Origin of the sequence: Thioalkalicoccus limnaeus, from assembly GCF_041197575.1 — a bacterium.
Taxonomy (GTDB): Bacteria; Pseudomonadota; Gammaproteobacteria; order Chromatiales; family Chromatiaceae; genus Thioalkalicoccus; species Thioalkalicoccus limnaeus.
In genome coordinates this window covers 1-57,671 of the sequence record NZ_JBDKXB010000009.1, presented here as the reverse complement: position 1 = coordinate 57,671, position 57,671 = coordinate 1, and the positions used below count along the sequence as shown (strand labels likewise).

The 57,671-nt window shown below is 63.9% G+C and carries 41 protein-coding genes and 1 riboswitch (1 of these 42 running past the window's edge); of the genes, 16 read left to right on the top strand and 25 right to left on the bottom strand.

The window, feature by feature from the left end:
* From ubiH to ppa, 5 genes are all read left to right on the top strand, one after another.
* Positions 1 to 54 carry the 3' portion of a 2-octaprenyl-6-methoxyphenyl hydroxylase gene (gene ubiH / locus ABC977_RS08975; RefSeq protein ID WP_369666913.1) on the top strand. Its footprint begins 1,185 nt before the window's first position, so 54 of the gene's 1,239 nt are visible here — the last part of the coding sequence; the start codon falls outside the window, past its left edge; its stop codon occupies positions 52 to 54.
* Entirely contained in the window at positions 47 to 1,264 is a 1,218-nt protein-coding gene (locus ABC977_RS08970; protein ID WP_369666912.1) for a UbiH/UbiF/VisC/COQ6 family ubiquinone biosynthesis hydroxylase, read from the top strand. The genes ubiH and ABC977_RS08970 overlap by 8 nt, the downstream gene beginning before the upstream one ends.
* A 385-nt stretch (positions 1,265 to 1,649) precedes the next feature.
* Complete coding sequence (locus ABC977_RS08965) at positions 1,650 to 2,906, top strand: 6-phosphofructokinase (RefSeq protein ID WP_369666964.1); 1,257 nt, start codon at positions 1,650 to 1,652, stop codon at positions 2,904 to 2,906.
* Between the two features lie 235 nt (positions 2,907 to 3,141).
* Positions 3,142 to 5,208, top strand: a complete 2,067-nt coding sequence (locus ABC977_RS08960; RefSeq protein WP_369666911.1) for a sodium-translocating pyrophosphatase — start codon at positions 3,142 to 3,144, stop codon at positions 5,206 to 5,208.
* Between the two features lie 157 nt (positions 5,209 to 5,365).
* Complete coding sequence (gene ppa / locus ABC977_RS08955; protein WP_369666910.1) at positions 5,366 to 5,914, top strand: inorganic diphosphatase; 549 nt, start codon at positions 5,366 to 5,368, stop codon at positions 5,912 to 5,914.
* Positions 5,915 to 6,059: 145 nt separating this feature from the next.
* On the opposite strand, the gene ABC977_RS08950 is transcribed toward ppa, so the two are convergent.
* From ABC977_RS08950 to ABC977_RS08935, 4 genes are all read right to left on the bottom strand, one after another.
* Complete coding sequence (locus ABC977_RS08950; protein WP_369666909.1) at positions 6,060 to 7,274, bottom strand: TraB/GumN family protein; 1,215 nt, start codon at positions 7,272 to 7,274, stop codon at positions 6,060 to 6,062.
* A gap of 755 nt (positions 7,275 to 8,029) precedes the next feature.
* Entirely contained in the window at positions 8,030 to 8,440 is a 411-nt protein-coding gene (gene tnpA / locus ABC977_RS08945; protein ID WP_369666908.1) for an IS66 family insertion sequence element accessory protein TnpA, read from the bottom strand.
* 301 nt (positions 8,441 to 8,741) lie between these two features.
* Positions 8,742 to 9,980: an exopolysaccharide biosynthesis polyprenyl glycosylphosphotransferase gene (locus tag ABC977_RS08940; RefSeq protein WP_369666907.1), complete on the bottom strand. Its 1,239-nt coding sequence runs from the start codon at positions 9,978 to 9,980 to the stop codon at positions 8,742 to 8,744.
* A 785-nt stretch (positions 9,981 to 10,765) separates the two neighbouring features.
* Positions 10,766 to 11,398, bottom strand: coding sequence for a hypothetical protein (locus ABC977_RS08935; protein WP_369666906.1), 633 nt, complete (start codon positions 11,396 to 11,398; stop codon positions 10,766 to 10,768).
* A 231-nt stretch (positions 11,399 to 11,629) separates the two neighbouring features.
* On the opposite strand from ABC977_RS08935, the gene ABC977_RS08930 reads away from it, so the two are divergent.
* Positions 11,630 to 12,862, top strand: coding sequence for an IS1380 family transposase (locus ABC977_RS08930; protein WP_369666905.1), 1,233 nt, complete (start codon positions 11,630 to 11,632; stop codon positions 12,860 to 12,862).
* A gap of 305 nt (positions 12,863 to 13,167) precedes the next feature.
* On the opposite strand, the gene ABC977_RS08925 is transcribed toward ABC977_RS08930, so the two are convergent.
* The 3 genes from ABC977_RS08925 to ABC977_RS08915 all read right to left on the bottom strand — a co-directional run bounded on the left by ABC977_RS08925 (position 13,168) and on the right by ABC977_RS08915 (position 19,456).
* Entirely contained in the window at positions 13,168 to 14,427 is a 1,260-nt protein-coding gene (locus ABC977_RS08925) for a right-handed parallel beta-helix repeat-containing protein (protein WP_369666904.1), read from the bottom strand.
* Between the two features lie 885 nt (positions 14,428 to 15,312).
* Complete coding sequence (locus ABC977_RS08920) at positions 15,313 to 16,272, bottom strand: polysaccharide lyase (protein WP_369666903.1); 960 nt, start codon at positions 16,270 to 16,272, stop codon at positions 15,313 to 15,315.
* Positions 16,273 to 16,600: 328 nt separating this feature from the next.
* Positions 16,601 to 19,456, bottom strand: a complete 2,856-nt coding sequence (locus ABC977_RS08915) for a DUF4082 domain-containing protein (RefSeq protein WP_369666902.1) — start codon at positions 19,454 to 19,456, stop codon at positions 16,601 to 16,603.
* A gap of 59 nt (positions 19,457 to 19,515) precedes the next feature.
* A riboswitch (cyclic di-GMP riboswitch) is annotated at positions 19,516 to 19,612 on the bottom strand.
* 1,553 nt (positions 19,613 to 21,165) lie between these two features.
* On the opposite strand from ABC977_RS08915, the gene ABC977_RS08910 reads away from it, so the two are divergent.
* The 6 genes from ABC977_RS08910 (at position 21,166) to tnpB (ending at position 26,604) form a co-directional block, all read left to right on the top strand.
* On the top strand, positions 21,166 to 21,702 hold the full coding sequence (locus tag ABC977_RS08910) for a polysaccharide biosynthesis/export family protein (RefSeq protein ID WP_369666901.1): 537 nt from the start codon (positions 21,166 to 21,168) through the stop codon (positions 21,700 to 21,702).
* A 35-nt stretch (positions 21,703 to 21,737) separates the two neighbouring features.
* Complete coding sequence (locus ABC977_RS08905) at positions 21,738 to 23,069, top strand: hypothetical protein (RefSeq protein ID WP_369666900.1); 1,332 nt, start codon at positions 21,738 to 21,740, stop codon at positions 23,067 to 23,069.
* 95 nt (positions 23,070 to 23,164) lie between these two features.
* Complete coding sequence (locus tag ABC977_RS08900; protein WP_369666899.1) at positions 23,165 to 23,647, top strand: acyltransferase; 483 nt, start codon at positions 23,165 to 23,167, stop codon at positions 23,645 to 23,647.
* A 42-nt stretch (positions 23,648 to 23,689) separates the two neighbouring features.
* On the top strand, positions 23,690 to 25,255 hold the full coding sequence (locus tag ABC977_RS08895; protein WP_369666898.1) for a GumC family protein: 1,566 nt from the start codon (positions 23,690 to 23,692) through the stop codon (positions 25,253 to 25,255).
* A gap of 74 nt (positions 25,256 to 25,329) precedes the next feature.
* Positions 25,330 to 26,133 (top strand): CpsD/CapB family tyrosine-protein kinase, encoded by an 804-nt coding sequence (locus ABC977_RS08890; RefSeq protein WP_369666897.1) that lies wholly within the window; start codon positions 25,330 to 25,332, stop codon positions 26,131 to 26,133.
* A gap of 171 nt (positions 26,134 to 26,304) precedes the next feature.
* Positions 26,305 to 26,604 (top strand): IS66 family insertion sequence element accessory protein TnpB, encoded by a 300-nt coding sequence (gene tnpB / locus ABC977_RS08885; protein WP_369666896.1) that lies wholly within the window; start codon positions 26,305 to 26,307, stop codon positions 26,602 to 26,604.
* Here the strand turns inward: tnpB and ABC977_RS08880 are convergent.
* The 6 genes from ABC977_RS08880 to ABC977_RS08855 form a co-directional block, all read right to left on the bottom strand.
* Complete coding sequence (locus ABC977_RS08880) at positions 26,579 to 28,612, bottom strand: transglutaminase TgpA family protein (protein WP_369666895.1); 2,034 nt, start codon at positions 28,610 to 28,612, stop codon at positions 26,579 to 26,581. The genes tnpB and ABC977_RS08880 overlap by 26 nt on opposite strands.
* Positions 28,593 to 29,600: a DUF58 domain-containing protein gene (locus ABC977_RS08875; RefSeq protein ID WP_369666894.1), complete on the bottom strand. Its 1,008-nt coding sequence runs from the start codon at positions 29,598 to 29,600 to the stop codon at positions 28,593 to 28,595. Before ABC977_RS08875 ends, ABC977_RS08880 begins: the two co-directional genes overlap by 20 nt.
* Before the next feature lie 85 nt (positions 29,601 to 29,685).
* Positions 29,686 to 32,058 carry a phosphoenolpyruvate synthase gene (gene ppsA / locus ABC977_RS08870; protein ID WP_369666893.1) on the bottom strand — a complete coding sequence of 791 codons (2,373 nt, stop codon included), beginning with the start codon at positions 32,056 to 32,058 and terminating at the stop codon, positions 29,686 to 29,688.
* Between the two features lie 174 nt (positions 32,059 to 32,232).
* Complete coding sequence (nadB, locus tag ABC977_RS08865) at positions 32,233 to 33,858, bottom strand: L-aspartate oxidase (protein WP_369666892.1); 1,626 nt, start codon at positions 33,856 to 33,858, stop codon at positions 32,233 to 32,235.
* A gap of 374 nt (positions 33,859 to 34,232) precedes the next feature.
* Positions 34,233 to 34,634, bottom strand: a complete 402-nt coding sequence (locus ABC977_RS08860; protein ID WP_369666891.1) for a hypothetical protein — start codon at positions 34,632 to 34,634, stop codon at positions 34,233 to 34,235.
* 541 nt (positions 34,635 to 35,175) lie between these two features.
* Positions 35,176 to 35,511, bottom strand: a complete 336-nt coding sequence (locus ABC977_RS08855) for a Uma2 family endonuclease (RefSeq protein WP_369666890.1) — start codon at positions 35,509 to 35,511, stop codon at positions 35,176 to 35,178.
* A gap of 802 nt (positions 35,512 to 36,313) precedes the next feature.
* Between ABC977_RS08855 and ABC977_RS08850 the strand changes: the two genes are divergently transcribed.
* On the top strand, positions 36,314 to 37,294 hold the full coding sequence (locus tag ABC977_RS08850; RefSeq protein WP_369666889.1) for a TAXI family TRAP transporter solute-binding subunit: 981 nt from the start codon (positions 36,314 to 36,316) through the stop codon (positions 37,292 to 37,294).
* Positions 37,295 to 37,357: 63 nt separating this feature from the next.
* The gene (locus tag ABC977_RS08845) at positions 37,358 to 40,033 is read left to right on the top strand and encodes a TRAP transporter permease (protein ID WP_369666963.1); all 2,676 of its coding nucleotides are present in this window, start codon (positions 37,358 to 37,360) and stop codon (positions 40,031 to 40,033) included.
* Between the two features lie 188 nt (positions 40,034 to 40,221).
* Here ABC977_RS08845 and ABC977_RS08840 read toward each other — a convergent pair whose 3' ends face one another.
* Complete coding sequence (locus ABC977_RS08840) at positions 40,222 to 40,965, bottom strand: UDP-2,3-diacylglucosamine diphosphatase (protein WP_369666888.1); 744 nt, start codon at positions 40,963 to 40,965, stop codon at positions 40,222 to 40,224.
* Between the two features lie 103 nt (positions 40,966 to 41,068).
* Positions 41,069 to 41,557, bottom strand: coding sequence for a peptidylprolyl isomerase (locus ABC977_RS08835; protein ID WP_369666887.1), 489 nt, complete (start codon positions 41,555 to 41,557; stop codon positions 41,069 to 41,071).
* Between the two features lie 241 nt (positions 41,558 to 41,798).
* Here ABC977_RS08835 and cysS point away from each other — a divergent pair, with 241 nt between their 5' ends.
* Positions 41,799 to 43,226, top strand: coding sequence for a cysteine--tRNA ligase (cysS, locus tag ABC977_RS08830; RefSeq protein ID WP_369666886.1), 1,428 nt, complete (start codon positions 41,799 to 41,801; stop codon positions 43,224 to 43,226).
* Between the two features lie 258 nt (positions 43,227 to 43,484).
* On the opposite strand, the gene galE is transcribed toward cysS, so the two are convergent.
* The 4 genes from galE to ppx all read right to left on the bottom strand — a co-directional run bounded on the left by galE (position 43,485) and on the right by ppx (position 47,125).
* Complete coding sequence (gene galE / locus ABC977_RS08825; RefSeq protein ID WP_369666885.1) at positions 43,485 to 44,495, bottom strand: UDP-glucose 4-epimerase GalE; 1,011 nt, start codon at positions 44,493 to 44,495, stop codon at positions 43,485 to 43,487.
* A gap of 15 nt (positions 44,496 to 44,510) precedes the next feature.
* Entirely contained in the window at positions 44,511 to 44,957 is a 447-nt protein-coding gene (locus ABC977_RS08820; RefSeq protein ID WP_369666884.1) for a protein YgfX, read from the bottom strand.
* 114 nt (positions 44,958 to 45,071) lie between these two features.
* Positions 45,072 to 45,485, bottom strand: coding sequence for an SCP2 sterol-binding domain-containing protein (locus tag ABC977_RS08815; protein WP_369666883.1), 414 nt, complete (start codon positions 45,483 to 45,485; stop codon positions 45,072 to 45,074).
* A 122-nt stretch (positions 45,486 to 45,607) separates the two neighbouring features.
* Entirely contained in the window at positions 45,608 to 47,125 is a 1,518-nt protein-coding gene (gene ppx, locus ABC977_RS08810) for an exopolyphosphatase (protein WP_369666882.1), read from the bottom strand.
* Between the two features lie 346 nt (positions 47,126 to 47,471).
* On the opposite strand from ppx, the gene ABC977_RS08805 reads away from it, so the two are divergent.
* Entirely contained in the window at positions 47,472 to 47,654 is a 183-nt protein-coding gene (locus ABC977_RS08805) for a PA3496 family putative envelope integrity protein (protein ID WP_369666881.1), read from the top strand.
* Positions 47,655 to 47,741: 87 nt separating this feature from the next.
* Here the strand turns inward: ABC977_RS08805 and ABC977_RS08800 are convergent, their stop codons facing one another.
* The 6 genes from ABC977_RS08800 to infB form a co-directional block, all read right to left on the bottom strand.
* Complete coding sequence (locus ABC977_RS08800) at positions 47,742 to 51,155, bottom strand: mechanosensitive ion channel domain-containing protein (RefSeq protein WP_369666880.1); 3,414 nt, start codon at positions 51,153 to 51,155, stop codon at positions 47,742 to 47,744.
* A 68-nt stretch (positions 51,156 to 51,223) separates the two neighbouring features.
* Entirely contained in the window at positions 51,224 to 53,326 is a 2,103-nt protein-coding gene (gene pnp / locus ABC977_RS08795) for a polyribonucleotide nucleotidyltransferase (RefSeq protein ID WP_369666879.1), read from the bottom strand.
* 158 nt (positions 53,327 to 53,484) lie between these two features.
* Positions 53,485 to 53,754, bottom strand: a complete 270-nt coding sequence (rpsO, locus tag ABC977_RS08790) for a 30S ribosomal protein S15 (protein WP_369666878.1) — start codon at positions 53,752 to 53,754, stop codon at positions 53,485 to 53,487.
* Between the two features lie 282 nt (positions 53,755 to 54,036).
* A complete protein-coding gene (truB, locus tag ABC977_RS08785; protein ID WP_369666877.1) occupies positions 54,037 to 54,951 on the bottom strand; it encodes a tRNA pseudouridine(55) synthase TruB in 915 nt (304 codons plus the stop codon).
* 17 nt (positions 54,952 to 54,968) lie between these two features.
* A complete protein-coding gene (gene rbfA, locus ABC977_RS08780; RefSeq protein ID WP_369666876.1) occupies positions 54,969 to 55,346 on the bottom strand; it encodes a 30S ribosome-binding factor RbfA in 378 nt (125 codons plus the stop codon).
* A partial coding sequence (gene infB / locus ABC977_RS08775) for a translation initiation factor IF-2 (protein WP_369666875.1) occupies positions 55,346 to 57,671 on the bottom strand: 2,326 nt, incomplete at its 5' end. The genes rbfA and infB, both read right to left, overlap by 1 nt.

Below are 57,671 nucleotides of genomic sequence, written 5' to 3'. Positions count from 1 at the left end.
GGGCGCCAGACGCGGCTGGCCCGCGGTCTGAGATTGGAGATCCCCGATGAGTGAATCCACGACACACCAGGACCTGCTCGTGATCGGCGGCGGTCTCGTCGGCGCCGCCGTGGCGGCCGCTTGCGCCGGCCGTGGACTCTCGATCGCCGTGATCGAGGCGCGCCCACCGGTTCGCAACGGGCCGGCCGACCACGGCGATCCGCGCGTTTGCGCATTGAATCGCGCCAGCCAACGCATCCTGTCGCGACTCGGTGTCTGGGGCCGGATCACCGAGCTCGGCGTCAGCCCTTATCGCCGCATGGAGGTGTGGGACGCCATCGGCGGCGGGCGGATCCAGTTCGACAGCGCCGACCTCGGAGAGCCGGACCTGGGCCATATCGTCGAGAATCGAATCCTACAATCGGCGCTCTGGGAACGCCTCGAGCACTGCCCGGAAGTCACGCTGATCGCGCCGGCTCGGATCATGGACCTGACCCTGGGAGCGGAGTCGGCCCTTGTGACCCTGCATGACGGCCGCCAGATCGCGGCGCGCCTGGTGGTCGGCGCCGACGGGCGCGACTCGCGTGTACGCGAATTCGCCGGTATCGGGACACGGGGTTGGGACTATGATCAGCGCGCCATCGTCACCACGGCACGAACCGAATGGCCGCATGCCGAGACCGCCTGGCAACGCTTCCTGCCGACGGGGCCGGTGGCCTTCCTGCCGCTCGCCGATGGCCGCTGCTCGATCGTCTGGTCGGCCGTCGAGGGCTACGCCCAGACCTTGCTCGCTTTGTCCGACGAGGCCTTCTGCGAGGCCCTGGGCGAGGCCATCGAACACCGCCTCGGCCGGATCCTGGCCGTCGGACCGCGCACGGCCTTCGCGCTGCGGCTGCAACACGCGACGAACTACTGCCAACCGCGACTGGCCCTCGTCGGCGATGCGGCTCATGCGGTGCACCCATTGGCCGGACAGGGTTTGAATCTCGGATTGCTCGATGCGGCGGAATTGGCGGCGGCGATCGATCGAGCCATCGACCGCGGCCGGGATATCGGCTCGTTCGCGACCTTGCGCCGTTACGAGCGAGCCCGCCGTGGCGACAATTGGGTGATGCTGTTGGCGTTCGATGGCCTGAAACGGCTCTTCGGCAACGATCAGGCTTGGCTCGCCTTCGCCCGCAGCCTGGGCCTTGGCCTGACCGATCGGCTGGGGCCGGTGAAGAACCATCTCGGCGCCACGGCCCTGGGCATCAGGGGTGCGCTGCCACCGCTGGCTCGGCCCTGACAGACCCGGGCTCCCTGCTTGCGAGCCATGAACGCCGGCAACGGCCATCGGTGGACATCGCCGGCGCCCCGGACACAATGCTGAGCAGAGACAAAATTCATGCTGGAGATTCTGCCCCGGTCGACCTTCGAGGTCGACGACGAGATGCTTGATTGATGCGGCCTTTCGGGTCCGATGTCGGCGTGGCGCCGATCCATGAACCATGGTCCGCGTCAACGCCGGCTTTGAGTCCAGACCCGATACGGCCTATGCTATCGCGCCCTTCCGTTTACGCCCGCAACGAACGGCCGGCGACACCGCGACGAGTTGAACCGCGAGACGAGCCGAGCGCGATGGGCGGGCACAAGGACAAAATCCGAAGAGACGACGAAGCGAGGGGATGACTATGACAGCGAAGAACGCCTTTTACGCGCAATCGGGCGGCGTCACGGCCGTGATCAACGCCTCGGCCTGCGGTGTGATCGAAACGGCGCGCCGCCACCCGGACCAGATCGCCAAGGTTTACGCCGGACGCCACGGCATCATCGGCGCCTTGACCGAGGACCTGATCGACACGAGCCAGGAGTCCGATGCCGCGATCGCGGCGCTCCGCCATACGCCGTCCGGGGCCTTCGGGTCGTGCCGCTACAAATTGAAGAGCCTCGAGGCGAATCGCCGCGAGTACGAGCGACTGATCGAGGTCTTCAAGGCCCACGACATCGGCTACTTCTTCTACAACGGCGGCGGCGATTCGGCCGACACCTGTTACAAGGTCTCCCAGCTTTCCGAGGCCATGGGCTTCCCGATCCAGGCGATCCATGTCCCCAAGACCGTCGATAACGACCTGCCGATCACCGACAACTGCCCCGGGTTCGGCTCGGTCGCCAAGTACATCGCGACCTCGACGCTGGAAGCCTCGTTCGACGTGCGCTCGATGGCCAAGACCTCGACCAAGCTCTTCGTCCTCGAGGTCATGGGCCGGCATGCCGGCTGGATCGCCGCCGCCGGGGGCCTGGTCGAGGATCACGGGATCCCGGTCGTGATCCTGTTCCCGGAGATCGAGTTCGATCAGCAGCGCTTCCTCGCCCGCGTCAAGGAACTGGTCGAACGGCATGACTACTGCACTGTCGTGGTCTCCGAGGGGGCCAAGCATCCCGACGGCCGGTTCCTGGCCGAACAGGGTACCCGCGACGCCTTCGGTCACGCCCAGCTCGGTGGTGCCGCGCCGGTCGTCGCGAACCTGGTCAAGGAGGCCCTCGGTTACAAGTTCCACTGGGCGGTCGCCGACTACCTGCAACGGGCCGCGCGGCATCTGGCCTCGCGCACCGATGTCGAGCAGGCCTACGCGGTCGGCCGGGCCGCCGTCGAGTTCGCGCTCGCGGGTCACAATGCGATCATGCCGACGATCCGGCGGGTCAGTCAGCAGCCCTATGCGTGGGAAATCGGCGAGGCGCCACTGGCCGAGGTCGCGAATGTCGAGAAGTTCATGCCGCGCGACTTCATCTCGGCCGATGGATTCGGGATCACCTCGGTCTGCAAGGACTATCTGTTGCCCTTGATACAGGGCGAGGATTTTCCCCCGTTCGAGAACGGCCTGCCGAAATATGTGACGCTCGAGAACGCACCGGTCCCGAAGAAGCTCGACACGCCATTCGAGTTGTGAAAGCCCACCGCCGGCCCACCAGATCCTGGGCCGGCGGTTTTCGTTGGGGCGGCGCGCTGAGCGATGGCCCTGACCGAAATGACCGAACCCTGCCCTGGGATCCCGCCGACCGGCCTGAGGGCCGATAGGTACCCTGTTTGCCCGTGGCCTGGATCGGTACCGACAGTGGATCACCCGTTGTTACCCGATGCCACCTGGCATCCTTAAGTTCGACGACAGGAGAGGAGTGGAATAGATGACATTTGCCGGTATTTTCTTTGCCTTGCTCTGTGGCCTCGGGGCCATCGGGTATGGCATCTGGTCGACCAAATGGATCCTGGCCTTGCCGGACGGGACCCCGCGCATGCGCGAGATCGCCGCAGCGATTCAAGAGGGCGCTCAGGCCTATCTCAACCGCCAGTACCTGACGATCGGTCTGGTCGGTGTGGTGATGACCGTGATCCTCTGGTTCTTGCTCGGCTGGGAGGTCTCGATCGGCTTCGTGCTCGGCGCAGTCCTCTCCGGGGCAGCGGGCTACATCGGCATGCACATCTCGGTGCGTTCGAACGTCCGCACCGCCGAGGCAGCCAAGGACGGTCTGAACGCCGCGTTGCAGGTCGCCTTCCGGGGTGGCGCGATCACGGGGCTGTTGGTCGTCGGCCTCGGCCTCCTCGGCGTGGCCGGCTACTATGCGTTCCTGACGGCGATGGGGGTCGAAGAAAAGGCGATCCTGCACGCGCTGATCGGCCTCGGGTTCGGCGGCTCGCTGATCTCGATCTTCGCGCGACTGGGCGGCGGCATCTTCACGAAGGGCGCCGATGTCGGCGCGGACTTGGTCGGCAAGGTCGAGGCCGGGATCCCCGAGGACGATCCACGCAATCCGGCGGTCATCGCCGACAACGTCGGCGACAATGTCGGCGATTGTGCCGGCATGGCGGCCGACCTGTTCGAGACCTATGCCGTGACCGTGGTCGCGACCATGCTGCTCGGCTGGCTGATGCTGCAAACGACCGACGCGGTCGTGTTCCCGCTCGTGCTCGGCGGCGTCTCGATCCTGGCCTCGATCGTCGGGACCTTCTTCGTCAAGCTTGAAGAAGGCGACACGAAGATCATGAAGGCCCTGTACAAGGGTTTGATCGTCGCCGGCGGCCTGGCCGCGATCCTGTTCATCCCGGTCACCTTGATGTTCCTGCCGGCGACCGTGCTGATCGACGGTGCCGAATACAGCCGGTGGGGCGTCTATGGTGCCGCGCTGATCGGTCTGGTGTTGACCGCCGCGATGGTCGTCATCACCGAATACTACACCTCGACCGATTTCCGCCCGGTGCGCCACATCGCCGAGGCCTCTCAAACGGGTCACGCGACCAACATCATCGCCGGCATCGGCGTCGGCATGAAGGCCACCGCTGCACCCGTGCTGATGGTCTGTGCCGCGATCTGGGGCGCTTACGAGCTCGCGGGCCTCTACGGCATCGCGATCGCCGCCACGGCGATGCTGTCGATGACCGGCATCATCGTCGCGCTCGACGCCTACGGCCCGATCACCGACAACGCCGGCGGCATCGCCGAGATGGCTGGCCTCGACGACAAGATCCGCGGCATCACGGATCCGCTCGACGCGGTCGGCAATACGACCAAGGCGGTCACCAAGGGCTACGCGATCGGTTCGGCAGGTCTCGCCGCACTGGTGCTATTCGCCGACTACACCCATGGCCTCGATGCCGCCGGCCGGCTGGTCTCGTTCGACCTGTCCGATCCAGCGGTGCTGATCGGCCTCTTCATCGGCGGCTTGATCCCGTTCCTGTTCGCTGCGCTGGCGATGGAGGCCGTCGGCCGCGCCGCGGGTGGCATCGTCACCGAGGTGCGCCGGCAGTTCCGCGAGATGCCCGGCATCATGGACGGTACGCAGAAGCCCGACTACTCGAAGGCCGTCGACATGCTGACGAAGGGCGCGATCAAGGAGATGGTGATCCCGTCGCTGCTGCCGGTCCTCGCTCCAGTCGTCGTCGCCTTCGGCATGGCCTTCCTGATGGGTCCGGACGCCGGCATCAAGGCCCTCGGCGGCCTGCTGATCGGGACCATCGTGACCGGTCTCTTCGTCGCCATCTCGATGACCGCCGGCGGCGGCGCCTGGGACAACGCGAAGAAGTACATCGAGGATGGCAATCTCGGCGGCAAAGGGTCGGAGGCCCACAAGGCGGCCGTCACCGGTGATACCGTCGGCGACCCCTACAAGGACACCGCCGGTCCGGCGATCAACCCGTTGATCAAGATCATCAACATCGTCGCCCTGCTGATCGTACCGCTGGTCGTTACCCTGTAATCTGACCATCGGTCACCGGTCCGTCGACATTCGATGACGGACCGCATCAACCCAGGGGCGTCCCGAATCGCGCGGGACGCCCCTACCTTTTGGTAGGTCGACGCCCGATGCCGGGCCGTGACCACCCTACTTCCTCATCCAAGCAACGAGGACCTGTATGGACCTGAGTCGAGTTACACGGGGACGCGATGTCCCCAACGAGATCAACGTGATCATCGAGATCCCGTCCCACTCCGAGCCGGTCAAGTACGAGATGGACAAGGCCACCGGGGCGATGTTCGTCGACCGTTTCATGTCGACGGCGATGCACTACCCCTGCAACTACGGCTATGTTCCGCACACCTTGTCCCCCGATGGCGATCCGGTCGACGTCATGGTGGTCACGCCCTATCCGCTGATCCCGGGCTCGGTGATCCAGTGTCGGCCGATCGGCGTGCTCAAGATGACGGACGAGTCGGGCGATGACGCGAAGATCCTTGCACTCCCGATCGATCGCCTGTTCAAGGGCTACCGCCAGGTCGAGAGTTTCCGCGACATGCCGGTCCACCTGCTCGATCAGATCGCCCACTTCTTCGAGCACTACAAGGACCTCGACGAGGGGAAATGGGTCCGGGTGCAGGGATGGGGAGGCCGCGACGAAGCGCGCGACGAGATCATGCGCAGCGTCCAGATGTTCGACGAGGCGCCAGAGAAACCGGCCTTTTGACGAAAGGCATGCGCGCTGGAAACCCACGGCCCCTGGTCGGGCTTGGGTGCCGGAACGGTTTTTGGAAGGCCCCGATGATGGCCGACGAGACCGGATCGCCCCGGCGTTCCGGCCAGGGCGAACGGCGCGCCGCCAATCGATGCGGCTACACGAGTTTCTCGAAGATGCGGAAGCCGGCGACCCAGGTCCCGATCGCCGATCCCAGCGTCGCGAACATGAAGACCAGCAGGACGCGCGATACCCGATTGCGCCACCACCCGGTGAAATGGCTGACCTCCGAGCGCAGGCGACTGAAATCCCCAACGCTGGGGCGGCGCAACGACAACTCGACACCTGCCGCCACCAAGCCGACCCCGATCGTCGGGTTCAGCGACGTCAAGGGGGCCGCGAAGAAGCTGGCGGCCGCGGTCGCAGGGTGGCCACCCGCCAGGATGGCACCAATCCCAGCCAAGGTGCCATTGATCAGCACCCATTCGATGACCATCTCCCAGCCGAGACTGGGATTGCGCATGAAACCGATCGTAAAACCAGCGAGGATCACGAGCACGATGATCCATGGCAGCCGCCTCGGCCACGGGCTCGGGGACGGCACCTGCTCCAGGGCCTGCACGGACTCGGCCGGGGGCGCCGCGTCGGGCGCGCGCAGATGCCGCGCCACGCCCTCCAGGTGACCGGCGCCGACGACCGCGAGCACGCGCCGATAACCGTGCTCGGCGATTTCGGCACGGAGCCTGGCCGCCATGTAGTGGTCCCGCTCTTCGATCAATGGGACATAGAGATCCTGGCGGTCTTCGGCCAGCTCGGCGAAGGTGGTCTCCAGGACGTCCCCCTCCTTGAGTCGCTCGATCTCCTCTTCGGTGATCTGCTCGCGCGAGACCATGGCGATCAAGAGCCCGACGAACAGCGTGTAGCGGCGCCACCAGCCCATGTTCCCGGATAAGCGGCGCAAGGTGACGCCGACCTCGCGATCGATCAACAGCAACGACAGGTCCTGTTCCTTCGCCAGTCGCACAGCCATCCGTTGCTCGGCCCCCGGTTCGATCCCGAATTGATCGGCGAGGCGCTGCTGATAGGCCGACAGCGCGAGGCTCGCGACGACCATATAGACCCGCCCCTCGCGGATCACCGAGAAAAGATCCATCCGCGACAACGCAGCCGGATCCATCAGCGCATTGTAGCGACTTCGACACAGTTCGACGGCCACCGCATCGTATTGTCCCTGCTCGAGCAACGCGCGGACCATGTTCGCGCTCGCGCGCGAGACATGGGCCGTGCCGAGCAAGGTGATCTCGGCCCCGTTCAAGGTAAGATCGATGCGCGGCTCCTGGGCATCGGTTGGCAGGGTCGAGGATTCAGGCATCGCGTAGGCTCCGTGAAAAAGGCCAATGATAGCGCGCCCTGGCTCCCCGCCGCAGGGTCTCCAACCCATCTTCATATGGAAGAACCGCACCGCCGCTGATGCTGGGGCCACCTTCGAGCATGATCTGCGCGACACACGATGAGTACGTCCTGGTAGGCTCGGCAGCGAGATCCCTTACGCCGGCACCATGCCAATCATTTCCTGAGCACCCGTAAAACGTTTCGTCGTTTCGCTTTCTCCACACCGCCCATATCCACCTCGACAGTCCGCTCAAGAGGTTGGCGCGCTCCGGGGGCGCCGCGGTCGAGCGCATCTGGTCCGCGTCCCGCGAGGCCCTGGACAATCTGGTATCGCTCGCTATCGACGAGGGAGCGGACTTTTGCGTCATCGCCGGCGATCTCGACGACGGGGACTGGCGGGAGTCCCGAAGCCGCGGAGGCAACATGCAGAGCGCATCCCACACGCCGTCAAGCCATTTGAGGGCGCAGTCGTGCCCGGCGGACCAACGGGGAGTCGGGCACGGCGGCGACCGCAGGGCGAACCCGGGCACAACAGGCCGTCGCCAAGGACCGAGTCCTCGCGGCGGCAGGATGCCGCCGCGAGGTATCACGAGGGACACGCGACTCTTCGGTGCCCAGACAGGGGATCCTGAACCGGCGCCTGCTGCGTCAAGGCGATCAACCCAGTGAAGGATTTGCGCATGTCCACCGGACGGCCGTGGACGAAGGCCCGCACGCGCCCTTCCGGAAAGAACATCACCCGCGCCTCAGGCGCAGCACCACACCCGCGCCGAGATCCAGTTCCAGATCCCAGGACGGTTCATCCGGGCGCGGCGCCGACAACACACCCAGATCGAGAAACGCTGTCGCCGATGACCCATTGTCCGACGCCACCGGTACCATCGCACGCAGTCGCTTGCGCCACAGATAAAAGCTCGCGGTGCTGATCCCCTCCGCCGCGCAAAACGCCACCGTGCTCAGCCGGCTGCGCTCGGCGCGCTCAAGAAGGGCCTGCCATTCCGCGCGGCTGCGCCGCACCCCGTGTTCGCCGTAGCCATCGTGGTCTCGTGTCGTGATCCGAGACAGGGACCATTGTCCGCCTCCCCCGCGCCCAGAGCAGAACGCCAGCCGTGTGCAGGTAACCGGGACACGGCGCTCGGTGGTCATGCCAACTACGTCCCGACCAGCCCCTCCAGGCGGGCCTCGCTCGAGCCGTTATCGTGTATCAATGGCGAGCGCTCGATCCTTAGATCCGGCCAAGATCGCGCGAGGAATGCTTCGCGATGCCCCTCCTTAGACCTAAGAGCGAGGTGTCGGGCCAATTTGACCTAGAGACGCAGCCGGCAGCCCAAATGGCCGGGTGCATGATCGAAAGCAGAGACGACGATCGCGAACCGGCTCGCGGGGGCGGCTCAGCCGCTCACAGTTGCCGCGCTCGACGACAATCTGGCGTATCGAGGTTTCTTCATCAGGCGGCTCCGCGCCGCTGCAGGACGACGACAACCGTCTTGAGCAGAATCCGAATATCCGTGAGCAGAGTCCAATGTCGAGCGTATTGGAGATCGAGGCGGACCATGTCATCAAAGGTAACAGCACCCCTGCCCTCGACTTGCCAGAACCCCGTTATCCCAGGCTTCACCTCCAGAATGCGCCTAAGATGCCAGGCGCTGTAACTTTCTACCTCATAGGGGATAGGCGGACGTGGGCCCACAAGGCTCATGTCGCCTTTCAAAACGTTAAACAGTTGAGGCAGCTCGTCGATGCTGGATTTTCGAAGGAAACGCCCAACAGGCGTAATCCGGGGGTCTGCCTCCATTTTGAACCAGGCTTTCCTCTCACAGCTCGCTTCATCCTTCTCACCCTTAGCCATCAGGGCTTCCACGTGCTTACGATGCAAGCTTTGGTCAGCATCGGCTCTCATCGAGCGAAACTTGAGGAACGTAAAGGGTCTCCCATCTTTGCCGAGACGAACCTGCCGGAAAATAACTGGCCCTCGCGACGTAGCCTTGATGACTATGGCAGTCGTGAGCATGACCGGCGAAAGTAGAAGGATGGCGGTCAATGACCCGAATAGATCCAATAGTCGCTTGACAAGAAGCTGCGACCTTGGCACAAGTTTCGGATCAGCATCGATGAATCGCGGCTGATCGAGCTTGGACCAAGGCGATTCTCCCAAGGAGAACGCCGATTCAGAATAAGATAGCAGCTGGAATTCGAGCGACGGCCCAGTCTCTTCCGTCGTCTCTTTCAACTTAATTCGGTCAATGCACTCCCTCGCCGCATGTTCATCAGTGTCTAGAAGTAGGAGTGCGAGCCGGTTGTGCGCATACCAACCGAGCAAATCCGTCTCACGGATATGATTCTGGAGTCTTCCGGACAACTCAAAAAGGGCGTCTGGGCACTCGCGCAGGGCCTTGTCGATAGAAACGAGTACCATGCAAACCTTGGCGTTTGTGCGTATCGCTCGAAGCTGCTCACGTCTCGCCGTCTCCAGAAATAGGCTTCTTGGCAGCAGACGCGGCTTCACCTTTCCCGACCAGGCCAGGACGCAATGGCGGGTCGGGTAGACGGAGGAGCCTGAGCTCGCTTCGCCTGATAACTCCTCGACACCGCCACCCTTGTCTAGGTGTAACCCCTCGTCAACGATTGATTCATTGCTTTGGCGGTCAATTTCCGATGTGGGCATCTGAACAGTTGTGCGCTGCACAGCGATTCTCCAGTCTCCAGGTATTAATTTCGGCAGCGGCGCAAATCCGCGGAGGAATGCCGAAACGGGTAAAGTACTGGTCCCCGTGGCAACCCGTAAGGCGGCGATTGTCGGTAGACCACCAGGCGTGTCAAGCGTACCTCTGTCAAGCTCCGACTCCTCGTTGACAGGCCTGTCGGCGTTCCTCGACCAGAATTCGAAGAGCCGGACCTCGGCAGCCCTCTCGTACATGAAACAACGAGCGCCCCTTGCGGACTACCACCCCATGCGAACCTCGGCTCCAGTGGCTCGCGAACGCTTGGCGGCTCGGGCCTCGCACCCTGCGGTGTCCCTTCGTCTCCCAGCCCCCGGTTCGTTCCAGCGCAATTTCAGTGCCGGCCCCAGGAAAATTCGGGTACCTAGCCTCGTAACCCGTTGCCTCCTCGGGCGCCAAGGCAATCGCCGGCGTAGGGAGCCGAACCGCTTCCCGCCCCTACACTTCCCTCTCAGAACCAAGAAATACAGAACAATCACTTAGACCGAACGTTGGCAATACCCGATTGCACTTGATCTACTGCCAGATTATAGGGGCTAGCACGCACAATCCGAACGCCCATCAGACGAAATGCGGAGAAAGTCCGAACAACGGGCTCAGACGCTGAAGCAGACCTGAATTTTCGAGTAGAACATGACGAACCGTCGCGCCCTGTCACCCGTTGCGTGAGTCAGAAAATGACCAAATCCTAGCATTATCTCGCTGTTTAGGCGCGATATTTATCCAACCGGTTGCCATTTAGATCACGAATTCAAGATGAAACCATATTCAGACTTTTTCTTACCATAATAACAGCATCTCTTCGCGGATTTTCGGGAATTTTTCCGCCCCCAGGAAGAAAGTGTTGTGCTACGCGAATAACTTCAAATCCTTGCCGTTGAAAGAATGAAATTTCCCTGTGATTATTTTCGACGGCGACACACGCTCCCCTGGCGCCATTTTCGGAGACTGTTTTCCGAAAAGGAATGTTTATCATTGCGCGCGCAAGTGAAAATGTCCTTTCCGAAGGATCCAAGGAAAGCCGCGCGGCAAAAATAAAATCCCCATATGGATGGTGAGAGAGAAAAGACCCATCCTCGGTGATTTCTTCCCAGGAGGACATTTTCTGTAAGCGAGATTCTTGGACGCGAAGAAGCGAGAGAATCGCTGAAAGTTTTCTATCCTTGAGCGTCAAGAATTGCAAATCTGGACAGATGTGCATATGGCTGAAAAAATTGGAAACTCTGAATCGATGATACTCTGGAATTAGATTCGAGTTCTTTTCCCACGTTTTTTTATCCAAATACGCTAAAGAAAGAAGAAATTCTCTTATTCTCTTTTGATCGGGCTCTTCTTCGAGAAAGTTCTTCATAGTAAAGAATTGGAACAGTCGCGCCTTTTGCATTTAGGCATCTCCGCTTTGTACGTTGAAGAATTTATCAAAATCCTAACCCGGCCAAGTTGGAACCAAACAGGGGCACATGGACTATCGTTTACCTGATTCCGTGAGCCAAATGGCCTGCCATTAGAGACAATGCGCTACAGAACAACAGGCTGAAGGCAAAATCGGCGCATTCTTAGACTCACCCGGCAGGTGCTGCGTTGCGCCGTTTCATGATCACGGAATCCGAGGCCGATGCGGCCACGGTCTCGCCGTTGCGCCGCGATGCCTCATGCGACGATCCTCTTGAGCTATATCGCCCTGCTGTGTCTGGGCAAGAGTGACTTCGAGGCCATCCTGGGGTTCCGGGAAGACCCCTATTCTCGCGAAGCGATCGGGTTGGATCGCGTGCCCTCGGAGGCCATCCTGCGCCAGCGCATGGATGCCCATGCCGCAGCCTGCCGGGGTGCGGTGGAGGCGGCCGCGATCGCGTTTCTGCGCCGCAGCGGTGCGCGGATCACGCCGCTGGACAATAGCTTGGTGCCGCTCGATTGCGATGTCACACCCTTCGACAACTCCCAATCGAAGAAGGAAGGGGTCTCGCGCACCGACAAGGGCGAGGACGGCTACGCTCCGATGGCCGCTTATCTGAGCCAGGAGGGTTACTGCCTGGAGCTGGAGCTGCGTGTGGGCAGTCAACACTGTCAGAACGGCACGCCTGAGTTTCTCCAGCGTGTCATCGGGCCCGCCCGGCCGTTGAGCGCAGCACCGTTGCTGCTGCGTCTGGACAGCGGCAACGATGCCATCGAGAACATCGCCGTGGTCGAGACGCACAACGAGCAGGATGAGGAAGCCGCCCCGATCCACTACCTGATCAAATGGAACCCGCGCCGGGAAAGCCCTGAGAAATGGCTGGCCGATGCCGAGGTGCACGGGGACTGGAGCGAGCCCCGCCCGGGCAGGCGAGCCGCCCTCTCCGAGGTGCGCGAGACGCGGACCCATGCCGGTTACGACTGCTCCCTGCGACGAGTCATGCGGATCACCAAGCGTACCATCGACCAGCGCGGCCAGCGCCTGCTGGTCCCCGAGATCGAGATCGAAGGCTGGTGGACGAGCCTGGAGTACGAGGAGGAGACGATCATCGCCCTGTACGCCGATCATGGGACCTCGGAGCAGTTCCACAGCGAGTTCGAGAGCGATCTCGACATCGAGCGCCGGCCCTCGGGCAAGTTCGCCACCAACGCGCTGGTCCTCGCCTGCGCCTTGCTCGCCTACAACATCCTGCGCTGGATCGGGCGGAACGGCCTGCTCGGCCCAGACGCCCCGCCGCGCCATCGCGCCAAGCGGCGGCGCCTGCGCACCCTGATGCAGGAGCTGATGTACCGGGCCGCGCGGCTGATCTACACCGCCCGCCAGATCAAGCTCGCCTTCGGCTGCCCCGTGGTGAACGTGTTTCGGCGCCTCTACACGCAACTGGCTGGCCCATGAATCCGGTCGCGGCCGGTGTATTCACCTCCGCGCTTTGGTGCCGCGGTATTCTATTGGCTGGTTCCGGCAGATTCTCACGTTCGAGCGGTCTCGCGAAGTAATTCGGCGCCGCGGCGCTTCCATTCGCAGCTTGTTCGCCACGCTGAAGTGAACTCCGCTATAGCGATCTGCCGACCGCACACCCTTGCGTCATTCACGTCACGGATTCGGGTTAATGGCATTGTCGGGGAGCCAGGTGACGGTCCCGTCCGTCACCCGGCTATCCCATTGGTGGGCCGCGCCGAAAGGCCCTAGGGCGTATTCCATTAATCGTGTATCCTAATGATTGGAGCCGGAATTTCCGTCGGGGAAGGCGTTAGTCCTGCCTGCGTAAGCGGGTGCGGGTAAGGGTAAGGAGTATATCCGGGCTTGGCTATCCCACGGTAAAAGTCGCGATTCTCCAAATAAAAGTTAGTCCAAGTGAGTCCGCACGGATTGCCCCAATTCCAACCGCCAACCTGTCCGTCCGTCGGGCCTGTGTTGCTCCATATGTAGATTGGATCTAACACATAGCTTGAACCGTTATGCCCTTGGCCAAGTTGTCTTGGGACAGGGTACCTAACATTTGCGCAGCTGCCCTGCGGCCTGTGATCTTCAGCTCCCCGGATGGTGAACCTAAATTCCTGTCGGTCACCCCACCAGGAACTCCGTATATCAGGAATGATATTATTAAAGATGACCCCTGTTCCGCCACGAATCCAGATAGCCCATCCCTGATTAGATAGGTCGTCCTGTGAAGGGCTGCCCTTCGGGCCATCATAGATCCAGATGTTATTGTAGACTTCCCAATGCCTTACACCTACCGACGAGCTTGCATAACCATGCGAGTTAAATGAGGAGTTAGTGAGGGTATTGTAACGATAAACGACGCGCGTCGCATCGTCTGCGTCAATCCCTTGATTGGTGCCCCCATGAAAGGTGTTGTTCTCGATGTAGTGATTGAGTATTCCGTTAGTATCCCTGGTGCCCATGGTATCCGCGGTTCCCCAGGAGTTTTCCGTATCACGGGAGTCTTTTGGTTGAATAAAAGAGTCATCCCATCCACCTGAAAACGAATTGCCAGCTATAATCACGCCGCCGGCAACATCCAAGAAGAATAGGCCGCTGTTGCTGATGGTGAAGGCGTTGTTCTGGAAAATCACAGGCTGTGCGTTTCTCCACGACCCATTGATTGAGAAACCTTTGCTTGCGTTGCCGCCTCCAGACTTGGAAAACGAAAAGTCTGAGATACGAATGACGCCTCCTGACTGCTTGGTGACGGTATTTCCGGAAATCGTAATATTTGTTCTTCCAACGCCCGCCCCCTTGAGGTAAATAGGCTTGGAGATGGAAAGTCCCGACCAACTGCATGTGCCTTGCGGCACTAATACCGTATCGCCATTCGTGGCGGAAGAAATTGCTGCGGAGACGTGGGACTGGGAGCAGCTCGAAGCGTTTATCGTCGCCCCAGTCGATGCTTCAGGAAGGCATGCAATCGCAGTAAGAAAAGCCAGAGGCAGGAGTTGAAAGGGTTTTTGGTGGATCATCGTGTTTCTCTCGAGTGTCTGTGCTAAGGATACGGTTGTAAGAGTCGCGGACCAAGTAGCGTGGAACGCCGCTGACGGCGGGCATCCGAGCGATAGATGCTTAAGTGACACGAAGTCGTCGGTACGCAGAGTTGTCGCTGAGCATCAGGTAATTACGTCTTGTATCGCCTTCGCTGTCCAATCGGAGACGCTGCAAGCGATTCGCAAATAGATTGTGATACGTTGAGTGCACGCCGACTGAACATGAAGCGGTTCTCCTCTTGCAGATAGCTGAAGAAGGCCTTCCTTGGGACGTCAGGGCCATGATGCAGACAGCGCCCCGGCTTTCGGGGTTTCCACGGTCAATAGCATAGGTGCACTCGGCGCTTTTATATGGGACAAACGTCACACTCCGGCGGCCTATCGGATGTGAGATCGGCTGCGTAGGGTTGCCAAGCAGGCTGATGACCAAGGTTCGCCGGGTGCACTGCGTGGAAAGTTGAGCCCGTGCTTTTGCAGTCGGTATCAGCCATATCATTACCCACATCTCGCCTGCCCGTGGTCGCCAGGCGGCGCAGGCGCCTGATCGGCCGCACTAGGCAGCCATACAGATCGTAGGCAGGCGGCGCCGTAACCCCTGATGTGGCGAAACTGCTAGACTTGAGGGTAATGTTATGGGTATCAACATAGTGTGCGTTTTTTCTTATGGCGCTAAGTGTCTCCAGAGCGATCTAAGTCGATTTCGTCGCCATGCTGGGTCTGTCGCGGCAAAACATGGTTGTTGCACGGCGCCGAGGAGCCCCTCCGTCTTAAGATTGCTCCCGTGGAGCGCACTTACATTCTCGCCACAAGCACCCGCTTCAACTCTTTTGCGATACCACCGCTTCTAAGCGAGAACCGGGTGATTTACTGTATACGAAGATTTTTCGGTGCAGGCAGGGATGGCTGCATGGATATGGGGCCGATGTAACTCGTCGCGACGACAACATTGTCATACCATTTATCATTTATCTGAGTTGACCTTTGCCCACCGTTTTCCAGTTGAATCTCATCGAGTCTCACGCTGGTTGAATCACGGAACCGAATGTTCTGCCAATCGGCGATGAGAGTGCCATCCTGCCACACGGCAACGCGCCCATCTCGCTGCCCGACCGTGTTGAGTTGAACCATTAACTCGAAACAAATCCACTGGCCACGGGGGGGTATTGTCTCCGGTCGCGCGACGAAGTGTGGACCGAACTTTCCGTCGGGCCCATCTCCATTGGTCGTGCGGCCGCTTGGATACCAGTTCTCACCATAATTGTCCTTCTGTTCTGGATGGTACACATAGATATGTGTCTTGCCCGGCGATCCTTCTCCGTAGTCTACCTGTTGAAGCTCAACCAACATAAAATTTCTGCCATTCGGCTTGGTTCCCGGTCCAGTATAGTTTGCGCTGATTCTTAAACCGTTATGCGCAGAATTTATTCCAGCGTAATTTGGGGCGAATTTTGTATAGGCGCGGAGAAACAGCGTATCGCGACCCGGATTGATTGTCTTGACGATGGCATTAGATACTTCAGACCCAGTGCTGGGCATCCTGAGTCGAATCGACTTGGCGCCAGTTGCATATTGGGATGTATCCAATAGAATATTGCTGTTCTGAAAGAAGTTGCTCCAATTGCCTGAGCTAGTTAGCTGGGAGTTTGATGTGTATGAATCGAACCCATCGAAAAATAGGACGGCGGGATCGTTCGTTATATTGACGTCGCCGACGTAACGGCTGGCTATGCCGGTGTCGCCCGCGGGCAAAGTCGGTGGCGCAGCCGCAGACGGTCCGGCAAGGGCGAGAAGTAAGGCGGCGGCGAGGACAGTTTGTCTCAACACTGGCATGATCTCCTGGACGGGAAGAGTAAAGAAAGAGTGGCAGTCGCTAGGCAGCGCTCATGTGCGATTCGATGCCCAGCGAGAGAAGCGGTTGTTGAGGCAGTCTCTTGGCATTACGTTAACTTTCACGGCGGGGGCTCATATTAACCTCACCTTCGCTTGAAATCGCTCGACCGGGGCCTGTTATCTGGCAGTCGGCTTTGTATTTCGCTCTAAGGTGATCACCTGCGGGCGGCTTCATGCCAAGCGCCGCGAGAGCGATCCCTGCGCACGCGGTTAGATCGTGGCGTCCTCCGTGCGCACGATCTAACCTTACCCGTCGATTCGGCTACTGATCCGCGACGCCGAACAGGACGTAGCCGACTGCCTCATCGGCATACGCTGCGCCGTGCTCCTTTTGGATCCAGACATCGACTGCCATGAGGTCCTTGTTGCGCCAACGCAAGTGGGCAGCCTCGTTCTCGTTGGCTGTCTGCATGTTAGCGAGGAGCATTGGTGGTGCGGCCAAGGGGTACTGATAGAATAGCGTCAGGCCGCTGTCGGTGACCTGCTCCGCGCGTGCCACCTCGAAGGCTACACCATCCAGGACACCGGTGGCGGGCTCCCAGGCAATGTAGTCGACGCGCTCGGCGAGGCGTTCTTGTGCGCTCCCCTCCTGCTCCATCAGGCCAACCTCGAAGCGCCACCGAGTGATTCGTCGAACGCGCGCGGCGATCGCGTCGCCCGCGTTCTCGCTCGTCACCGTCGTCAGCACCACCGGCGCCTCGGCGAAGCGCCTCTCGAAAGAGATTGACGTGAAGGCGCTCGTCATGTCGCTCTCCAAGCGCCCCGCCTCGACCCAAGTGCCGCTTGGCAGCTGATGACGGCCACGCTCCATGACCAGGTAGCCGAGGGTTCCCTGGGCGTGCGTGCCATCGAGCAGATGATCCCACTTCTGGACCCGCGCCCAGAAGCCCGTCGGGCCGATGTCGCGGACGCGCACCACTACCGGGTCGGGATCAGAGTCACTGAGTGGCCCGGCGATCACGATCGGATCGGTGTACTCGCCCTGGAAGCTGACCCACAGCCAGGCATTGTCGAGCTGGATCTCGCCAACCTCCATCGGCAGCGAACTGAGCGGCAGGGGCGGCGAGCTGGCGGTATCCTCAACACCGTCAGGTTCGGCAGTGGTGACCAAGGGGGTCGCCGTCGTCATCGACTTCGCCAAACTGGTGGATGCTGGCGGCGCCGTCGTAAACACTGGCTCGACCCAGGCGTTGGAGTCGTTATAGGCGCTATTGGGGAAGCCCGAGCCATAGCGATAGACACCGTTGCCGCCGACTGCGCTGCTGCGTGGTGCGGTCAGGGGCCCATTCGTTACGCCGCGGCTGGAGAAGTAGCCCTCATCGAGGGCGTAGCCGCCGTTGGGTGCATGATAGGACACCACATAGATGGTGTTGGCCTGGATCGCGACCGGGGTCGCGAAGTTAACTTGCTGCCAACCCGAGGCCGTCTCGTTCGTGAAGGTCGCCTCGGCCAGCTTGGTGCCGGTGCTGCTCCACAGGCGCCCGACATGGGTTCCGGTGTTGCGGCTGCCCTTGTAGAAGCGCACACCGCAGACATAGCCGCTGGAAGCCGCGCTGAATTTGACGCCCACCTCGATCGCGCTGGTGTCAGAAGCCGATGCCACGGCGGGCGTAGTTGCTGCCGACCATAGGGTGTCGCCCGTGCACCCGGCCGCCGCCATCGTAATCGTGACCCCCGCACTGCGACTCGCCGACACGTTACCGGCGGCGTCCTTTGCCCAGGCATAGAGCGTCTTGCTACCCGCGCTCGCGAAGGTGTAGGACGCCGGCTTCGTTGTCGTCCAACCAGAGGCCGTCGCTGCCGGTTTGGTGGGCGATTCGTTCACCAGGTACCCAGTGACCCCGACGTTGTCTGTCGCAGTAAACGTGGTGATCGGCACGGTCAGCGTGCTCGCCGTCGCAGGTACAGTAAAGGCCGTCACCGTCGGGGCCGTGGTGTCGGTTGGTGGAGGGGGCGTCGACGCCGTCGTAAACACTGGCTCGACCCAGGCGTTGGAGTCGTTATAGGCGCTATTGGGGAAGCCCGAGCCATGGCGATAGACACCGTTGCCGCCGACTGCGCTGCTGCGTGGTGCGGTCAGGGGCCCATTCGTTACGCCGCGGCTGGAGAAGTAGCCCTCATCGAGGGCGTAGCCGCCGTTGGGTGCATGATAGGACACCACATAGATGGTGTTGGCCTGGATCGCGACCGGGGTCGCGAAGTTAACTTGCTGCCAACCCGAGGCCGTCTCGTTCGTGAAGGTCGCCTCGGCCAGCTTGGTGCCGGTGCTGCTCCACAGGCGCCCGACATGGGTTCCGGTGTTGCGGCTGCCCTTGTAGAAGCGCACACCGCAGACATAGCCGCTGGAAGCCGCGCTGAATTTGACGCCCACCTCGATCGCGCTGGTGTCAGAAGCCGATGCCACGGCGGGCGTAGTTGCTGCCGACCATAGGGTGTCGCCCGTGCACCCGGCCGCCGCCATCGTAATCGTGACCCCCGCACTGCGACTCGCCGACACGTTACCGGCGGCGTCCTTTGCCCAGGCATAGAGCGTCTTGCTACCCGCGCTCGCGAAGGTGTAGGACGCCGGCTTCGTTGTCGTCCAACCAGAGGCCGTCGCTGCCGGTTTGGTGGGCGATTCGTTCACCAGGTACCCAGTGACCCCGACGTTGTCTGTCGCAGTAAACGTGGTGATCGGCACGGTCAGCGTGCTCGCCGTCGCAGGTACAGTAAAGGCCGTCACCGTCGGGGCCGTGGTGTCTGACGACCCCGTGGAGATGGTTTTGCTCACCGGTTCCGAGAACGCGCTACAAAGCGCCTTGTTCGAATCACAGGCCCTGACGGCGAAGAAATAGGTTCCGGGGTCTAGATTCGCGGTTGTAACGGTTTGGGTCGCATCAGCAGTTGCGGCTTTCGAGACCAACGATCCGCCGGTCTGATAGGTGTTCTGGTTCGTGCCGTACCGCAATTCGTAGAGGGCCACGCGAGCGTCGTTGACCCGGTCCCACGCGAGCGACACAGTCGCCGCTTGGACAGCGCCGGCCGGCGCGAGCGTCGACACCAATAGGGCGGCGAGCGGTATGAGAAGCCGCCTCCCGTAGAGACGCCGATAGGCAGTTCTTATGCTGGGGATTTTCATGATTCGTTCACCTGTTGGTTGCCAACAGCCGACCACGCTGGCACCAATAGGCGCTGCGAGCCGGCAACCCTGCTGCCGTATCCCGAGAAGAAGAGCGGGGACTTAGGCCAGTGGTTTTGCGTCGCGCCCTTTCGGAACGCTTTGCCTTTTTCGGAGCAAGCGAGGGAGAAGATAGGCGTCTTCACGACAGGATGCTGTGAACTTAGTCGCATCGCTAAGTTTGAGTCCTTGCCGAGAACGCCTGAAAACAAGCGTATAAGCTGATGCTTATGCATATAGAGTACTGGATAGTCGTTCGAAGAATGCATTGGCGGCCGCTCATATGCGGGAAAATTGACTCTTGGAGTGGACGCAGTCCTTGCTGTGACGCTTGCGTTTGACCCTCACCCCTTGTCACCTCGCTGCTCTCTGCTTAAGGGACTGTCTCGAATCCCGGGTCCCCTTTACGGCTTGACCGTCTGTCGCGGGGATCACGCAGTTCGTCTGCCACGAAGCCATGCCCTATTTAAATTGCAATTCAACTCCCAAATAATCTTAAGGTTAAGGTCGCGAGGTTCTAGCATGTTTCGTGCCACGCTCCGGCGGATCCGCGGAGTACCAGCGCAAAGCGACTGGACAGTCGTGCTGGAAATGGGCAGACGAGGTATCCCCATGACGATGCGGCTGGGGTTTCCTGTCGTTTGCAGGTGACGCTCCGTTCTGCTCGATTGCTTCAGGAGTCTGTTCTGTGTGGTTTTTTTGGTGTCGCCGAACGGCGACGGCCCGTTCTGGGCTTTTCTGCTCGTGCGCTTGGGTCCCGACCTACCGGTCGACGAACGGCATCAGGAAGGCCAGCGTCGCCAGACGAGCGACGGACGGTAGGCTAAGGAGCCATCGTCAATAGGGGCGCATGACCTCGATGAGTGCTCGGTTCAGGCGGCCTCCCGTTGCCCCTTCGGCAGGTCTTCGGTCACCGGAATCTCGTCGCTGTAACGCGCCCCATCGACCTGCCCCCATTCAGTGACCCTAGGCGCGGATTCGCTCCGCTTCGACTCGCTGTGTCCAGACTCGCGGGTGTCACGCCTCGACGTCTGCGGGGACGGGCGTGGCCTTTGCGTGCGGATGATCTGCTTCAGCGGGAACCTGATATCAGCTGGCAAGAACACAACTCGGGCGGGAGCCGAGAATAAAAATCAAAGAGGGTTTGCGCCGAGCGGTGGATTGCCTCAATCGTTTGCGCCCTAGTCGCCCGGCGTGCGCTTAGCGGTTACGCGGCACATAGGCGCGAATAGGCTAAGGCGGGCTACTTGACGATTGCTGCGGTGCGGAGCGGGCGCTGACACGCCCCGCGCCACAAAGACGCGAAAGCCAGCCGGCAAGACGGTGGTGCAAGGGATGATGCGCTTAGTCTTTGGTTATGTGCGCAGACACCGCGTCTGCCACTGGTATCCCGCCCGACATGGCCGCGTCCGACGGGTTAAAGCGCCCGATCGTCGTCTGCGCGGCGCCAAGTCGCTTTCCTGGTCGGCGTTTGTGGTATCCTGCCAAGGCATCTTTCGTGCGCCTGACATCTTGATGTCGGAACTTCGAACGAGGCTCGCAGTCGGTCAGGCGCGGAACCTCTTCATTCATCTACCAAGCATCCTGCCATGGAAACATCACCAACCTATCTTGCGCGCCCACCTCGCCGAGGCTGCGTGGCACGGGCGGGTTTAGTCGCACGTGGTCTTTTGGCTGCAACCATGCTGGGCTGCTCGGCCATGGCGCTGGCGACGGAGTTGGCGGACGGCTACGGGCTCCAACCAGGTGACATCATCCGCATTAGCATCTGGGGCGAGCAAGAACTAGATCAGGCTGTGCTGGTTCGGCCTGACGGCGGGATCTCCTTCCCGCTTGTTGGCGACGTCGAGGCGAAGGGGAAGACCATCGATGAAGTCACGCGGACCATCGCCGAACGGCTTGCCCAATTCGTTCCGAGCCCCGTCGTCACGGTCAGCCTTCAACAGACGGAGGGCAACCGCATCTTCGTGACAGGACGCGTGAACCAGCCTGGCGTGCTCTTGATCAACCGGCCCATTGACATCATGCAAGCGATTGCGATGGCTGGCGGTCTAACCCCGTTCGCCGTCCGCAGCGACATCAAGGTGCTGCGCCGCGAGGGCGATGATGTCCGCGTCATCCCCTTCGACTACAAAGCGGTCGAGCGAGGCAGGGCGTTGGAGCAGAACGTCATCTTGCGGGCCGGGGATACGCTCGTCGTGCCATGATTTCGGGCATCTCGGCTCCCAACGGGTGCACTATTTTGGGCGGTGCTCGACGCCGCGCGCTGACCGGGGCGCTCGCTTGGCCGGCCCACCTCGGTGCCATCGTCTCGGTGGCGTTCGCTATGGTCGCCGCGCCGCCTTTAACAGCCGCACAGACCACCTGGCACATGCAGCCGGCCGTCAGCCTGGGGCTCGGCTACGACGACAATGTGACACTCGATCCAGATGACCCGATCAGCTCTTTCGGTGCAAGCCTCAGTGCCGCGGTGCGCGGTGAGCGCGCGACCGAGAATGCTGCCATGGGCCTGCGCGCCGGGCTGAATCTGGACATTTACTTCGATGAGCGCGACTTGGATACCTTCGCTGGCCTGATCGGCTGGGATGCGACGCGCTTCTCCGAGCGCAGCCGCTGGCGGCTCGATACAAGGCTCAGCACCGAATCGACCCTGACGAGCGAGACCGCCACGACCGGCGTGACCGGGCTCAACGAGCAGCAGCTCCAGATCGCGGTCGAGCCGTCCTGGGCCTACCGCCTTTCGGAACGAGCGATAGTCGACGTGAGCGCCGGCTTTGAGGGCACCTTCTACGAAGACTCGGGCGATCTTGGGCTGAACGACTATTACACCGGCACCCTGTCTTTGGGCGGCGACTACCGGCTCAGCGAGCGGGCCGGGACTACCGCCACGTTCTCCTACGAACGCTACGACGCCAGAGGAATCGCGAGCGAGGCCGAGACCCTCGGGGCGCTGTTTGGTGGCGATTATCAGCTCTCCCAGACGACGGCGCTGGGAGCTCTCGCCGGCGTGCGCCGCACCGAGGTGACCCGGTCCGCGGCGCCAAACGGTTTGCGGGTCACCGAGGATAGCACTGGACCCACCTATTCCGTTTGGCTAGGGAAACAGCTTGCGCGCGGTGGCAGCTTTCAACTGGAGGCGCTTCGCGAGGTAACACCCAGCGGCACCGCCGAGGTACTCGACACTACCAGCCTAGCCTTTTGGCTTAGCTATCCGTTCAGCGAGCGTTGGGGCCTTGACCTCCGCCTGCAGGGGTATCGCAATCGCGACCCCAGTGGCGAGGCGAGCACCTCGGACCGCAAGTACGCCGACGGCGATCTGACGCTGTCCTACGCGCTGAGCGAGGCTTGGCGCCTGACCCTCGGATACCGCTACCGGTGGCAAGAGTACGACGAGCTGTCTCGCAGCGCCGAAGGGAATACGGTAACGTTGACGCTCGCGTGGACCGGTCGCGCACCCGAGGGTGCCCCCGGCGGATGGGCGCCCCGCCCCGGCCAAGCCGGGCGCAATCTGCCTCGGTCTCCAGATAGCCGGCTCGGAATCCAGACGCAACTCGACGCGGCGATGTGGCAGTAACACACGTGAGAGCTGAGCTGGTTTGGCGCGCGCAGCATGCGGTCTGTCCCATGGCGACGTCCCCTTCTTAATGAATACAGACAATAGGTCGGTCAATGATTGCTGATGATGTGCAGCTTGGCGAGGGAGTAGTCATCTACCATAAGGATCTCGTCAATTTGTATGGCTGCAGCGTGGGAGCTGGCACCAGGATTGGCACATTTGTAGAAATCCAAAAGGGTGTGGAGATAGGGGAACACTGCAAGATTTCGAGCCATACCTTCATTTGCGAGGGTGTATGCATTGAAAGCGGGGTATTTGTTGGGCACAGCGTTGTCTTCATAAATGATGTCTACCCGGGGGCCGTCAATGCAAGCGGGGAGCTTCAGACAGAGCTGGATTGGTCCGTGGTTCCAACCCGGGTGAAGACCCAGGCGTCGATCGGCAGCAACGCGACCGTTCTCTGCGGGCTCACGATTGGCAAGGGGGCCTTGGTTGGCGCCGGGGCGGTTGTGACGAAGGACGTTCCGGATTACGCGATCGTGGCCGGCGTGCCCGCCCGTGTGATTGGTGATGTCCGAACGAAGAAGGGATCTTAGAGGCGCGATACGGAACTGAACCTGATGGAAGAAAGGATTGAGATGGAGCGGCCCCTGACGCTAGAGGACTACCTCCGGATTGCCCGCCGGCGACTTCCCTATGCTTTGGCGACCTTCCTCGTGCTCGTGGTCGCAGCGGTGTCTGTCGTGCTGCTGCTGCCATCTGTCTACCGATCCACGGGAACAGTCGCGGTCGAGTCGCAGCAAATTCCTCCCGATCTGGTACGTTCCACCGTACCGGGTAGCGCTGATGAGCGCATCGGCTTCACCAAGCAGATCGTGATGACCGATGCCAGGCTTGAGGAGATAATTCGTAAGTTCGATCTCTATCCAAAGGAGGTGGCGGCGTGGCCCATGTCCAAGGTGCTCCGCAAGCTGCGCAAGAACATCCAAGTGACAGCTGTGCGCGATCCCTATGCGTCGCGTGCGACCATCGCCTTCACCGTCTCGTTCGACCACTTGGATCCCGTGGTCGCGCGCGACGTGGCAACCGAGTTGGTGGACCTCTTCCTCGCCGAGAACGCCCGAACACGGAGCGTCCGAGCCACTGAAACCGCCGCTTTCCTCAGGCAGGAGACGGAGCGCTTGAGCGATCTAGCTCGCTCGCTCGATCGGCAAGTGGCCGAGTTCAAGAAGAAGAATAGTGACGCCCTTCCGGAGCACTTGGACCTCAAGGTCAGCATGCTCCAGAAGGTGGACTTCGATCTCCGGGCGGTCCAGCGAGACATTGCTGCCGCCGAGCAGGAAAGGCGCTTTATGGAGACCCAGCTCGGCACCCTGGGGGTGCGGTTGCCCGTCCGCCAAGATGCGGCGGCATCCTCCGAGCTGACACCAGCGGAGCGGCTGCAGGTGTTCAAGTCCGACCTCGCACGTGCCTCGGCCTTGTACACGGAGGCTCATCCAGATGTCGCCCGCTTGAAGCGCCTGATCGCCAACACGGAGGCGGAACTGGCGAGGCCGGGCAGAGGAACGGCGAGCGCCGACCGGACGTCACCCCGGGATCCAGAGCGAGAGCAGATCGAGGCTAAGATTGCGTCTACCGACACGCGGCTTGCCTCCCTACGCGACCAGGAGGCGGAACTCAACGCACGCATGTCGACCCTGCAGGCACAGATTCTGAGGACGCCGGAGGTAGAGCAGGGGCTCCGCCAGATCAGCTTCGACTACGAGGCTGCATCAAGGGAACACGCCGAGATCCGCGCGAAGCTCCAGCAGGCGGAGTTGGCTGAGAATCTCGAGTCCCAGCAGATGGCCGAGCGTTTCATCCTGCTGCAGCCGCCGGCAGTTCCAGTGAGCCCCGAGCGGCCAAACCGGCTCCAGTTCTTGGCTCTCGCCGTCGTCGTCGCCCTGGGCGGCGGGGTGGCGATCGCTGTTGCCGCGGAGATGCTGGACAATCGGGTGCAGGATCCGCAGATGCTAAGTGCCGTGCTTGGGGAGCGCCCATTCGCGGTGCTTCCCGACATCGCGCGTGCCGGGGAGCGACATGGTCAGATTGCCTCGATATCCGGACGATGGCTAGCATTCGGCGCCGTGTTAGGGACCTCGGTCCTGATTGGGATTCAGTATGTCGAGTCGATCCGGGGTGTGCTTCGGCACTTTTACTACTGATTTCGGCGGTTGACGCGCGTCGACTCCGCGCCGAGACCGCCTCGATCCGTTGATGGTTGGTGAGGCAAGATACGATGGACCTGATTCTCCGTGCCATGGCCAAGTCAAAGGCAGAAGCTGCCCCCAACCACAATCATGTGGCGGACGAAGGCCACGTGATCGGCTTCGACCGGGCGCCACGACTCATCACCCGTGATACAAGTGTCATCGAGCTGAATCCGAAGACCCTCGAGGCCAATCGGATCATCGCCTGGAACAAGCAGGACCCCCGAACGCCTGCCTTCGACATCCTCCGCACGAAGGTCGTCAGGAAGATGGAGTCGCGTGGATGGACCACCCTGGCCATCACCTCGGCAACCGAGGCCTGCGGCAAGACGACGGTCGCAATCAATTTGGCCTTCAGTCTTGCCCACCAGATGCCATCAGAGGTCGTTCTTGTGGACTTCGATCTCAGGCGGCCGCAGATTGGCGCTTACTTGGGTATCGAGTCGGAGGAAGGTCTCGCCAGTTTCCTCGAGGGGCGTGATCCTCTTGAGACCCATATGGTCGCGGCTGGTGGTGCCCAGCTGCGCGCAGTGATCAGCCGTGGGACGCGCCGGAATGCGAGCGAGCTTCTAGTAAAGGCTCACATAGATCAGCTCATCGGCAATCTGCCCGGTGAGCGAGCCAGCCGGATCGGCATCTTCGATCTGCCACCTTTGCTGGCCACCGACGACGCCTTGGCAATCCTGCCTCGAATCGATTGTGCCCTGGTAGTCGTGGGCGAAAGGATGACCAGAAAAGGGGACATCAGCGCAGCCCTCAACCTCTTGAGCGGCACGAATCTGCTCGGGGTCGTTCTCAATCGGTCTCGTGCCAAGCTGCGCGCTTACTATTGAAATCGGCCACAAGGGCCGAGATGCTTGCTGTTGCGGGCCTTGAGGGCAGTGCCTCGCTGGCGGCGTTTCTCGATCTAGGTGATGTGCTGTGGTACCGCGCACAGAAGGACCGGCGTGGGATCTGGAACTCAATCTCGGCGGATATTGGGTCCTGCGCCTCAGGCGCGGGCGATGTTCTTTCCGGGAGGCCGCGTGCGGGTCTTCCTCCGCGGTCACCCGGTAGACATGCGCAAATCTTTCTCCGGACTGATCGCCTCGATGCAGCAGGCGCTCATCCAGGATTCGCTGTCGGGCCATATGAGGTGCTTAACGGAAGCGGCCCAGAACGTCACCACCCTCGTCGACGAGGAACGGCGTCATTCACCAACTTGGCGCCGGTTTCTGCCACCATCGACTGAGGGACAACGGCTGGTCGAGATCGAACGCGCGACCCCTGGCGCCACGATCAGTGCCGTGACCTTGCTTGCTTGACCGCGGCCCCACGTCCGTCGCGACCACCCGATCGGCCCTTGCGGATGTTGAGCCTTTTCAGGCGCCGGGCGAGTTCGCGCCGGTCGTCGATGGTCGCACCATGGCCATAGCGGATGCGGATGTAGAGCGACAGAAAGGGTTCGACGAGCGGGCCCAGATCCGGACGCCGTGCACTGATGCGCTCGTAGAAGGCGACCGGCCCTTCATTGGGCTGGCGAGTCAGGCCGATTCGAGCGAGGCGGCCGCAGAAACGATCGTAGAGCACCTCGAGCGGATCGCGGCGGGTCCGGGCCACCAACGCGACCGTCAGCGCGAGGGCGACCGCCGCCGCGAGGACCATGACGACCGCCAACCCATAATGGCTCATGAATCCCAGACCGATCAGGGACAGGAGCGCCAGTTGCCGAGCCGTCGAATAGTCGAGCACCCAATCCTGCCAACCGGCGCGGAGCGCATCCCCAGCCAGCCGCATGCGATGGGCGAGCCAGGCGAGTCGGTCGAGGTCCTGCTGGGCGAATCGGATCGGCCGCGTGGCGCCGAGGCCATCGACCAGGGAACCGCGTTCGATCCGGTGCGCTGCGATCGCGGCGGTCGGATCGATCCGCTGCCAGCCCTCGCCGGCGAGCCATACCTCGGTCCAGGCGTGGGCATCCGACTGCCAGATGATGTGGTACCCGCCCATCGGGTTCTGTTCGCCGCCGTGATAGCCGAGCACGACGCGCGCCGGAATGCCGGCGAGCCGCATCAAGACCGCGAAGGCGCTCGCGTAGTGTTCGCAGAAACCGCGGCGGGTCTCGAACAGGAACTCGTCGGTCGGATTGGGTCCGAGCGGCGGCGGCTCCAGCGTGTAATGGAACTCCTCGTCACGGAAGTAGGCCAAACCCCGTTCGACCAGGTCGCGGTCGCTCGTCGCATCGCGCCGCCAGTGGTCGACGAGCGCGCGCATCCTCGCGGTGACATTGGGTGGCAGTTGCGCCGCGGCAGCGGCCATCGCCGGATCCAGCTGGCCGGTGTCGTACTGCATCGCCGACGTCATCTGGTAACGTTCGGTCGTCGTCACGCGGCGGCTTGCAAGGACTTGGAAATCCGCGGTCCAGGTGGCCCCATCGGGGATCAGGACAGGTTTGTCCAGTGCCAATAGCCAGCGCTGATTGTTCGGTTCGAGGACCACCCGGTAGCTGACCTGATCCTCGGCCAGCGCCAACGGCTGCGGCGCGGCGTCGAATCGCGGGATCGGCTCGCCGGTCCAGCGGCGGCCGTCCATATGCCAGAGCACGGGACCGCGCCAGTACAGCCGCTCCGGCGCAGGCGCGGGCCCGTCGAACCAGACACGGAAGGCCAGCTCCCCGGATAGGACCAGTTGCGTGATCGAGCCCGGTTCGAGTTCGTCGGAAAGCCCGGTGATGCCGGTCTGGTCATCGCGTCCAAAGCTCCACAAGGGTGCCTCGAGGCGCGGGAAGAAGAGAAAGAACACGATCGCCAACGGCATGGCCAGCAGCACCAGCCGGGTTGCATGGCCCGCCGCGGCAGTCAGCGGACGCGGTCCAGTGCGCGCGGTCAGGTCGACCATCAACGCAAGATTTCCAATCAGCAGGATCGACACATAGGCCAACAGCAACGGTGATTGATCGAACAGGAACAGGCTGGCCAGGAAGAAGCCGAACAGGATCGCCAGAAGCCGTACATCGCGTTTGCCACGAACTTCTAGGAGTTTCAGGGCCAGCATCGTGGCCAGCAAGGCACCGCCGGCCTCGCGTCCGGTGACGGTCGCATAAGCCGCCACCACATTGATCAGGCCGGCCAGCGTCAGGGGCAGCAGAAGCCAGCGGTTGGGCGCCAGGGCCGGCCAATACAGGGCGGCGAGCCGCAGTGCGAACAGCGCGTACAGATACAGGATCACCTGAGGTGCCAGCCATTGACCCAGCGGCAGGCAGGCGAGCCCGAGCAGGAGCGTGGCGGCGAGCACCTGGCCGCCCGCGAGTCGTTCGCTAACGTGGGTCTTGGTCAAAGGTGGCCAGGGTCTCCAGGCATCGCTGTCGCTGTGTTTCGCCCGCGGCGACTGGGATGATACATCCAGGCAGGCGCAGGCCGAAACGGGTGCGGGCCTCGCTGGCGTCGATCACCTGGCGGCACAAAAGGCTCAGGCGGGCTTCGCTGTCGCGCCCCGTGACCTGCTCCCAATCGAGCCAGACCTCCTCGGTTCGGGCGCCGCCGAATTGCTTGATGACCAACCCTCGCTCGCGGGCCAAGGCCTTCCAGTCGAGACGGCGCGGCGAGTCGCCAGGGCGGTAGAGACGCGGACCGATGAAATCATCCGCACCCTCGCCGCGGTCGCCTTGCGCTTGGGCCTGAGCACCGACCTGGATCACGAGCGGCGGCGGGGCCGTCGCCGTCGGTCGCGGATAGACCAGGGTCGTTGCATGGCTGCGCACGACCGACCAGGCGCGGAAGAGCCCGAGCGGGAAGCGGGTCTCGAGCGTGACCGGTCCGAGGACCAGTCGACCGCGTTCTGCCGTGGCCATGGCCAAACCGAGCGTTTCTTGCGCACCGCGAGCCAATGCGATCGGGTGGACCGAGCCGGCCGCGGCTCCTACGACCAGGTCGGCGCGCGGCCGGTGCCCCGGATCGCGCAGGGTCAATGTGAAATAGGCATCATCGCCGGCGAAGACGCCGTCCCCACCACTGGCGCGAACCTCGAGGCCCAATAGATTGAACCAAGCCAGGTGCAGGCTGACCAGCGCGACCGAGCCGAGCACGAAGGTCAGCAGCAGCCCCAGGTTGTTCTGGTAATTCAGGGAACCGGCGAGCGTCACGAACAACACCAGCGCAAACAGCAGGCCGGTGCGCGTCGGCATCACATAGATGTGACGGCCTCGGATTCGCGCGGCCCCGTCACGATCGGTCGGAACCTGGCGCAGGAACCCTTGCAGGACAGCCGACAAGCGGCCTGCCGTGGTCAGATCTTTGCGCTCGCGTTGGGTAACGGATCCGGGCATAGCGCGAGGAGGGATCCGGCAGTGACTCGGTGGCCGAGCGGCGGGGCTTCCAGGCCCCGCCCTGAGCTTGGATAACCTCGTCCGGCTAAGACTTGTTGAACTGCTCGGCCAGGTAGAGCCAGGTGTCGATCACGGTATCCGGGTTCAAGGACACGCTATCGATGCCCTGCGCGACCAACCACTCGGCGAAATCCTTGTGATCGGATGGTCCCTGACCGCAGATGCCGACGTATTTGCCGTGCCGGCGGCAAGCGTCGATGGCCATCGCCAGCAGCCGTTTGACGGCGGGATCGCGCTCGTCGAAGTCGGCCGCGACCAGACTGGAGTCGCGATCGAGCCCCAAGGTCAGCTGCGTCATATCGTTGGAGCCGATCGAGAACCCGTCGAAGTACTCGAGGAACTCGTCGGCCAGGAGCGCGTTCGACGGGATCTCGCACATCATGATCAGGCGCAGGCCGTTGCGGCCGCGGGCCAGGCCCTGGGCCGCGAGGGCCTCGGTCACCGCCTTGGCTTGATCGATGGTGCGCACGAACGGGATCATGATCTCCAGGTTGGTCAGGCCCATGTCGTCGCGCACCCGGCGCAGGGCCTCGCATTCCATCTCGAAGCAGGGGCGGAAGTCCTCGGCGATATAGCGGCCAGCACCGCGAAACCCGATCATCGGATTCTCCTCGTCGGGCTCGTAGGCCCGCCCGCCGATCAGGTTCGCGTACTCGTTCGATTTGAAATCCGACATCCGCACGATGACCGGATTCGGGGCAAAGGCCGCGGTCAACGTGGCGATGCCTTCGGCCAACTTGGCGACGAAGAACTCGCGCGGGCTCGGATAGGCAGCGATGCGCGGCGCGATCCGGGTGCGCAGCTCGTCGGGCAGATTCTCGTAATTCAACAAGGCCTTCGGGTGGATGCCGATCGTGTTGTTGATCACGAACTCGATCCGGGCCAAACCGATGCCAGCGTTCGGCGTCGCGGCAAACGCAAAGGCACGATCCGGGTTGCCGACGTTCATCATGACCTTGATCGGCACCTCGGGCATCTCGGCGAGCTCGATGGTCTTGTGCTCGAATGGGATCTGCCCTGCATAGATGACCCCGGTGTCACCCTCGGCGCAGCACACGGTCACCGGCTGATTGTCGCGGATCCGGTCGGTGGCGTCGTTGCAGCCGACGATGGCGGGCACGCCGAGCTCGCGCGCGATGATCGCCGCATGGCAGGTTCGCCCGCCGCGGTTCGTGACGATCGCGGCCGCCCGCTTCATGATCGGCTCCCAATCCGGGTCCGTCATGTCGGTGACCAGCACGTCGCCGGGCTCGACCCGGTGCATGTCGCGCACCGAAGCGACGACCTTCGCGATGCCGGAGCCGATCCGGTGACCGATGGCGCGACCCGTCGTCAGCACCGGTCCGGTGCCGCGCAACTGGTAGCGTTCCAGGATCTGGCCGGAACGGCTTTGTACCGTCTCCGGGCGCGCCTGGACGATGTAGATCTGGCCGTCTCGCCCATCCTTGGCCCATTCGATATCCATCGGGCGGCCATAGTGCCGCTCGATCAGCACCGCCTGCCGCGCCAACGCCGTGACCTCGTCGTCGCTCAGGCTGAACCGGAGGCGGTCGGCATCCGGGACCGGCTCGGTGCGCACCGGTTTCTCGGCACCCGGTTCGTCGTAGACCATGCGGATCGCCTTCTCACCCACGGTGCGCCGCAGAATCGCCGGTCGGCCGGCGGCCAACGTCGGCTTGTGCACATAGAACTCGTCGGGATTCACGGCGCCCTGCACGACCATCTCGCCGAGGCCGTAGCTGGCGGTAATGAAGACCACATCGCGGAAACCCGATTCGGTATCCAGTGTGAACACGACCCCCGATGCCCCCAGATCGCTACGGACCATGCGCTGGATGCCGGCCGATAGCGCCACGAGACGGTGCTCGAACCCCTGATGCACGCGATAGGCGATGGCGCGATCGTTGAACAGCGAGGCGAAGACCTCGTGGATCGCGCGTTTGATCCGCTCCAATCCCTGGACGTTGAGGAAGGTTTCCTGCTGGCCGGCGAACGACGCGTCAGGCAGGTCTTCGGCAGTGGCCGACGAGCGCACGGCCCAGGACACCTCGCCGCCGGCCTCGGCGGTCAGGGTCCGATAGGCCTCGCCGATCGCCGCGTCCAGCGCCGGCTGGAACGGCTGATCCATGATCCAGCCGCGGATCTGTGCGCCGGTTTCGGCCAAGCGGGAAACATCGTCGACGTCGAGCCGATCGAGCGCGTCCTGGATCCGGTCGCCGAGTCTGTCCTGAGCCAGGAACTCCCGGTAGGCGTCCGCGGTTGTCGCAAAGCCACCCGGCACTTGCACACCGACGGCCGTCAGGTGGCGGATCATCTCGCCCAGGGAGGCGTTCTTGCCACCGACGATGGGCACATCGCCCATCCCCAGGTCGCTCAACCAGCGGACATAATCGGTCATCACACTCTCTCCGTTCTCGACATCTCGGCCGGGTGAGGACCCGACAGGTGGAGGGCCGGCCCCTGTGCGAGCGGCCACCCGAGGCCGCGGCGGGGGGATGGCCCCGTCAAAATTCCGCAAGATAACCGAAGCGGGTCCATTTGACCCGCGTCAATCTCAATGTTGAGCATTTGATCACAGGCGCTCGCGGCGGGGTCGATACCCCTCGGGGATCAGGATCGTCGGGCTGCATTGGCGTGCATCCTGAAACGGGAAATCCGATGTGTAATGAAGACCGCGGCTCTCGCGGCGCCGTTGCGCCGACTGGATGATCAGGTCAGCCAGATCGACGAGGTTGCGCAATTCCAGCAGGTCGTTGCTGACGCGGAAGTGACTGTAATACTCGATGATCTCCTGGCGGAGCAGCTCAGCCCGGCGCCTCGCGCGTTGCAGACGCTTGTTCGTGCGCACGATCCCGACGTAGTCCCACATGAAACGACGCAGCTCATCCCAATTGTGCGAGACCACGACGTTCTCATCCGGTTCGGTCACGCGGCTTTCGTCCCAGCGCGGCACTTCGGTGACCGGAGCAGCACGCGGGCGTTGCAGCTCGATATCGTGCGCCGCCGATTCGGCGAAGACCAGACATTCGAGCAGCGAGTTGCTGGCCATTCGATTCGCGCCATGCAAACCCGTGTAGGCCGCTTCGCCGACGGCGTACAGGCCGGGCAAATCGGTCCGGCCGGCGTTGTCCGTGACGATCCCGCCGCAGGTGTAGTGCGCGGCCGGTACGACCGGGATCGGTTCTCGGGTGATATCGATACCGAATTCCAGGCACCGGGCGTGGATCATCGGGAAGTGCTCGCGCACGAAATCGGCTGGCCGGTGCGAGATGTCCAGGTAGACGCACTCGCTGCCGATGCGCTTCATCTCGTGGTCGATCGCGCGTGCGACGACATCGCGCGGGGCCAGCTCGGCGCGTGGATCGAAGGCCGCCATGAAACGGGTCCCATCGGGCAGCAGCAGCCTCGCCCCTTCGCCACGCAAGGCCTCGGTGACCAAAAAGGACTTGGCCTGCGGGTGATAGAGGCAGGTCGGATGGAACTGCATGAACTCCATGTTCGCGACCCGGCAACCTGCCCGCCAGGCCATCGCGATCCCGTCGCCGGTCGAGACATCCGGATTGCTCGTATAGAGGTAGACCTTGCTGGCCCCGCCGGTCGCGATGACGACGAACGGCGCCACGAAGGTTTCGACCTGATCGGCGAGCCGGTCGAGCGCATAGACGCCGAGACAACGATGATCGTGGCCACCGAGCTTGGCCGTCGTGATCAGATCGACGGCAAGATGGTTCTCGAACACCGTGACGTTGGAACGCTCGCGCACGCGCGACACGAGCGTCTGTTCGACCTCGAGGCCCGTCGCGTCGGCAGCGTGAATGACTCGCCGGTGACTGTGACCGCCTTCACGGGTCAGATGGAACTCACCGGCGCTGTCCGTGTCTTCGTTGCGCGTGAACTGAACCCCTTGTTCCAGCAGCCATCGAATACGGTCCGGTCCGCGTTCGACGACCCAACGAACGGTCGCCTCGTCGCACAGCCCAGCACCCGCCGACAGGGTGTCCTGGACGTGGGAGTCAACCGAATCCTGGGCATCGAGGACCGCCGAGATCCCACCTTGGGCATAGCGGGTGCTGCCTTCGTCGAGATCTCGTTTCGAAATGATCGCGATCGCGATCTCGTCGCTCAGTTGCAGTGCCGTGCTGAGGCCCGCGGCACCGCTACCGAGGATGATGACATCGTACCTGTGGGTGTGGCTCATTGGGTGACCGCCTCCGAAACGACCGGACCCTTGACGATGACCGGAATATGACGAGGATAACGCCAAAACGGGTCGCTTGGCGCGGGTGGTGGCACCCTGTCGACCTTCTCGAACCGCAGAAGGGCACCTTGAAAAATTCAAGGTGCCCGCGCGGGGCAAGGATGCCCCACCATTTTCAGTCGCCTAAGCGACGGAAAATGAAGCGAAGTGGAAATCGCATTTTCGCTTCGCGTCTTGAAAAATTGCCCGGATGGCAATTTTTCAAGGTCCCCAGAAAGCGCTGCAGGGAGTCACCCGGTCACGGCCCCCCTGACGATCCTCGTCCCTCGCTCCACGCTGAGCCGTGTGTCGTCTCGACCAGTGCGCCGCGGAGATCAACGCTGCGGAGATCGGCGTTGGCCGCGTGAACGACGGCCCCCAGGTCCGGCAGATGGGCGAGGTCGCCCCGGAGGAACCCGAGGGTCACGCCGTTCCGGCCTCGCCGCGCTATGCTGCTTCGCCTCTCGGCCGCGGATCCGGTCGGCGGCGTTCGCGACCCGCGCATCCTCCCGGGCCGCGGCCCGCTCGAGGGATTCGAGTTCGGCCAACACCGCCTCGGCACCCACATCCAGCAGCCGCTCGCCGTCCAGACCGAGGACGTCGATGCGGTCCCGGAGCCCGGGCTCCAGGCCCGCCGCCAGTTCGGTCAACGCCGACGCGTCGGGCTCCTCGCCCCAGCGTGCCAGCAGATAGGCCTGAATCAAGGCACCAAGCCGCGTTGCTTCCTGTTTCAGCATCGGTTCAATTCTAATTTACAGAGCGCTTCATCATGTGGTTGGTCCTGACCCTGTCCGCAGGAGGCCGGGCACGCGCGAGGGCGAGCGATGTGATGGTCGATCGACGAAGAGCTGGGTCAGGTTTCGGTGGCAAGCTGGGCGATCGACCGGTACATCCGCGGCCGCTCTCTGCACCCCGAGCCAAATGCCCGGCGCGCTCGGGAAGCACCGACTCCCACCCAAAGCGCAGGTGAGGGCACGACGATAGGCCGCAGCCACCGCAGAATAACGGGTATACCACCAGAAAAATTTCGGCGACCCCTTCGGCGTGACCCTTATCACGCATTGTCCAGCGCTAAAAAAATAGCACGATTGGTCCTCGGTTTGGAGACGCGGGGCGATCTTTCGAGCGAGTGCGGAAACCCCTGGTGACGCCGGCTTGTTTGGCCAAACAACCGGTGTGCTGGTCCCGCATCCCTGCCACCTGCTCGTGGCGCGGGCCTCGAGGCACATCTTTGGTTCCTACTGTCGAGAGCCGCCGCTGTGGCGCGGGCACGAGTGGTCAACGCGGCTCCGCCGGGTCGGCACCGAGGATGTAGGCGAGATCGAGCTCGACGGCGTCGAAGGGCGGGATGCGTGCGCGGGCCTCGTCCTTCAACGTCGCGACGATCCGGTAGTTGCCAGCCTCGAGGGCATGGGCGAGCAGCACCCGGTCCTCGGGCCAGATAAGCCAGTAGAAGGGCACTCCGTAGCGGCGCAACAGCAGCGGCAGGTGCAGCGTGTCCTTGCGTTCATGGCCGGGCGAGACGATCTCGCAGACCCAATCCGGGGCCAGCTCGACGCGTTCCTCGGGACTCAGCCGCAGGTCATCGATCGTCTTGAGCTTGTGTGCTTCCATCGGGGGCCTCGGTGTCGTCGGACGAGCGTCGTCGGGATGGGGCCGGGTCGCGCGTGCCGTTGCGGGCGATGACGCCAACTTAGACCCCGCCGCGCCCATGCGTCAATGCCGGCGCGGGACGCCTCGAGGACGGATAACGGAGGGACAGGAGACGGGTGGGAAATCCAAGCCGTTTCGAGGGCCCAATCTGGGCCGAGACAGGACGGTAGTGGAGGCGGGATGCGAGGTCAAGGCATGGAAACGTACACTCCGCACCTTTCCGGGATGGTCGGCATGATTCTTCTGGCGCCCTATCCGTCGTCGGGGTGACGCGTAAAGCAGCTTGGCGGGAATTACACTGCCACGAGGAACACCCTCTCGGTCTCGAGAGCAGTTTGACTGAGTATTCTGTTCCAGCCGTGATCCCGCGCCGCTCGCGCAGGAGGAGCTCGACCGTAAGAAGCTGCTTGGAAACTCCTCAGAGCGCCTGTCTCCGGGCTGCCAACATCGTCGTCAGCAGGCGAACTCGCTGTTTCGGGCAGCATTCAGTAGTCGGAAACCCGGCGACGGTCGCGTAAGTCGTTGATATAGTAATTTCCAAACAGCTTCTAAGCAGCGTGACTTCGATCCCTTCAGTTCAACGGCGACCGGTAATGTACTGGCCGCCAAAAGGCCTTGGCACGGCGGCGCGCTGGGGTGGAGCCGTTCGCGGGTTACCGGTATCCTGACCGACGCGGCCCGGCCCGCTGCGATCGCGGCGGCCGGCCGTAACCTGGCCCGGCCGGGTCGTTACCGCCAACCCGCCACCGAGAGGAGCTCACCGATGATTCGATCCGTCTCCGGCCCTACCGCCGGCCTCGTCGCCGCCGCCCTGTTGACCGTCTCCGCGAGCCCCGCCGCCGATCAACGCTTCGTGACGATCGGGACCGGCGGCGTGACCGGGGTCTATTACCCGGCCGGCCAGAACATCTGTCGCCTGGTCAACCGCGACCGCGCAACGCACGGGCTGCGCTGCACCGCCGAGAGCACCGGCGGCTCCATCTTCAACGTCAATGCGATCGGCGCCGGCGAGATGGACTTCGGCATCGTCCAGTCCGATTGGCAGTACCATGCCTTCCATGGCTCCGGACCCTTCGCCGAACAGGGCGCGAATCCAGAGCTGCGTTCCGCGTTCGCGCTTCATCCGGAGCCCTTCACGGTCGTGGTGCGCCCGGACAGCGGCATCGAGCGCTTCACCGACATCGTCGGCAAACGGGTCAATCTCGGCAACCCGGGTTCCGGGCAGCGCGGCACCGTCGAGCGGCTGATGACCGAGTACGGCTGGACGGCGAGCGATTTCGCGCTGGCCTCGGAGCTGCCGTCGCGCGAACAGGGCCAGGCCCTGTGCGACAACCGGATCGATGTCGTGCTCTTCACCGTCGGTCATCCGTCGGCCGCGATCCAGGAGCCGATCGCGACCTGCGGGGCGCGGCTGATCCCGGTCGAAGGACCACAAGTCGCGGCACTGATCGACAAGACCCCCTATTACTTCGAGACCCGGATCCCGGCGAACATGTATCCCGGCCAGAACGCCGACATCGTCACCTTCGGCGTCGGCGCGACCCTGACGACCTCGACCGCCACCAGCGACGACGCGGTCTACCATCTGACGCGTGCGGTGTTCGAGAATTTCGAGACCTTCCAGACGATGCACCCGGCCTTCGCGGTCCTCGAACCGGCGACGATGGTCGGTGCGGGACTGTCCGCGCCGATCCATGCGGGGGCACAACGCTACTACCGCGAGGCCGGTCTGCTCCAAGACTGACCGGTGACCCACCCGGGACCGACCAGGGCCGGCGGCAACGAGGCCGCCGGCCTGGTCGAGCAGATGGAAACCGGCGCGCGCCGCCCCGGCCCGGCGACGCGCCGGCTCGTCTATTTGGTTGCGGTGAGCTGGTCGCTGTTCCAGCTGTGGATCGTCTCGCCGCTCCCGTTCTGGCTCGGCGTCGGCGTGATCCCGGAGACCCAGGGCCGGTCGATCCACCTGGCCTTCGCCGTCTTCCTCGCCTTTCTGCTGTTCCCCGGCCGACTGCCGACCGACACCAAACAGCGCCTCGCCGCGGCCTTCTATTTGGTGCTCGGTCTCGGCCTGTGGGCCTTCGCCTGGTCCCAGCACGCCGCCGACCGACCCTGGGTTCCCGCTTACGTCGCGATCGGCGCCGTTGCGTTGGTGCTAGCCTGGTCGGCCGCGCGCCTGGTCCCGCTCGCGCGGATCCCGATGCTCGACTGGGTCCTCGCCCTGCTCGCGGCCTGGTGCGCGGGGTATTTGTTTCTGTTCCACCAGGATCTCGCCACACGGCCGGGACGGCCGTTGCTCGCCGACCTGATCGCGGCTGGCGTCGGCCTGCTGCTGTTGCTCGAGGCCACGCGCCGGGTGCTGGGCCCGGCGCTGATGGTGATCGCCGGCCTGTTCCTCGTCTACGCCTTCGCCGGCCCCTGGATGCCGGACCTGTTGGCCCACCGCGGTGCGTCCTTCGCGCGGGCGATGGCGCAACAATGGCTGTCGAACGAGGGGGTGTTCGGCATCGCGCTCGGCGTGTCGACCAGCTTCGTCTTTCTGTTCGTGCTGTTCGGCGCCCTGCTCGAACGGGCCGGGGCCGGCGGCTACTTCATCCGCGTCGCCTTCGCGCTGCTCGGCCATCTGCGCGGCGGACCGGCGAAGGCCGCGGTCGCCGCGTCGGCGATGACCGGCCTGGTCTCGGGCTCGTCGATCGCCAACGTCGTGACCACCGGCACCTTCACGGTGCCCTTGATGAAACGCACCGGCTTCACGCCGGCCAAGGCCGGGGCCGTCGAGGTCGCCAGTTCGGTCAACGGCCAGTTGATGCCACCGGTCATGGGGGCGGCGGCCTTCCTGATGGTCGAGTATGTCGGCATCCCCTATGTCGAGGTCATCAAGCACGCCTTCCTGCCGGCGCTGATCGCCTACATCGCGCTCTTCTATATCGTCCACCTCGAGGCCGCGAAGGCCGGTCTCGCGGGTCTGCCGCGCGCGAGCGACAGCGGGCCGCTGCGCCGGCTGATCGCCGGCGGCCTCGCGGTCAGCGGGTTCCTGGTGCTCGCTGGGGTCGTCTACTTCGGGCTCGGCTGGATCAAGTCGGTGGCCCCGGAGCACTCGATCTGGGTCATCGCGACGCTGGTCCTCGGCGCCTACCTGGCGCTCCTCTGGTGGGCCAGCCGGGTGCCGCCCCCCCCGCCGGAGACCGACGACCTCGCGATCCTGCCCGCGCCCGGGCCGACGCTGCAGGGTGGCCTGCACTTCCTGCTGCCGGTCATCGTGCTGATCTGGTGCCTGGTCGTCGAGCGCCTGTCGCCCGGGCTCTCGGCCTTCTGGGCGATCCTGTTCCTGGTCGCGATCCTGCTCACCCAGCGGCCGCTGATCGCCTGGTTCCGCGGCGAGGGCCGCTATCTCGGGGCCGTGACCCACGGCGCGCGCGACCTGGTCGACGGCCTCGCACAGGGGGCACGCAACATGATCGGCATCGGCGTGGCCACGGCCGCGGCCGGGATCATCGTCGGCACGGTCGCGATGACCGGCATCGCGCTGGTCATGACCGATCTGGTCGAATGGCTGTCCGGCGGCCTGATCCTGCCGATGCTGATCTTGACGGCCCTGATCTGCCTGGTCCTCGGCCTCGGCCTGCCGACGACGGCCAACTACATCATCGTCGCGACCCTGATGGCCCCGGTGATCGTGGCCCTCGGGGCCGAAAACGGTCTGCTGATCCCGCTGATCGCGGCCCACCTGTTCGTGTTTTATTTCGGCATCATGGCCGACGTGACGCCGCCGGTCGGGCTCGCGTCGTTCGCGGCCGCGGCCGTGGCGCGGGCGAATCCGATCCAGACCGGGATCCAGGCCCTCTGGTACAGCCTGCGCACGATCACGCTGCCGTTCGTGTTCATCTTCAATCCACAGCTCTTGTTGATCGGCGTCCACAGCGGCTGGCAACTGGCCCTGACCTTCGCCGGCGCGCTGATCGGCATGCTGGCCTTCGCCGCCGCGACCCAACACTATCTGCTCACCCGCAACCGCGTTTGGGAGACCGCGGCGCTGCTGCTGATCGCCTTGACGCTGTTCGTGCCTGGGCTCTGGATGGATCGCTTTCAACCAGCCTTCTCGGCCCTTCCGGCGAGTGAGATCAGGGCCGCCGCGACCGCGGTCCCGGCCTCTGGGCACCTGCGCCTCGAGGTTCGCGGTTGGGATTTGGCCGGCGACGAGGTCGTGAAACGGATCATGCTCCCGCTCGGCGAATCCGGCGACGGCCACGACCGGCTCACCGCGGCCGGATTGGGTCTGGTCGAGATCGGCGATCGGGTCAGCGTCGGCTTCGTCCGTTTCGGCAGTCCGGCCGATCGCCTCGGACTCGAGGGCGGCTGGCAGATCGAGGCCGTCCTGATGCCCGCCGCACGACCGGCCCCCGAGTGGTTCTATGTGCCGGCCCTGGCCTTGCTGGCGCTGGTGGTCTGGCGGCAGCGCCGACGCCTGGCCGCGGCGAGTCCTTAGCGTACAATGACGCCATGGATGCACACGGGAAAAGACCAAGTGACGAAGGAGCCGACACACAGGGCTGATTCGGTCCGTGAGGTTCCGTGTTCTTCCGTGGCTCCTGATCGTCGTTTGGAGTGCCAGGCCTGCGGGCATCACAGGTCGGAACGAGGGCCTGGCTGGCGCTCGCGCGGACGCTGCTCCAATCACGCGCCCCGCACGGGCTCCCGCCACCAGCTCTCGCCGTCGCAGACCAGGACCTCGCCCTGGTCATCATGCCATTCGGCCAGGACATGGCGGACCGCCGGACGCCCATCGAGCACGAAGCGGTGGTCGGCCGGGCGGTGGGTATGGCCATGGATCAGGCGGGTGGTCGCATGGCGCCGCATGGCCCGCATCACGGCCTTCTGATTGACATCCATGATCGCATCGGTCTTAGCTGCGGTCGCGGCGCCACTGCGCCGGCGGTAGTCCGCAGCGAGGCCCCGGCGCCAGGCCAGCGACCGCCACAGAAAGAGCCGCTTGGCCAACGGGTTCCGGATGCGGCGGCGAAAGCGCTGGTAGGCGACATCATCGGTGCAGAGGCGATCGCCATGCATCAACAGGACCCGTTCACCGGCCAGGTCGACGACCGTCGCCTCACGCAGCAGCCGACAGCCGGTCCCGCGCGCGAAGGCGCGGCCGATCAGGAAATCGCGGTTGCCGTGGATCAGATGGCAGCGCGTGCCGGCCGCCCCCAGTTCCTCGAGCGCGGCACGGATCTCGGGATACGGCGATGTGTCGTCGTCATCGCCGATCCAGGCATCGAACAGATCACCCAGGATATAGAGCCGGGCCGCGCCGCGTGCGCGACCCGCCAAGAAGGCCCGGAACAGAGCCACCGCCGCCGGGCGCTCCGGCGACAGGTGCAGGTCCGACACGAAGAGGTGCTCGTCGGTCGACGTCGACATCGCGAGGGAGGCTATCCGTGTTTATCCCTGTTCGTGCCTAGCCCATGCTTGATGCGCTGTCCGAGCCGCGCCATGACTGGCATGACCGAACGAAGGGCCGCCGTCACTCGACGATGATGGCCTTCTCGATCACGACATCCTCGATCGGCACATCCTGGTGACCCTGTTTGCTCGAGGTGCGCACGGCCTTGATCCGGTCGACGACCTCCATGCCTTCGACGACCTGACCGAAGACGCAGTAGCCCCAGCCATCTTGCCCCGGATAGTCGAGAAAGTCGTTATCGGCGACATTGATGAAGAACTGGCTGGTGGCCGAATGCGGGTCGTTGGTTCGCGCCATCGCGATCGTGCCGATCTTGTTCTTCAAGCCGTTCTTGGCCTCGTTCTCGATCGGGCGGCGGGTCGGCTGGGGCACGAAATCCGCAGTCATGCCCCCACCCTGGATCATGAAACCATTGATCACGCGGTGGAAGATGGTGCCGTCGTAGTGGCCATCCCGGACGTACTGGACGAAGTTCGCGCTGGTCTTGGGCGCGCGTTCGGCGTCCACCTCGAGCAGGATGTCGCCATGGTTGGTCGTGAGTTTGATCATCGCTTTCTCCGCGGGTAGCGGCCCGGCGCCGGGACCTGGGCACAGCCTTGGTGATAAAGTCAGTGGTGATACAGTCGGCAACGCCGGTGCGCCGGCGAGCGACTCTCGCCGCTCCATGTTACGGGTTTTGCCGGTCGGGCGGAATCATCGCTGACCAGCCGCGCCCCTTCGACCCTAAGTATTTGGTACGACTCGGCGGCTTTGTTACCATCCGGGCGCCGCGACAAGCCGAAGGACTCCCATGCTCAAGATCCACAACAGCCTGACCCGCCAGAAAGAGGCGTTGATCCCGATTCGACCCGGACAGGTCCGCATGTATGTCTGCGGCATGACCGTCTACGACTACTGCCACCTCGGTCATGCCCGGGTCATGGTCGTGTTCGACATCGTCTACCGCTATCTGCGCCATCTCGATTATCAGGTCACCTACGTCCGTAATATCACCGACATCGACGACAAGATCATCCGGCGCGCGGCCGAGAACGGGGAATCCATCGCCACGCTGACCGAGCGCTTCATCGCCGCGATGCACGAGGACGCCGCACAGCTTAGCGTGCTGCCACCGACCGACGAGCCGCGCGCGACGGCCCATATCGACGAGATCCAGGCGATGATCGCGACCCTGATCGACAAGCGCCTCGCCTACCAGGCCGACAATGGCGACGTCTATTACGCAGTAAGCCGCTTCCCGAATTACGGGCGGCTCTCCGGCAAGGACCTTCAGGATCTTCGCGCCGGCAGCCGGGTGGAGGTCGACGAGGCCAAGCGGGATCCGCTCGATTTCGTGCTCTGGAAGGCCGCCAAGCCAGGCGAGCCGAGCTGGGATTCGCCGTGGGGCCCGGGCCGCCCGGGCTGGCACATCGAATGCTCGGCGATGTCGACCTGCGCGCTTGGCCACCATTTCGACATCCATGGCGGTGGCGCCGATCTCCAGTTTCCGCACCACGAGAACGAGATCGCCCAGTCCGAAGGGGCGACCGGCGAGCGCTACGTGAACATTTGGATGCACAACGGCTTCGTGCGCGTCAACGACGAGAAGATGTCGAAGTCGCTCGGCAACTTCTTCACCGTGCGCGAGATCCTGCGACACTACCGACCGGAGGAGGTCCGCTACTTCATCCTGACCAGCCACTACCGCAGCCCGCTGAACTACGACGAGGGGCAACTGCAGACGGCCCGCGGCGCCCTGACCCGCCTCTACACGGCGTTGCGCGGACTACGGACGGCCGTGTCCCCGGCCGAGGGCGAAGGTTTTCGCGAGCGGTTTCGGGCCGCGATGGACGACGACTTCAACACGCCGGAAGCACTGGCGGTTCTCTTCGACCTGGCGCGGGAGATCAACCGCGCGCGCGCCACCGACGAGGGCCGCGCCGCGGCCCTGGCCGACGAACTGCGCGAGCTCGCCGCGGTCCTCGGCCTGCTCGAAGCGGACCCCGAGGACTATCTGAAGGGCGCACCTCGTGCCATAGAATCAGAGGGGCTAGACGCCGGCAACGTCGGGACACCGGCCATCCTGGCCAACCAAGAGATCGAGCGCTTGATCGAGGAGCGGCTCGCAGCCCGTCGAGCCAAAGACTGGGCCGCGGCGGACCGGATCCGCGACCGGTTGCAGGCCGAGGGCATCCTGCTCGAAGACGGCCCCACGGGCACGACCTGGCGACGTGGCTGACCCTCGCCTTCGAGCCCGCAAGATAAAATGACATTTGGGTTGACTGGTGCGCGGCGTAGGTGCGGCTGAAGCCGCAACGCAATTCAGCCGGAAGACCAGGGCCCTGGCTTCGTGCGGCTGAAGCCGCACCTACATGGAGGATTGCGGGCTAGGCCGCACCGACACCGAGGTTGCGGGGGAAGCCGCACCTACACCCAATCTGTGGTGATTCAACCGACAGCCGGGTAAGCCTGGTGCGTTATTTTCCGGGAGTTGCCGCTACGGGTATCCGTCGGGGTTTTGCGACTGCCAGTGCCAGGCGTCGCGGACCATTGCGTCGATGCCGTATTCCGCGGACCAACCGAGCTCGGCTCGTGCCCGGCTCGGGTCGGCGAAACAGGTCGCGATATCGCCCGGGCGGCGCGCGACGATCTCGTACGGAACAGCACGGCCGCTGGCCCGCTCGAACGCGCGGATCATCTCGAGCACGCTGTACCCGCGCCCAGTGCCCAGGTTGAAGGGTACGGCCCCGGTCAGCGCGTGGATCCGCTCGAGCGCCTTGACATGCCCGCGGGCCAGGTCGACGACATGGATGTAGTCCCGCACACCGGTGCCGTCCGGGGTCGGATAGTCACCTCCGAAGACCCGCAACTTGGTCAGCTTGCCGATCGCGACCTGCGAGGCATAGGGCATCAGGTTGTTCGGGATGCCGTTTGGATCCTCGCCGATCTGCCCGCTCGGGTGGGCGCCGACCGGATTGAAGTAGCGCAGCAACACGACCTGCCAGGCCGGATCAGCGGCACACAGATCGCGCAGGATTTCCTCGATGACGAGCTTGGTGCGACCGTAGGGGTTCGTCGCTGACAGCGGAAAGCCTTCGTCGACCGGGACGCTGGCCGGTTCGCCATAGACGGTCGCCGACGAGCTGAAGACCAGGCGTCGGACGCCTGCCTCAGCCATGACCTGACACAGGGTGATGGTCCCGCCGACATTGTTCGCGTAATAGTCGAGCGGTCTCTCGGTCGATTCCCCGACCGCCTTGAGCCCGGCGAAGTGGACCACGGCATCGAAGGCATCGCGCTCGAAGATCCGCGTGAGCGCCGCGCGATCGCGCAGGTCGGCCTCGACGAAATCGAGCGTTTGCCCGGTGATCGATCGGACCCGATTCAGGGCCTCGACCTTGCTGTTCGACAGATTGTCGACGACGACGACCTGATAGCCGGCCATCAGCAGTTCGACGCAGGTGTGACTCCCGATATAGCCCGCCCCACCAGTTACCAACACCCGCATCGGGGTACCTCCGATTCAGAACCGGTCCAGCGCTCGAAAACGCAGCCGTACGCGCAACCTGCGAAACAGGTCGGGGTCGAGGCTATCGGCCACCAAGGGCAACGCGCGATACCGGAAACGCCCGCAGCGAAGATTCAGCACGATGAGTCCGACCGACGCGAAGGTCGTCGGGGCCAGCCGCGCCTCATAGCGCCGGCCCGACACCAGGGTCACGACCCAGGCCCCATCGGCCAGCCAGATCGCCTCTCGGATCGCCCAGGGCCACCAGCGGCCCAGATGCAAGCCGATCTGGTGGACCAGATCCAAACAGACGACGAAGGTCAGAGCGATCCGCGCCCACGATGGCAACGGCAACAGCCATACCAGCGCGACCGATGCCCCGTACAGCAGGGCCAGACAGCCGGCCAGCCGCCACGATAACCTCGGGCGAATCGCCAACGGCGGGGTACGCTGATGCTCCATCCTTGGTGCCTCGTTGTCGCGGCGCCGAACTCGAACGACGAGCGCCGTGCAGACCGCGCCCCCGGGACCGTCACCGTCAGATGGCGGACCCGGAGCCAGCCGGTCGAAAGAGAATCAGCCGCGTTCGTCGGCGCCGATCTTGCTCAACAGGCCGAAGGTCTTGACGAAGGGACCGGCCATGCGCGGGTCCTTGATCATCGACTTGTAGTCCCCGGTCTTGAACTTGAGCTTACCGGTGGTGTAAGCGGCGCCGAGACCCATCATCCCGACGCTCTTCTCCATCCACTTGAGCCAATCCTTGATATCGGCCCGCAGATCCCAATCGGGGGACTCGCCGGACCATTCGCCGGCCCGCACGCACTCGCCGTTCTCGACGACGATGATGCCGCGAGGATTCTCCTCGTCCTTGAAACCCCAAGTGATCGTCGAATTGAATTTGATCTCGGCAAGCTTGCCTTTGATGTCCGGCTCGCCGTTCCAGGCATCTTTGAGTTGATTCATCCACTCCGCGGAAAAGAGCTTGGCCATGGTTATCGGTCCTCCAGGTTGACAGGTGAAAGGCCGTACCGACCACCGCTTGGGATGCGGCCGGCGCGGATACTGCTGCCGCGCGATCCGGGGCAAGGCCGCCCAACAGCACGGGCCGGATTCTACCCGAATTCGAGACAAAAGCCCGCCGCCGCCAGCCGGGCGGCCTCCTCCTCGAGCTCCAAGCGGGTCAACGGATGCTGCGCGAGCCAAGTCGGTGGAAAGACCAGGCACAGCTCGTCGCCGTTGACGCGCAGACAGGCCTGCGGCGGGTCGATCGCCGCACGGCCACGATGGATCAGCACCGCAAGCCGCAGCAAAACACCGAGACGCCGCGCGGTCGCCTGCTGCGCCTTGGGTAGCGCGACGTAGTCATTGGTCGGGAATTTGCGCCGGTGCCCAAGGACCAGCGTGGCCAAGATCTGTTGCTCATGGCGAGTGAAGCCGGACAGATCGGCATTGTTCAGCAGGTAGGCGCCATGCTTCTGATAGTTGCTGTGGGAGATCACGAGCCCGATCTCATGCAGGCTCGCCGCAAAACCGAGCAGGGTCCGATGATCGGGATTGGCGAGTTGCCAATCCCAGGCGACTTGCTCGTAGAGGGTCGCGGCCGTTTCCCAGACACGCTGGCCATGTACCTGGTCGACGCCGAAACGCTGGGCGAGGGCGCGCACCGTGCGCTCGCGAACATCCTCGTGATTGATGCGTCCGACCATCTCGTAGATCAGCCCTTCGCGCAGGGCCTCGTCGGACACCTGCATCCGCTCGATCGCGAGATTCAAGAACAGGGATCGCAGCGCCGCGACACCGCCAGCGAACACCGGTCGGCGCTGTTCGCTGACGCCCTTGAACGGGATCGCCGCCGAGGAACCGACGGCGATCAGCGCGGTGCGCAGCTGCTCCAGCGCCTCCGCCGTAATGCCATCGGTCGACCAACCCTCGGCCGTCACGACCGCCGCGATGGACTTCGCGGTACCGGAACTGCCGACGGCCTTGTGCCAGCCGGTGCGGCGAAAGAGCTCACGGATCGGCCGGACCTCGAGCGCCCCGGCCAACTCGGCCCGCTCCATGGCCTTGGCCGTGATTCGGCCGTCGGCGAAGAAACGCTGCGAGAAGCTGACGCAGCCCATGTGCAGGCTCTCGCGAAGTCTCGGCGTGAATCCCTGCCCGATGATCAGCTCGGTACTGCCGCCACCGATATCGACGACCAGCCGCTGCTCGTCGCCGGCCGCGAGGCCGTGCGCGACACCCAGGTAGATCAGGCGCGCCTCTTCGCGACCACCGATCACGTCGATCGGATGCCCGAGCGCCTGCTCGGCCTGTTCGAGGAAACCGGTCTCCGGGCGGATCTGGCGCAGAGTATTGGTGCCGACCGCGCGCACGCTGCCGGGTGGCATGTCGCGCAGGCGTTCACCGAAGCGCCTGAGGCAGGCCAGGGCGCGCTCGACGACGTCGGAACGCAGCGTCTTGTCGACGGTCAGCCCTTCGCCGAGACGGACCATCTCTTTGATCCGATCGATGACCTGCAGATCACCGTTCGTGATGCGGGCGACGATCAGGTGGAAGCTGTTGGACCCGAGGTCGACCGCCGCGACGAGGCTCGGCGGTGGCGTGACGAGGAAGGTCGGTGCTGATGGCATCGATTGGACCGATTCGTTGCTCGACAGGGTATTCACGTCGCGGTCCGGATCGCTGGCGCATCACCAAGGCCCGCCGGCGACCGCCGGTCGCGACGAGACATCGATACGTCGATCCAGGCGCAGACAGCTTACCACCGTTACCGGCGCCGCGGCCGCTCGCCCGGCGATCCGCAGAACCGAGGGGCCGCAAGGCCCTCGATCCTCGGGCCTCGATGATCGACCCGGTGGCCGCACCAGCACGCCCGGAAAAGCCTGATCTTGACAATTTAGATTTATTGGTGTTTTCACGATCGAAACTTGCGTTAGATAGCCGCCAATTCGTCGTTTGCCCGTCTAGGAGCCAACCATGTTCGAAACCGAATCCCGCGATATGGACGAATCCGTGGAACCCTTTTCCATCGTGAGCCGACCGTCCGGCGACAAGCCGGACTCGTCCAACCTAGCTATCCGCCGACGCATCGAGCGGCTGCGCGAGTTGCATCGGCTGCGCCAATTGCTCGATGATCCCGACTTCGACGACTTGAGCTGACGCCGATCCCGGCCAACGACCACTGGCTGTTCGCCCCCGTTGACGCGGCCATGAGCCGCCGCGTCCGACCTGGGCGCCCGATACCAGTCAATCCTTCGTCAAGGGCACGGTCGTGTCGCGACCAGATGCGACCCGATCGACGGGCGGCATCAACTGGATACCGAGCGGCTGGTCGGCATGCAAATGGATATCGCGTTGCGGGAACGCGATCTCGACACCGGCCGCCGCGAACTTGTCGTCGATCGCCTGATGGAGCTCGGTGATGATGCCGAGACGTCCATCGAGCGACGGCAGGAAGCATCGCAGCACCAACGTCAACGAATTGTCCCCGAAGCCCTCGAAACTGATCAGCGGCGCCGGGTCATCCAGCACGCGCTCATGCTCGCGGGCCACCTCGGACAGGAGCTCCAGCGCCTTGCGCGTATCGCTTCCATAAGAGACCCCGACGGTGATCGTGATGCGGTTGATCTGATCGGTCAGCGTCCAGTTCAACAACCGGCCTGTGATGAACTCCTTGTTCGGCACCAGGAGCTCCTGGCGATCCCAATTGCGGATCGTCGTCGCGCGGATCTGGATCTTGGTGACCACGCCGGTCGTATCACCGACGGTCACGATGTCGCCGACCCGAACCGGCCGCTCGAACAGGATGATCAGGCCACTGATGAAGTTGGCGACGATCTCCTGCAAGCCGAAGCCGATGCCGACGCCCAGAGCCGCGACCAACCACTGGGCCTGCGACCAGGACATGCCGAGACTGCCGAAGACGAATAGGATCGCGACGGCGAAGATGCCGTAACTGACCAGCGTAGTGATCGCATAGCGCGTACCGGCGCTGACCGAGGTCTGTTTGAGCAGCAGGATCTCGAGCAGCGCCGGCAGGTGACGGGCCGCGGCGAAGGCGGCGAAGCTGATCACGACGACCAGCGCGAAATCGGCGAGCGTGAAGGGCACCAGCTGGTCCGCGTCATCGACGACGGCCGTGAAATGCCACAACGCAATCCGGTCCAGGACCCCCAGGGCCGGCAGCATGTCGCGCCAGATCAGCCACAGCCCCAGCACCCCGGCGATGAAGATCAGCATGTTGATCAGCTTGCGGGTCTGTTCGTCGAGCGAGGCGAGATCGACCTCGGGCTCATCGACCTGCAACACACTCGCGCTGCGCTCATCGACGACCTCGCCGCCCTGCTGCCGTTCGGCCTCGGCGCGACGCGCAGCCTGACGTTCCAGGGCCGCCTGAAACGCCAGATGGCGCCGCGTGACCATCAGCCAGCGGACGATCGACTGATGCAGGACCACGAGCGCGAGCGCCAGCCACAGTTGGCTCACCAGCGCCTGCAGCAGAGTACCGGCGGTATAGACATAGCCGAGCAGCGCCAAGGCCACCAGCGCCAACGGCACCCCTTCGATCGCCGAGTACCAGAGATAACGCAGCCGATTGGCCCAGCCATCGGGATGCGACGCGAGATAATCGCTGAAAACGCCCTTCGTCGGGTGCAACAGACGCGCGAAGAAGACCGTGAAGCCCAGCAGCAACAGGACCAGCATCAGGCGACCGAGGCTCCCGCTGTAGGCGGTGTTGTCCTGGTTGTTGACGATGACGGCGACGAAAGCGATCGGCACCAGCGCGACCGTGACCCAATCGAAATTGCGCCGCAGCCGCGTCAGCGTCTCTGACGACCAGCGGAAATGGCGATCGGCGACCCCCCCGGTCAGGCACAGCGTGCGAAACGCGCGCAGGTAGTAGAGACCGATGGCGATCGCGATCGCGGCCGTGCCGACGCTGCGGGTGAAGACCGAGGCCTCGAGCGACCCGACCAGGAGCCAGCCGATCGCGGCCAGGAGAAGAGGCCAGGGCGCGGCGAGCACGGCCGTCAAGGCGAGACCCTGCAAGGTGTACTTGAAGCTGTCGGTGCGAATCCGGCGCAAGGGTTCGGCCGTCGCGCGCAAGGCCTTGCGGATGGCTCGTTCCCTCGACAGCAACAAGACCACGACGGCGACCAGGACCCAGAAGCCGGCGGCCGAACGGGCCTCGTGGGCCGCCACGCGCGCCACATCGGACCAACCGGCCGGAGCCAAGAACCACGCGATGGCGGCGGGCAGCGTCACGATCGACGTGAGATCGACCGGCAACGCATTGCGTACCCACAGCAAACGCTCGGCGAGGAAGGCGTCGTAGTGGGCCGCGGCCTCGAGCAGCTCCGCCGTTGCGAAGTTCAGATCGCTCAGCGTTCGCTGGTAGCTTTCCTCGAGGCGCATGGCCTGATCCAACAGATCGAGCCGACGCAGCGTGGCGTCCCGCAATTGTTCGGCGACCGCCTCGCGTTGCGCCACGTCGACCGTCTCCGTCTCCCGTTCGACATGGCCATCGATCTGTCGCTTGGTACGCCGCTCTTCGTCATACTGGAGCTGGCGCAGCATCGAATTGGCCAGGGCCTCCTGACGCTCGGCCATCTGCGTGCGGAAGACCCGCAGATCCGGCAGCTGCTGCCGACGCTCGATCAGGACCTGACCGAGCGCATGGGTCACGCCGGCGATCTCGATGCGTTGCCGCGCGGACGTAAATTCTTCGTTGATACGCTGGATCTGTTGCCGTATCTGCGTCGCGCTGTCGCCAACGCCATCGAGCTCGGCCGTCAGCGCCGTCATGGCCTGGCTGAGCTCGGTATTCCGCCGGGTCAGGTCCTGCACCAGCGGATGCGCGAACGCGGCGTCGCGCTCGGCCGCCTTCGCGTCGGCCTCGGCCTGTTCCGCCGCAGCCCGCCGCATCTGATTACGCACCTCTTCGAGCTGCCGCAGCTCGGCACGCAGACGCTCGAGGCGCGCGGCGGTCTGATCCCGTTCGGCACGGCGCCGCTCCGTGCGCACATCGAAACTCAGCAATTCTTGCTCGAGGCTGTTTCCTTCGGCCCACAGCGCTTGGCGCGCTGCCACCTGCGCAAACCGACGCGCCTCGGTGACCAGACGCGGCTCGCCCTCTAGCGGCATCTGTCCCAGTTCGCCACTCAGGTCGTCGAGCGCCCGACGAATCTCGGAGACGCGATGGCGAATCTGATCCGGCCGCTGGGCGCGGCCGGCCAGCACCTTGTCCAATTCCGCCAGACGGGTTTCGGCCGCCGCGATCTCGGCCTGCTGTTGGGCAACGCGCTGCTCGACCGCGGTCAGCGTCAGATCCGGTGGCAGCGGTTCCGGGCTCGGTGCCGACCGCGCCAAGGCCTCGCGGATCGTCGCCGTTTCGGCTGGCGCCGTCGTCAAGGCCTCCGCAAAGACCACCGCCTGGGCCTCGTGCCGCTGCGCCTCGTCCAATTGCGACAGGGCCCGGCGCAGCAGCTCCAGGTTCCGCGTCTTCGTCTCCTCATCGAGCTCGGCGGCCGCCTCGATCTCCTGGATATGACGCTCGACCTCGGCCGCCGTGACCCGCGTCTCGGCCCCCACCGCGGTTTCGAGTGCCAGGCACTCCCCGGCCGACCAAAGGGTCAGCACCAACAAGACGATCAGCGGCATGGCCAACACAAGGACTACGAGATGGACCCTGCCGCGCAACCGAACGGTTACGCGGCGCTATCGAGATATCAGGCGGGCGGTTCGTCGATCGCCTTCATGCTGAGACGAATCCGACCCTGCTTATCGACCTCCAGGACCTTGACGCGCACGACGTCGCCTTCGGCCAGCTTGTCGCTGACCTTCTGCACCCGCTCCTCGCAGATCTGCGAGATGTGAACGAGCCCGTCGCGACCGGGCAAGATCGAGACGAAGGCGCCGAAGTCCATCAGGCGCACGACCTTGCCTTCGTAGACCTTGCCGACCTCGACGTCGGCCGTGATCAGCCGAATCCGCCGTTTGGCCTCCTCGCCGGCGAGCTTGTCGACCGAAAAGATCTTGACCAGTCCATCGTCGCTGATGTCGATCGTGGCCCCGGTCTCCTCGGTGATGGCACGGATCGTCGAACCGCCCTTGCCGATGACATCGCGGATCTTCTCCGGGTGGATCTTGATCTCGATGATCCGCGGCGCGTGCTCGGACATCTCGGCACGATGGACGTCGATGACCTTGGCCATCTCTCCCAGGATGTGCAGCCGGCCATCCCTCGCCTGCGCGAGCGCGACCTCCATGATCTCCCGGGTGATCCCTTCGATCTTGATGTCCATCTGCAGCGCGCTGATCCCGGCGGTCGTACCGGCGACCTTGAAGTCCATGTCACCGAGGTGGTCCTCGTCGCCCATGATGTCGGTCAGCACCGCGAATCGGTCGCCTTCCTTGATCAGACCCATCGCAACGCCGGCCACGGCGGCCTTGACCGGGACACCGGCGTCCATCAGCGACAGGCTGGTACCGCAGACGCTGGCCATCGAACTGGAGCCGTTCGACTCGGTGATCTCCGAAACCACCCGCACCGAGTACGGAAACTCGTCGATACTCGGCATCACGGCCAGGACCCCGCGCTTGGCGAGGCGTCCATGACCGATCTCGCGGCGCTTCGGGCTGCCGACGCGACCGGTCTCGCCGACGCAGAAGGGCGGGAAGTTGTAATGGAGCATGAAGTGCTCACGGCGTTCGCCGCCGAGCGCGTCGATGATCTGCGAGTCCCGCTCGGTCCCGAGGGTCGTGACGACCAGCGCCTGCGTCTCGCCGCGCGTAAACAAGGCCGAGCCGTGCGTCCGAGGAAGAACTCCGGTGCGGATCGTGATCGGTCGCACGGTCTGGGCATCACGGCCGTCTATACGCGGCTCGCCGGCCAGGATCGCGGCGCGCACGGTCTTCTTCTCCAACACTTCGATCGCGCCCTGAACCTGCGCCTCGGTCCACTGAGGTTCGTCACCGGCACAGAGGTCGGCGATCAGGGTGCTGCGGATCGCATCGAGCGCCTGGTAGCGATCGAGCTTCTCCTTGATGCGATAGGCCTCGGCGATCCGCGTGCCACAAGCGGCCGCGACGGCATCGGCCAACTCCGTATCCGCGGACAGCGCGTTCCAGGCCATCGGTGGCTTGCCGGCCTCCGCCGCCAGCTCACGGATCGCCTGGATCGCGACCTGCATCTGCTGATGGCCGAACAGCACGGCTCCGAGCATGACCTCCTCGGTCAGGCCGCGGGCTTCGGACTCGACCATCAGCACGGCCTTCTCGGTACCCGCGACGACCAAGTCCAGGTCGCTGTCTGGTCCCAGCCCGACGATCGCCTGGTTCAGCAGGTACTCGCCGTTCTTGTAGCCGACGCGGGCGGCGCCGATCGGGCCGTTGAAGGGGACGCCGGACAGCGCCAGCGCCGCGGACGCGCCGAGCAGCGCCGGCACCTCCGGGTTGACCGCCGGGTTCAGCGATTTGACGGTGGCGATGACCTGGATCTCTTGGCGAAAGCCGCTGGCAAAAAGCGGCCGAATCGGGCGATCGATCAAGCGCGCGGTCAGAATCTCGCTCTCGCTCGGGCGGCCTTCACGCCGAAAGAAGCCACCGGGGATGCGCCCGGCGGCATAGGTCTTCTCCTGGTACTCGACCGTCAGCGGCAGAAAGTCCTTGACGGCGCCCGGTCGCTTGTCGACGACGACGGTAACCAGCACGACCGTGTCATCCATATTGACCAGCACGGCGCCATCGGCCTGACGGGCGATCTCGCCGGTCTCGATGGTCACGGTTTGATCGCCGTACTGGAAGGTCTTGCGAATCGGTGTTGGGATCACAGGCTAGTCCTCTGGGGGTGGCTGACCGCAGGCATGGGCGGAGGTGGCTTCGGCGAGCGCGCCGAAACCAGGATCGTTCGTCGGCCCGGGCCCGCATGGATCGGGCGCCGCCGGATCGACGAGCAGGGGCGTCGGACCGGCGGCGCGGGGCAAGCAGGTCAGCGACGCAAGCCGAGCCGCGCGATCAGCGTGCGATAACGGTCGAGGTCCTTGGTCTTTAGATAGTCCAGGAGCTTGCGCCGGCTGTTGACCATCCGCACCAGGCCGCGGCGCGAATGATGATCCTGCTTGTGCGCCGAAAAGTGCTCCGTGAGATGCTGGATACGGGCCGTCAACAGCGCGACCTGAACCTCGGGGGATCCGGTGTCGCCCGGGCCACGCCGGTAGTCTTCGATGATCTGTTGTTTGTCGGTAGTGCTCATTGTCATGGTTCGGCTCCCAAATCGAAAATGGAGTCAATGGCTAACGGGCCTCGCACCTCCCCGGATCCGGGTCGGCGGCCACCCCCCGACAATGGCTTCAGGGGGCTTTGGCCCACGGGTATTCAGCCTCGGCCTGACGCGTCAGGCCGAGTCAATGGGACCTCGAAAAATCGCCTTACAGGCCATTCTTCGACACGCAGAGCGACGATCCGCTGGCCTCTCCGCGTCATGTCCAGCGGCTCTAGCGGCTGGAATCCAACGGGCATCCCGGTCCCGCCCGGGGCACCCTCAGAACAGGCGTTTGGGCTGCACCTTCCCATCATCGAGGATCTCGCCGACACCGATGAACCGGTTCGACGGATCATACAGGCGGACCAGGCCCTCGGTCGGCGCGCGCGGCACCAGCACGGCCTGGCCTTGCCGGAGGTAGAAGGCCGCGTCTTCCGACAGGCGCAGCGGCGGGCAATGACTCAGCGCCGACTCGAGCGGCAACAGCAGCGCATCCAGGGCCTCGGGGCCGATCTCGGCGGCGCCTTCGACGTCCTCGATCGTCACGAACGCGGTCGCACCGTCAAGGTACGGACCAACGCCGGTCCGACGCAAGGCCACGACATGGCCGCCGCAACCGAGGGCCTGGCCGATGTCCTCGGCCAGGCTGCGTACATAGGTACCCTTCGAGCAATGCACGTCGATCTCGAAATCGGGCAATTCGAAGACCCGCAGGACGATCGAAAAGAGCGTGACGACGCGCGGCTCCCGCTCGACCTCGACGCCTTGCCGTGCGAGCTTGTAGAGTCGTTCTCCGCGATGCTTGACCGCCGAGTACATCGGCGGCAACTGCTCGATCTGGCCGACGAACCGCTCCAGCACCGCGCGCAAGCCCTCTTCGGTCACCTGATCGGTCGGCGCCCGCGCCGTGATCTCGCCTTCGGCATCGGCGGTCGTCGTGGTCTCGCCCAGTCGCACCCGAACACGATAATGCTTGTCCGCGTCGAGCAGGAAACCGGAAAACTTGGTCGCCCCGCCGAAACAAAGCGGCAAGAGCCCAGTCGCCAATGGATCCAGGCTGCCGGTATGGCCAGCCTTGGCTGCGCGAAACAGGTACTTGACCCGCTGCAACGCGGCGTTGGAGGTGAGCCCGATCGGCTTATCGAGCAGCAATATGCCGCTGACATCCCGGCCAGGCCTGCGACGTCGTGCCATAGATTGGATGATCCCGTTTAGGGTTGCTGTTCCGGATCCGGCCGCTGGGTCGCGACGGCCTCGTCGATCAGGCTCGACAGCCGTTCGCCGCGGCGCACCGTCTCATCATGCACGAAGTGCAGTTCGGGTATCGTTCGCAGCCTCAGGCGGTGACCGAGCTCGCGGCGCAGGAAGCCGGCCAGCCGACTGTTCAGCAGACGGGCCTGCTCGTGCCCGCCGTCATCGAGCGGAAAACAGGTAAAGAAGATCTTGGCATGTCCAAGATCACGACTGACCCGAACCTCCTGCACCGTGATGTCGCCGAGCCGCGGGTCACGCACCTCGGCGCGCAGGATCAGCGCCAGTTCGCGCTGCATCTCGGCTCCGATCCGGGCGGTACGGTCGAACTCCTTCATCACAATACCCGCGCGCGCTCGGTGCGTTCGAAGACCTCGATCTGGTCACCGGTCTGTACGTCGTTGTAGTTCTTGACGCCGATGCCGCACTCGGTGCCAGCCTTGACCTCGGGCACGTCATCCTTGAAGCGGCGCAGCGACTCGAGCGCCCCTTCGAAGACCACGACATTGTTGCGCAGCACACGAATCGGGCTGTTGCGGCGGATCGTTCCCTCGGTGACCATGCAGCCGGCGATCGCGCCGAATTTCGACGAACGGAAGACATCACGGACCAAGGCCAGACCGATGATCTCCTCGGTGACAACCGGGCTCAGCATGCCACTGATCGCCTTCTTCACGTCATCGATCAGCTCGTAGATGATGCTGTAGTAGCGCAGATCCAGCCCCTTCTCGTCGATGACCCGGCGCGCCGCGGCGTCCGCTCGAACATTGAAGCCGAGCAGGATCGCATTCGAGGTCACGGCGAGGTTCGCATCGGATTCGGTGATGGCACCGACCCCGGTCGCGACGACCGCGACCCTGACCTCGTCATTCGACAACTTCAGCAGGCTGTCGCGGATTGCCTCGACGCTGCCCTGCACATCGGCCTTCAGGATCAGGTTGACCGCCTTCTGCTCGCCCTCCTTGAGCTGCGAGAAGAGTTGATCCAGGCTGACGGCGCGCTGATCGTCGAGCTTGCTCTGGCGCTCGCGCGCGGTGCGCAACTCGGCGACTTCGCGGGCGCGGCGTTCGTCGACGACGACCAGGACATCGTCTCCAGCATTCGGCGTGCCGGATAGCCCAAGCACTTGCACCGGGATCGAGGGTCCGGCCTCCTGTACGCTGCGCCCGTTCTCGTCGAACATCGCCCGCACCCGCCCATACTCGGTCCCGCTGACGATCATGTCGCCACGGTGAAGCGTGCCGGCCTGCACCAGCACCGTCGCCACCGGCCCGCGGCCTTTGTCGAGGCTGGATTCGACGATCGCACCACGCGCCGGGCCCTCGGTCGGCGCCTTCAGCTCGAGCACCTCGGCCTGCAACAGCAGTGCATCCAACAGGTTGTCTATGCCTTCGCCGGTCTTGGCGGAGACCTTGACCATCATGGTGTCGCCACCCCACTCCTCGGCGACGACCTGCTGTTGGGTAAGCTCCTGCATCACCCGATCCGGATTCGCGTCCGGTTTGTCCGTCTTGTTGATCGCCACCACGATCGGCACGTTCGAGGCGCGCGCATGCTGGATCGCCTCGATCGTTTGGGGCATGACACCGTCATCGGCCGCGACGACCAGCACGACGATATCGGTGACCCGTGCACCACGGGCGCGCATCGCCGAAAAGGCCGCATGCCCGGGCGTATCGAGGAACGACAAGACCCCCTTGTCGGTCTGCACGTGATAGGCGCCGATATGCTGCGTAATGCCACCGGCCTCGCCGGACGCGACGCGGGTGCGGCGGATGTAGTCGAGCAACGAGGTCTTGCCGTGATCGACATGCCCCATGATGGTCACGACCGGCGGCCGCGAGCGTTGTTCGATCTGGTCGACCTGGCGCGCCAATTCGGCGATCAACTCATCCTCGACGTCTTTGCGTTCAGCCGCCACCGGTTTGTGCCCGAGCTCTTCGACGACGATCGCCGCGGTATCCTGGTCGATGACCTGATTGATCGTGACCATGACCCCCTGCTTGAACAGCTCCTTGATGACCTGCGCCGCCTTGACCGACATGCGCGCCGCGAGTTCGCCGACCGAGATGGTCTCAGGGATCTCGACCTCGCGGACGACCGGAGCCGTCGGCTTCTGGAAGCCATGTTTGTCCTGGAGCTGCGGCTTGGCCACCTTGCGCTTGCGGCGCACCGGCCGACCGCCCGCGACCGGCTCCTTGGCGTCGTCCTCGACATACTCGGTCTCGGGCTTCTCCAATTCGCGGGCGCGGATCGAGTCCTTGCGCGCGGCCTTTTTGATCGACCGCTCCTTCTCGCCCGGCTCGGCCTGTTTCTTACCCGGTCGCTCGACCACATCGGCCGCCTTCTTCGCCGCCTTGTGCGGTTTGGGCGTCTCGCGCGGAAGCTCGGGCTCGTCGTCGACGGTAACCGGCTCCTCGGCAACCTCGGCGCGCGCTTCGGCCTCTTCCTGAAGACGCCGGGCCTCCGCCTCGCGCTGCGCGAGCTCTTGCGCCTGTCGCCGCGCTTCTTCCTCAGCGCGGCGCCGGATCTCTTCATCGCGCGCCCGGCGCTCCTGGTCCTCCTGCTCGGCAAGGCGACGCGCCTCGACCTCGGCACGGCGAGACTCGAGCTCGGAGCGGCGGCGGACCTCGTCGCTCGCCCGCCCTGCGGGTGGTCGGCTC

Coding starts and splice junctions, on each gene's coding strand:
- ABC977_RS08970 (WP_369666912.1), top strand. CDS start 47: ATGAGTGAATCCACGACACACCAGGACCTGCTCGTGATCGGCGGCGGT.
- ABC977_RS08965 (WP_369666964.1), top strand. CDS start 1,650: ATGACAGCGAAGAACGCCTTTTACGCGCAATCGGGCGGCGTCACGGCC.
- ABC977_RS08960 (WP_369666911.1), top strand. CDS start 3,142: ATGACATTTGCCGGTATTTTCTTTGCCTTGCTCTGTGGCCTCGGGGCC.
- ppa (WP_369666910.1), top strand. CDS start 5,366: ATGGACCTGAGTCGAGTTACACGGGGACGCGATGTCCCCAACGAGATC.
- ABC977_RS08950 (WP_369666909.1), bottom strand. CDS start 7,274: ATGCCTGAATCCTCGACCCTGCCAACCGATGCCCAGGAGCCGCGCATC.
- tnpA (WP_369666908.1), bottom strand. CDS start 8,440: ATGACCACCGAGCGCCGTGTCCCGGTTACCTGCACACGGCTGGCGTTC.
- ABC977_RS08935 (WP_369666906.1), bottom strand. CDS start 11,398: ATGCAAAAGGCGCGACTGTTCCAATTCTTTACTATGAAGAACTTTCTC.
- ABC977_RS08930 (WP_369666905.1), top strand. CDS start 11,630: ATGCGGCCACGGTCTCGCCGTTGCGCCGCGATGCCTCATGCGACGATC.
- ABC977_RS08925 (WP_369666904.1), bottom strand. CDS start 14,427: ATGATCCACCAAAAACCCTTTCAACTCCTGCCTCTGGCTTTTCTTACT.
- ABC977_RS08915 (WP_369666902.1), bottom strand. CDS start 19,456: ATGAAAATCCCCAGCATAAGAACTGCCTATCGGCGTCTCTACGGGAGG.
- ABC977_RS08900 (WP_369666899.1), top strand. CDS start 23,165: ATGATTGCTGATGATGTGCAGCTTGGCGAGGGAGTAGTCATCTACCAT.
- ABC977_RS08895 (WP_369666898.1), top strand. CDS start 23,690: ATGGAGCGGCCCCTGACGCTAGAGGACTACCTCCGGATTGCCCGCCGG.
- ABC977_RS08890 (WP_369666897.1), top strand. CDS start 25,330: ATGGACCTGATTCTCCGTGCCATGGCCAAGTCAAAGGCAGAAGCTGCC.
- tnpB (WP_369666896.1), top strand. CDS start 26,305: ATGTTCTTTCCGGGAGGCCGCGTGCGGGTCTTCCTCCGCGGTCACCCG.
- ABC977_RS08875 (WP_369666894.1), bottom strand. CDS start 29,600: ATGCCCGGATCCGTTACCCAACGCGAGCGCAAAGATCTGACCACGGCA.
- ppsA (WP_369666893.1), bottom strand. CDS start 32,058: ATGACCGATTATGTCCGCTGGTTGAGCGACCTGGGGATGGGCGATGTG.
- nadB (WP_369666892.1), bottom strand. CDS start 33,858: ATGAGCCACACCCACAGGTACGATGTCATCATCCTCGGTAGCGGTGCC.
- ABC977_RS08860 (WP_369666891.1), bottom strand. CDS start 34,634: ATGCTGAAACAGGAAGCAACGCGGCTTGGTGCCTTGATTCAGGCCTAT.
- ABC977_RS08855 (WP_369666890.1), bottom strand. CDS start 35,511: ATGGAAGCACACAAGCTCAAGACGATCGATGACCTGCGGCTGAGTCCC.
- ABC977_RS08850 (WP_369666889.1), top strand. CDS start 36,314: ATGATTCGATCCGTCTCCGGCCCTACCGCCGGCCTCGTCGCCGCCGCC.
- ABC977_RS08845 (WP_369666963.1), top strand. CDS start 37,358: ATGGAAACCGGCGCGCGCCGCCCCGGCCCGGCGACGCGCCGGCTCGTC.
- ABC977_RS08840 (WP_369666888.1), bottom strand. CDS start 40,965: ATGTCGACGTCGACCGACGAGCACCTCTTCGTGTCGGACCTGCACCTG.
- ABC977_RS08835 (WP_369666887.1), bottom strand. CDS start 41,557: ATGATCAAACTCACGACCAACCATGGCGACATCCTGCTCGAGGTGGAC.
- cysS (WP_369666886.1), top strand. CDS start 41,799: ATGCTCAAGATCCACAACAGCCTGACCCGCCAGAAAGAGGCGTTGATC.
- galE (WP_369666885.1), bottom strand. CDS start 44,495: ATGCGGGTGTTGGTAACTGGTGGGGCGGGCTATATCGGGAGTCACACC.
- ABC977_RS08820 (WP_369666884.1), bottom strand. CDS start 44,957: ATGGAGCATCAGCGTACCCCGCCGTTGGCGATTCGCCCGAGGTTATCG.
- ABC977_RS08815 (WP_369666883.1), bottom strand. CDS start 45,485: ATGGCCAAGCTCTTTTCCGCGGAGTGGATGAATCAACTCAAAGATGCC.
- ppx (WP_369666882.1), bottom strand. CDS start 47,125: ATGCCATCAGCACCGACCTTCCTCGTCACGCCACCGCCGAGCCTCGTC.
- ABC977_RS08805 (WP_369666881.1), top strand. CDS start 47,472: ATGTTCGAAACCGAATCCCGCGATATGGACGAATCCGTGGAACCCTTT.
- ABC977_RS08800 (WP_369666880.1), bottom strand. CDS start 51,155: ATGCCGCTGATCGTCTTGTTGGTGCTGACCCTTTGGTCGGCCGGGGAG.
- rpsO (WP_369666878.1), bottom strand. CDS start 53,754: ATGACAATGAGCACTACCGACAAACAACAGATCATCGAAGACTACCGG.
- truB (WP_369666877.1), bottom strand. CDS start 54,951: ATGGCACGACGTCGCAGGCCTGGCCGGGATGTCAGCGGCATATTGCTG.
- rbfA (WP_369666876.1), bottom strand. CDS start 55,346: ATGAAGGAGTTCGACCGTACCGCCCGGATCGGAGCCGAGATGCAGCGC.